Genomic DNA, 56,867 nt, shown 5'->3' with positions numbered 1-56,867 from the left:
GGGCATCGACGGCGGATTGGCCTCGCGGCTGCGCAGCGCCGGCTGCCTGCCCTGGCGCTGACGGCGCGAATTACTCGGTCGCGCTGTCGATTTCGGTGATGGCGTGCACCGGGCAGTCCAGCAGTGCCCGGTGCACGCCGTCGCGATCGGCGGGTGCGACGACACCGTCACCTTCCAGGGACGCGTAGCCCCAGTCGTCGAGGGAGAAGTACTTCGGCGCGTGTTTGGCACAGGTGCCGAAGCCGTCGCAGACGGTGCGATCGAGTCGGATTTTCACAGCGAGGTCACCGCTTCCACATCGAAGGGGCGGACCGCGGCGAACGGAGTGGCCGCGCAGATCGCGCAGCCGCCGCCGCGGTGGCGCGCCACCGCATCCGGAAATTCGTCGAGCAGGGTCCGGGCCGCATTCGTCGCCGCGTCGAGGGTGCCGCAGGCGCCGCGGCCGCGCAGCACGGTCGCCCAGCGGCGCAGCCGATCCAGATCGGCGGCCTCGGCGACCCCGTCGCGCAGTGCGGAGGCGACCGCGCTCATCGCCGCGGTGCCGTTGAAACACGAGCCGCACTGACCGGCGTTCTCCCGGTCGAAATAGTCCAGCACCGCCGCCGCCACCGCGACCGGGCAGTCGTCGGGCGTGAGCAGCGCGACGGCGCCGCAACCCAGGCCCGTCCCCATCGCTCGCAACGCCTCGTGATCGAGCCGGGCGTCGAGGATGCGGCTGTTGGTGAGGCCGTTGAAATAGCCGCCCAGCAGCGCGCCGTGCACGCGGTCCGCGGCGACGCCGTGCAACTCGAGCAGGGCGCGGAACGAAAACCCGTGCGGCAGTTCGTAGATCGCCGGTTCGCGCCCGCCCCCGGTCACGGTGGCCAGGAAGGTCCCCGGCGAGTCCGCGGTGCCCACGGCACGGAAGGCCGCCGCGCCGAAGCGGTGGATCCACGCCAGCTGGGCGAGAGTTTCCACGTTGCTGACCAGTGTGGGGCGTGCGCCGACACCGGCCGCATACGGGCGGGGCGGCTTGTCGGTGGGTGTGGCGGGCCCGCCGTCGATCGCACGGACCGCCGCCGTCTCCTCCCCGGCCACATATCGGGCGGCGACGGTGACGATCTCCATCGGCACCGCGAGCTCGGCGGGATCGGTCCCGGCGAGCGCGCCGGCGACCGATTCGGCGGCCCGGTCGTCGGAGACGTACACCACCGCGCGATCGGCGCCGAGAATCGTTGCGGCGGCCCGTAATCCGTCCAGCACCAGATGGGGGCGCCGGCGCAACAACCAGCGGTCCTTTCCCGAGGCCGGTTCGCCCTCCTCTCCGTTGGCGACGACCACCGGCCGCACTCCGGCACCGCAATGCCGCTGTACCGACAGCAGTTTCGTGCCCAGCGGGAAGCCCGCGCCGCCACGCCCGCGCAGGCCCGACTCGACGACCTCGGCGAGCAGCCGCGCCGGATCCTCGATCGGCGCGTACCCGCCGCTCGCCCGGTAGGCCGCCGCCGACTCGGTGCCCTCGCTGCCGCCGGTGATTCGCGGCGTCGTCCCCGGTGGTGCGCTGACTATCGGATTCGCGATCGCATCCATCGATCCGTCCTTCGGAATATCGTCCGCCGCCGAAAACCGTCGGCGCGGAAATGGCTGTGCCTACAATCGGCGGCATGCGTACCGCAGTAATTCGTGTCGACGTGGATCCCGCCGGGGAACTGCCGCCCGCGGAATTCGGGAAGAAGATATCCGCACTCATCTCTCGCGCTGCGAAATCCGGAATATCGGTGACCGCACCCGATATCGATAAGCTTCCCGCGCGCCGCCGCGAAATCCAGGTGCTGATCAACGGTGACGACACGGCCGCCGTGCGCGAACACGCGGTGGGAATGTGTGCCGATATCTTCGGCTCCGCCGTCCGGCCCGGGGCGGTCACCTTCGTCAGCCGGGGGACCGACGACGACGCCCACGGTGTCCTGGCCGGATTCGGCATCACCGGAGAGATCGATCGCAGCTGCGACGCGGCCGGCTTCGACACCCTCACCGTCCGCCTGGCGCGCGCCGATCTGGAGCGCATCCCGGAGAGCCGGATCCAGACCGCGCTCGAGGCGGCGACCAACTCGGAGGTGGTCATCGTCACCAGGTGAGCACAGCGGTGAGCCGCCTACGAGCGGCTCACCGGCACACCGCGATTCGCCGATTTCCACCGCTACTGCCGCACGAAGTCCAGGATCGCCGGCGCGGCCAGCACCCAGGTGTCGAAGATGTTGCCCTCTCCCCGGGCGCGCGCCTTCTGACCCTGCTGCCAGGCGTCCTCGGGCCACGGCGGATCGATCAGGATCGAACCCTCGATCAGGCAGTGCACCTCCATCGACGTCCGCTTGGGGTGGTCGATATCGCGCTCACCTCCCCGGATGATGAGCGTCGGAATCTTCAGCTTCGAGAACTCGTAATCGGTCACCCCGGGAATCGTCTGACCCGGTTTCGGAACATAGGCGTCGAGCCAGCGCAACATCTGCGCCTGGAATTCCTCGGCGTCGAGAGCCAGCAGCCGGTCCTTGTTCTTCGGATTGTCCTGGATGCGTTCCTGCCATTCCGGCAGTTCGATCAGACCCTCGATGCCCTTGATCTTCGCCGCGGTAATGTTGGGAATGATGTAATGCGAACCGAGCGCGATCAAGCCGTAGTTGCCGCCGACGATATTCCACACGATCAGCTTCGTCGCGATCTCCGGATACAGCATCGCCGTCAGAATGGAATCCCGCGCACCGCCGGAGCCGCCGGCGATGATCACCGGACCCGTATCCAGATGCACGAGCAGATCGTGCAGCACCTCGGCGCGCATATGCGATTCCGTGGGACCCCAGAACGCGACCTCACTGCGGCCGCAGTTGGGCCGGTCCCACAGCAGGACCCGGTGGCCACCGGCGACCAGGGCCTCGGCCAGCGGCCGCAACCCCGGAATTTCGATGCTGAACCGGCCACCGGGAGTGAGCACGATCAGCGGACCGGACTCGCCCAGAATTTCGTAATAGACCTCACCACCGCGGATTTCGGCGATCGGCATGGACAGACCTCCTCGTCTGTGTCGGATCAAGCTGCGCTATTCGTCGCCTGATGGGGCGCCCTACGTGGTGACACTTCGTTGCCGCCTCCGGGCGCTGACCCATCAGGCCGTGACCAGAACGTCGTTGCCGACCACCCGCACGGGATAGGTGCGGATACTCCATTCCGGTTTCACCGCGGTGGTGCCGGTGGCCAATTCGAATCCCCACTGGTGCCACGGGCAGTAGATGTATTCGCCGCCGCGCACGCTGACCGCGTCACCGGGAACCGATTCGTCGACCGCGGTCAGTCCCCGGGTACGGCCCGAACACAGCGGGCCGCCCTCGTGCGGACAGTAATTGGCGATGGCGTAGAAGGTGCCGTCGACGTTGTAGACGCCGACTCCGTGGCGGCCGATCGGGACGAGTTTATGTGTCCCGGGCGGAATTTCGTCGACGGTGGCGACGGCGTGCTCACGCCCCTGCGGCAGCCGCGGCGTGGCCGCGAGGTCGTCGCTCATCTCAGAACACCCGCACTTGCCCGGGCAGTACCGGCACGGTATCGGGCAGGTTGGCGTAGGTTTTCAGCCCGTTGCCGAACATCACCGGCTCGCGGGTGTGCTCGGGCAGATGTTTGACCAGCCAGCGCGGATCGTCGAAGGTCCAGTGCGGATAGTCCGAGGAGAACAGCAGAATCCTGTCCGCCTCCATCCATTCCAGTGCCCGGGTCAATTCCGTCTTGTCCTCGGGATAGTCCAGGGGCTGGGTGGTGAACTTGATGTGCTCCTTGACGTACTCCGACGGCTTGCGCTTGATCTCGACCCAAGCTTTGCGCGCCTCGTAGATCGCATCCATCCGCCACATCAGCGGCAGGATCCAGGTGAACGCATGCTCGACCAGGATGATGCGCAACGCCGGGAAGCGGTCGAAGACGCCGTCGAAGATCAGGCTCATCACCTGATTCATCGCCAGCAGCGAGTAGGTCACCATGAAATCGTGGTTGTAGCTGGGATATCCCACCGGCGGCATCGGCAGCATCTCGAAATTCCCGCGGGAGAGGTGACAGGCCACCGGCAGGTCGTGCTTCACCGCGGCCGCCCACACCGGGTCGTACATCGGATCGCCCCACGCCGGGCGCGGTTCCGCGCGAATGAGGATCTGCGCCATATACGGATGTCCGGCCCATTTCTCGATTTCGCGGACCGCGCCGGCCGGGTCCTCGGCCGCGGCGCTGATGGAACCGCGATAGCGCTGATGCCAGTTGTTGTGACCGTCGAGCCAGTCCTGGTCCAGCCAGGTGTTGACCGCCGCCGCGGCCGCCGAGGTCGCCTCCGGCAGCCGGGCCTGGTGCAGGCCCGGCTCGAGGATGGCGATATCGGAGCCGGCGCCCATGATGAGCTGCCGGAACAGCGTGTCGGGATCGCTACCCGGGAAACCGCCGTCGGGTGTGAAGGCGTCCACCCGCATCGCGTAGGCGTAGGCGAAGTCGGGGGCGTCGTAGAAGATGGTGCTGCCGACGTGGCGGTTGAGGAAGTACTTGCTGCGGAACGGCTCCGGGTAGAGTTCGGCAAGCCGTCCCGGCCGGGGCGCCGGGTGGACGTCGGAGTCGACCACTCGCACCGCGACCCGATCGGTGCTCGGAATCCGTTCGCGTACGTCGGTATTCGCCTGCGTCATGGGTATCCCTTTCGATTCCGATACCGGTTACCGCGTCGTCGCCGCGGCGGGAATGTCGATGCCGTACAGTCCGGCGGCATTGCGCCACAGCAGCTTCTCGCGCTGGGCGGGGGTGAGCGCCGACGGCAGCCGCGCCGGATCGTCGAGTTGCCAGTGCGGATAGCTCGAGCCGAACATCATCATGTCGTCCTTGCCGGTGAATTCCAGCCAGTCTCCGGCGAATTCGACATCGCCGGGCCCGTCGAGCCGGCCCTGGACGAAGTAGATCGAGCCGGGTAGATAGTCGCTGGGCATGCGCGGCGCCCACGGCGTCTGCTCGAGGTGCGGACGGCCGAAGGTGTCCATCCGCCACATCATCGGGGTGAGCAGGTCGGCGGCGCCGTCGGCCCACACGAAGCGCAGATCGGGAAAGCGTTCGAACACGCCCTCGGCGATCATGTTCATCTGGTGGTACAGATAATTCAGTGCCATGAAGCCGAGGTACTGCTCGTAGGTGCGCGGATGTCCGGACGGGGTGGGCGGATAGGCCACGCCCGAACCGGATTCGATATGCACCGCGACCGGCAGCTGCGCGGCCGCCGCGGCCTCCCACAGGGGCCAGAACTGCGGCTTTCCGTAGAGTTCGCGCGACTGCAGTGGAATGCCGATCTGCACGACGCGCGGATGGGAACCCCAGCGTTCGATCTCGCGGACCGCGCCGGAGATGTCCTCCGGATTCACCCGCAGCGTGCCTCGGTAGCGGTCGGCGTAGGTGCCGGAGTCCAGCCAGCGCGAGATCATCATCTCGTTGTGCGCGCTCGCGATCGCGGTCCCCAGGTGGCGGTCGGGCATGATGCCGCGGGTCATCGGATGCAGGACGGCGATGTCGGTCCCGCGCTCGCCGAAGAGCACCTGCCCCACGGCGTCGGGCTCGGAGCCGGGATATCCGCCCTCGGACAGGATGGTGCCCGGGGTGTATTCACCGCCGGGCGCGCCGTACCAGTCCATCTCCACATCCGGGTAGCCGCGAGCGCTGTACGGCTCGCGCAGCCAGGTGCGCAGTTCGGCGTTGCCCTGGAAGAAGATGTGCACGCTGGCATCGATCAGCGGGCTGGTGCTGCCGTCGGGGAGAGTGATCATCGGCCCTCCTGCGGGAAATGCCGCGCAGCTGCGGGATTCGGTCTCGGCGAGGCGGAACGGTCCGGCTCGGGATGGTCGGTCATGCGGGCTCCGTTGCGGAAATTCGAATGCGTTCGCGGGCTGCCGTCGGCCCGGCGGTCGGGGAGAGTGCCCGGAAAGCTGTGCGGCGGACGGACCGGTGCGCGTTCGCCGGAGCGAATGCGCGAACCAAATATTTGTTCCGCAACTGTACGTCGAGACCCGTCCGGCGCACAAGGGCCGTCGTCCGGCGGTCAGGCGGCGGGGGCGGTGCGAGTGGCGCCGCACAGCAGAGTCGCGCGGGAATGTGCGTGTGCCGCATCGATTCCCACACGCGCGACCACCGGCGGGGGCATCCAGATCAGGTCGCGCACACACGCCGACAGCCGGCTCTTGGTGATGCCCTCGATGGTGATCTCGCCGTCCGCTCGGCCCTGGTCGACGACGGTCGCGATCTGACGTGCGCGCCGGCGCAGGACCTCGATCACGTCGCTGGTGTCGGGGGGAGTGGACCGGAACCACGCGCGCTGGATCGCGAACTCGAGGTCGAAACGCCGCAGGGCGTTGAGATTGATCCAGGTCAGCGCGTCGAGTTTGGCGACGGCGGAGCTGTCGGTGCCGACCACCGCGGCGTAGGCGCGCGAAATCTCGTCGTGGAAGGACCCCATGATCGAATCCAGCAGCGCCTGTTTCGATTCCACGGTCCGGTACACGCTGCCCGCGCCCATTCCGGCGGCGGTGGCGATATCGCGCATGGTGGTCGCCTCGTAACCGCGGCGGGCGAACTCCGCGCGTGCCACCGCGCGCAGCCGGGCGGTGCGGTCGTCGTCGCCGGTGTCGTCGGGATTCGCCCAGGTGGCGACGCTCTCGCGCGCGGCGCGCAGGGCCGCGGAGCGATCGAGTGCTGCGGGGGAGGCCGGCACGGCGGGCAGGCCGTCGAGCAGCAGGCGGCACACCACCGTGGCGACGCGGTCGGCGGAATTCTCGCGATGCAGGACCGACAGGCCGATGTGCAACATGGTCTGGCACAGCTGTTCGGCCAGCACGGAACGGTCCACGGCCGCGGTGAGGTAGCCGTGATCCGCCGCGGCGTCGAGCAGGGCGCGCATGGCTGTCGTCGGTGCGGAGGGTGGGTCGGCGGCGAGCGCGACGAGCGCGGTGCCGGCGCCGGTGTGCGGCTCGTAGATCGACAACTGCAGTGCCGCACGGTGTTCCAGCGCGCAGGCGGCGAGGGCGGTGGCGTAGTCGTTCACGACGTCGAAGGCCCGGTCGGCGCAGGTGATCGCCGACGGCGGCGGCGCCGACCGGGCCACGGCATCCAACGCGGCGTGGTAACGCTCGAGCAGTTCGACCGCGATCGCTTCCTTCGATTCGAAGTGGTGGTAGAGACTGCCGGGCAGGATGCCACAGGCGTCGGCGACGTCCTTCACATTCGTCCCGGCGTAGCCCGCGGAGGCGAACAGTTCCGCGGCCGCGCGCAGGATCGCGGTCCGCCGCACGCTGTCGGCGCGAGCGGGAACCGGCGCGGTGGACTGTGATCGTGGCATCTGCTCAGTGTGACCGATCTTCGCGACCCGTACGACGCGGCCCGGAGCGCGTGCCGTCCGGGTGGTCAGTCGTTGCGCGGGAAGCCCAGATTCAGCCCGCCGTGGCTCGGATCGAGCCACCGGCTGGTCACGGCCTTGGTGCGGGTGAAGAAGTGCACACCCTGTACGCCGTGCGCGTGCGTGTCACCGAACAGCGAGTTCTTCCAGCCGCCGAAACTGTAGTAGGCCATGGGAACCGGAATGGGGACGTTGATGCCGACCATCCCCACCTCGACCTCGTACTGGAAGCGCCGGGCCGCGCCGCCGTCGTTGGTGAAGATCGCGGTGCCGTTGCCGTAGGGGTTGCCGTTGATCAGCTCGAGGGCCTGCTCGTATCCGTCGACTCGCACCACCGCGAGGACCGGGCCGAAGATCTCCTCGCGATAGGCGGCCATCTCCGGGGTCACGTGGTCGAGCAGCGTCGGTCCGAGCCAGAAGCCCTGGGACACATCGATATCGGCGTCAGCGGTGCCGATCGCGCCGCGGCCGTCGACGACGATGCGGGCGCCCTGGGCCACGGCGGTATCGACGGAGGCGGCCACCTTGTCGCGATGCGCGCGGGTGACCAGCGGTCCCATATCGGCCTCACCGTGCCCGTCGCCGAGGCGCAGGCCGCGAGTGCGCTCGGCCACCCGGGCTACCAGCTCGTCGGCGATATCGCCGACCGCGACGGCCACCGAGATGGCCATGCAGCGTTCTCCGGCCGACCCGTATCCGGCATTGACCAGCGCGTCCGCGGCCAGGTCCAGATCGGCGTCGGGAAGGATCACCGCGTGGTTCTTGGCGCCGCCGAGGGCCTGTACCCGCTTGCCGGTTGCGGTCGCAGTGGCGTAGACGTACTCGGCGATCGGAGTGGAGCCCACGAAGGAGACGGCTTTGATCGCGGGGTCGGTCAACAGCGCGTCCACGGCCTCCTTGTCGCCCTGCACGACATTGAAGACGCCGGGCGGAAGTCCCGCCTCCTCCCACAGCTTCGCCAGCCACAGCGCTGCCGAGGGATCCTTCTCGCTGGGTTTGAGCACGACGGTATTGCCGGTGGCGACCGCCAGCGGGAAGAACCACATCGGCACCATGGCCGGGAAGTTGAACGGCGAGATGATCGCGACCGGGCCCAGCGGGGCTCGCACCGAGTACGCGTCCACGCCGGTGGAGACGTTCTGCGTGAACCCGCCCTCCACCAGATGCGGTACTCCGCAGGCGAATTCGACCACTTCCTGACCGCGCGAGACCTCACCGAGGGCGTCGGAGAACACCTTGCCGTGTTCGGCGGTGATCAGGCCGGCCAGTTCGGATTTGCGGGCGTTGAGCAGTTCGCGGAAGCGGAACACGATCGAGGTGCGCCGGGTCAGCGAGGTGTCGCGCCAGCCCGGGAAGGCGGCCGCCGCGGACTCGACGGCGGCGCGAACCTCCTCGGGCCCGGCCATGGCGACCGCGCCCGTGACCCGTCCGGTGGCGGGATCGGTCACCGGGGCGGTGCGCGCGGCGACGCCGGGCCGGAGGCCGCCGTCGATCCAGTGGCCGATGTGCGCGACGTCCGCGGCGGCGGTCGGTTCGATCGTGCCGGTCACGACCGGACCCCCGCGTGCGCACCGGTCATGGTGGTCAGCGGCGCCGCGCCGTACCAGCCGCAGGGCAGGCCGCAGCTGGCGGTGATCTCGATCTCGCGGCGATGATCGGCGAAGGTGCGGACGGTGCGCACCGCCTCCGCGGCGTAGCCACAGCGCGGGCAGGTGCCGAAATAGTCCAGTATCTGGCGGACCGCGATATCGACGGGCGGCTGCATCAGTACCTCCGGGTCACGAGTTGAGTTGTGCGGCAGGGGATTCGCGTAGGTCGTGCGGTCAGCCGAGGAACAGGTCCGGGATCGGCCGCTCGCCGCCGCCGTAGCCCGACAGGTCGCGGACTCCGGATTCGATGAGCACCTCGGCGTCGATGTAGCAGTTTCCGGTGGTGTATTTCGCAGGCCGGGAAAGGATTTCGGCGGCGGCATCGCCCATGATGCGCGGATCGCGCGCCGAGGCGAGCAGTTCGGACCCGTCGGCCATATTCGCCACCGCCGAGGTCGCGATGTAGGTCTGCGGCCACAGGCAGTTCACCCCGATCGCCGCCTCGGCGAATTCGGTGGCCCATCCCAGCGACAACAGCGTCATCGCGTATTTGGACTGGGTATAGGCGGGATGAGCGCCCAGCCAGCGAGGGCTGAGGTTCAGTGGCGGCGAGATGGTCAGCACATGGGCCTCGGGCGCCTCGCGTAGCGACGGCAGACAGGCCTGGGTGAGCAGGAAGGTGCCGCGCACGTTGATCTCCTGCATCAGGTCGAAGCGTTTGGCCGGAAGTGAGTCGGTCGGCTCCACCGCGATCGCACTGGCGTTGTTGACGCAGATATCGATGCCGCCGAAGCGGTCGACCGCGGTCTGCGCCGCGCGCCGCACATCCTCCTCGCGCCGCACATCGCCCACCACCGCGACGGCCTTCCCGCCCGCGGCCTCGATCTCGGCCACGGCGGTGTGCACGGTGCCCGGCAGTTTCGGATGCGGTTGCGCGGTCTTGGCCAGCAGCACGATATTCGCGCCCCGGGCGGCCGCGGCGACGGCGATGGCGAGGCCGATCCCGCGGCTTGCGCCGGAGACGACCATGGTGCGGCCGGCCAAGGGATATGCGGGCATGACGCTCCTCGAAGTCAGTCGTTCGCCTCTGATGGTATTGGCATTCTCTTTTTTTGCAAGTAACATATTCAAGGATGAACGACGACGTCCAGACCTCCTCCGGCATCCCGCTCGCCCCGGTCTACGGCCCGGGCGATCGTGTCGCCGAACCGCCCCCGCCGGGCGAATATCCCTTCACCCGAGGCAATTTCGGCACCGGCTACCGCGGACGGCTGTGGACCTTCCGGCAGTACTCGGGGTTCGGCACCGCCGAGGAATCCAATCGCCGCTACCGCTATCTGCTCGATCAGGGCGGCACCGGACTCTCGGTCGCGCTGGACCTGCCGACCCAATGTGGTTACGACTCCGACGATCCCGAGGTGAGCGAGGAGGTCGGCCGGGTCGGCGTGGCGGTGGACACCCTCGCCGACGCCGAGATCCTGTTCGACTCGATTCCGCTGGACAAGATCAGCACGAGCTTCACCATCAACGGCACCGCCGCGATCCTGCTGGCGTTCTACGTGGCCGCCGCCGAACGCCAGGGAGTCGCCCGCGAAAAACTCACCGGCACCATCCAGAACGACATCCTCAAGGAGTACGCGTCGCGGGGCACCTGGATCTGGCCGGCGCAGCCCTCCCTGCGGTTGATCGCCGACACGATCGAATTCTGTGCCGCCGAGGTGCCGCGGTTCAACGCGATCTCGGTGGCGGGCGCGCACTTTCGCGACGCGGGCGCGACCGCGGTGCAGGAGATGGCGTTCACCCTCGCCGACGGAGTCACCTATTGCGACACCGTCGTCGAACGCGGCCGCATGAGTATCGACGACTTCGCGCCGCAGATCTCGTTCTTCTTCTACACCCACGGCGACTTCTTCGAGGAGATCGCGAAATACCGTGCCGGACGGCGGCGGTGGGCCACGCTGGTGCGGGAGCGCTACGGCGCGACGACCGATCGCGCGTCGATGTTCCGGTTCGGCTGCGTCTCCGGCGGCGCCTCGCTCTACGCACCCCAGGCGCAGAACAATCTGGTGCGCGTGGCCTACGAGGCGATGGCCTCGGTCCTGGGCGGGGTGCAGTCGATGTTCACCGCCGCCTGGGACGAACCGTTCGCCCTGCCCAGCGAGGAGTCGGCGACACTGGCGCTGCGCACTCAACAGATCCTGGCCTACGAAACCGGGGTCACGCGGGTGGCCGATCCACTGGGCGGATCCTATTTCGTCGAGGCGCTCACCGATGCGACCGAGGAGCGGATCGTCGAGATCATGGCCGATCTCGACGCGCACGGCGGCATGGTCCGCTGCATCGAGGACGGCTATCTGCAGGGCCTGATCGCCGACGAGGCCTACCGCGCCCACCGGGACATCGAATCGGGCGCGCGCCCGATCGTCGGGGTCAACCGATTCACCTCCGACGAACCCGCACCCGAGATCGGCACCTACGAATTGGATGCCGCGGGAAGGGATCTGCAATTGAAGCGACTGGCCAAGGTCAAGGCGGACCGGGATTCCGGCGCGGTCGCCACCACGCTGTCGGCGCTGTCGCGCGCCGCCGAGGGAGACGAGAATTTGATGCATCGGCTCATCGACTGTGCCAACGCCTACTGCACGGTGGGGGAGATGACCGCCGCGCTGAAATCGGTGTGGGGCGAATTCCGGCAGCCGGTGGTGTTCTGATGCCCGCGCGCGTACTGGTCGCCAAACCGGGCCTCGACGGCCACGATCGCGGTGCGAAGATCGTCGCGCGCACACTGCGCGACGCCGGTTTCGAGGTCGTCTACACCGGCATCCGCCGCCGCGTCGAGGAGATCGTGTCGATCGCGGTGGCCGAGGATGTGGCGGTGGTGGGGCTGAGCATTCTCTCGGGCGCGCACCTCGGACTCACCACCAAGGTGGTGGAGGGATTGCGCGCCGCCGACGCCGCGGATATCGCGGTCGTGGTCGGCGGCACCATCCCGCAGGCCGATGTGCCGAAACTCCTGGAGGCGGGCGCGGCGGCGGTGTTTCCGACCGGCACCCCGCTGGATCACCTGGTGCGCGAGATCCGCGCGCTCACCGCGACGGTGGCGGGCCCGGCCGAGCCGAGATGACCGCGACCAACCGCACACCGCAGGTCACGGCCGGGCGAAGGGGCGGCGTCGCACCGGTCACGGACACGCTCGTCCGAGCGTCCGAGAACGGGCGATCCGGGCATTTCGGGTGCCGAACGTGGCCGATGGACGCCCCGGACGGCGGCCTGTAATGAACTCGTGCCCCTTTTCACAGGTTGAGCACGGTCCCAGCTGACATAGTCTGAGCAGGCGAGTTCTGTTCAGGGCAGTTTCGGAGCCGGTCGCGGTCCAGGCGATCGTCGGCGCGAACGAGCGGAACCGCAGTCGGCAGGGGCAGTCGAGGAGGTCGGCCGTGCACACAGCGGTGACGACGGCAATCACACGGCGTGAGTTGATGCGGCTCACGGGAATCACAGCGCATTCGGTCAGCCGGCGTGGCGGCCGGTCGCTGAATGCCGACGCGGTGTCGGGTTATATCGACTCCGCGGTCGGGCGCAGCGCCTTCGCCGTCGCCGACGGCATCGGCGATCATCTGCTGGCCGCGCGGGCGGCGCGCACCGTGGCGCAGGTCGCGGCGCGGGTGGCCGTCGGTGGCAGTGCGGCCGCCGGAATCCTTGCCGCCAGACAACAATTGCTGCGCGAATTCCCCGAGCCCTCCGCCGACAGTGTGGTGGTCGTGGCCGTGTGCCCGACACCGGACCGCATCGACGGCCCCTGTGATATCGCCTGGGTCGGCGACTGCCGGGCCTACCACTGGAACGGGCGGGTGCTGCATCAGATCACCAGCGATCACACCGTCGCCGAGATGATGAACGCGCGCGGCATCACCGTCGCGCCCCGGATGCACCATATGGTGACGACCTCGGCGCGGACCGTGCGGCCGGAGGCGGTGGGCCACGGCATCACCGGCACCGGCGCCGGGCGCTGGCTGCTGAGCACGGACGGGGTGCACAAGACCTTGCCGATGACCGAGATCAAGCAGATCCTCGCCGACTCCGACTCCGCGTCGACCGCCGCGGACGCCCTGGTCGAGGCGGCGATCACGGCGGGTGCCACCGACAACACCACCGCGCTGGTCTTCGATCACGGCTGAACGGCGGGCCCGCCCGCGCGGCCGCGACCGGCACCCGGCGCGGCGGCCGTGGCCAGGATCCGGCGCAGCGGCCACGGAAGTTCCCGGAACAGCGCGGTCATGGCGGCGGCGGTGCCGCGCAGATCGGTGCGCCCGGACAGGTAGGCGCGTTGCAGGTCCGGGGGCAAGGCGAAGAAGGCGTCGAAGAAGACCGGGAGCTGCTCGGGCGGCAGCGCGAGCAGTGCCCGCAGGCCGGCCCGGCGCAGGGCGTACACCAGACGTGCCGGGACCGGCCACAGGCTCTGCCCGGCGGCCACGGCGTCGGCGGCGGAGAGTGCGGCGCCGACGCTGTATCCGGTCGCCGGATGCAGCAGCCCACCCGCCGCCCCGAAGACGCCGTCGCGGGCCCGGCCGCCCTCGACCGGGAAGCGTACCCGTTCGATCGGTGCGTCCGCGCCGAATTCGATTCCCCGGCAGCGCAATCGGTGTTCCAGCCGGCGCCGCAGCTCGTCCTGGCCGATCGCCGGCCGTCCGGCCAGGCAGGTCTCCTCGAACAGCACCCGGCCGCCGCCCAGCGGGATCGTGTACAGGAACGACGCCGGTTCGTCGGCCTCGGTGCCGTTGTCCCGGGACCAGTCCATGAAGACGGCCGGTTCGCGATCACGGTGCAGCACAACGCCGTAGGCGGTCTGCTCGGCTCGTCGCACGTCGCGGGCCAGGCCGCGGGCGTCGACCACGCGCTGCGCGGTCGGTGTCCGGCCCGAAGCCAGCCGCACGCGGTCGGGCCGCTCGATGTCCAGGACCCGGTCGGCGATCACCCGCACGCCGGACAGGTCCAGCGCGTCCTGCAGCGCCGCGGTGTCGAAAACCTGATAGGTACGGGCGATTTCGACCTCGCGGATACCCCGGGCGAGCGGCCGCTCGATCGTCGCGGCCACGACCCGGGCCGGCAGCCAGTCCGGCAATTCGTCGGCCCACGTGCCGTAGGTCGCGGGCCACCGGCGCCACGGATGCGGATCGATCGCGGTCACGGCGAGTCCGCGGACGGCGGCGCGATGCGCCAGTGCCCGCCCGGACGGGCCGAGCCCGCAGACGATGAGATCGGCACTCATGCCGCCATTGCAGCAGATCGGACGGACGCGGTGCGACCGGCCGTCGCATCACGGGGGGTGTGTCGGGTCCGGTAGGGTCGACCCACGATGCCCGGGGGGACCACAACCGCGGAGGGCGCTGCCCCGGGACGCGGAAGGTGGCAGCAGATGACGTATCCCCCCGGATCCGGGCCGTACGGTTACGGCCCGCAACAACCCCACGACGCGGGGTGGGGGCGCGACCCGAACCAGCCCGGCTTGGGCTGGGACGCGGCACCGAGCGGGTGGGAGACGCCGGCGTGGGATCAGCAGATGCCCGCGCCTCATTGGGGGCAGCCCGCTCCCGGCGGCTATCCGACTCCGCCGCCGCCGAAGAACAACAACGGGCTCGTCGTCGGCATCGTCTTCGGCGTGATCGCGCTGCTGGTGATCGCCGGCGGCATCGTGGTGGTCGCGACTCGCGACTCCGGCGGCGACGACCGGGCCGGCGGAACCAGCACGCCCGCGCTCGTCCCCGCCACCACCGACGCCCGGACCACCACCGCGGCCCCGACCACCAGCGCGAGTCCCGACACGTCCGGCCACCTGAGCTATCAGGAATACGGGCACGACTGGAACTTCAAGGCCGGCGATGTGGAACTGCACGCCGACTGGGTCGAGGGACGCGACCATCCCAGCTGCGCCGATATCGAGGTCGGGGGCAAGCTCACGTCGCTGGGCTGCCGGTACGCGGCGGAGATGGTGTACAAGGCCGAGGGCGGTTCGCTGATGCTGACCCAGTTCATCATGGGGATGTCGAGCAGTGACACCGCCGCGGCCGCACCCGGCGCGTATACCGACGACGACCTGAAACTGCGGCCCGGCACCTACATCTCGAACTTCACGACCGGCAAGTGGAAGGACGACGCCGAGAAGCAGTTCCTCGTCGTCACCTTCGCCACCGCGACCAGCTCGGTGGACGAGGGCACCGTGAAGAAGTACCTGAAGTACCGGCACGACGACATCCTCGGCGCCCTCGCCTTCCGCTGACGGGGTGTGCGGTCGCCCGGTCAGATACCGCCGGTCGCCAGCAGGCCGCCGTCGACCCGCACCACCTCGCCGGTGATCCACGCGGCCTGATCGGAGACGAGGAAGCCGACCAGCGCGGCCACATCCTCGGGAGTGCCCAGGCGCCGCAGCGGATAGGTCGCGGCCACCGCTTCCTCGTTGTCGGTGACCAGCGCGTCGGCGAATTTCGTCTTGACCACGCCCGGCGCGACGGCGTTCACCCGGATCGACGGACCCAGCTGCCAGGCCAGTTCCTCGGTGAGCCGGATGAGGGCCGCCTTGGACGCGCCGTAGGCCGCGATCACACCCGTCGAGCGGATGCCGGCCACACTCGCGAGGTTCACCACCGCGCCGCCGTGCTCGCCCATCCACGCCCGATAGGCCTGCTGCACATAGCCCAGCGCCGCGACCACATTGACGTCGAAGATCTTGCGCACCGCGCCGAGATCGGCCTCCATCAACGACCCGTAGACGGGGTTGATGCCGGTGTTGTTGATCAGGATGTCGAGGGATCCGAATTCGGCGACGGCGGTATCCACCTGCTCGGCGCGCGCCGCCTCGTCACCCGAATTGCCCGCCAGCGCAACGACTTTTCCCGGATGGCCGAGCGCGCGCAGCCGGTCGGCCGCCTCGGCCAGCGGTTCCGGTTTGCGGGCGGTGATCAGCACGTTCGCGCCACGCCGCAGCAGCTCCGCCGCCACCGCGTACCCGATACCGCGGCTCGCGCCGCTGACCAGCGCACCCTTACCCAACAGATCCTCGCTCATGGATCGCGACCTTACGTCAGGTGGGCGCGGGCGGCGTCGCGGACCCGGGGCGGGGTGCTGCGCAGCACCTGGAAGCCGGCACCGGAGACCATGACCGGGATGCGCCGGGCCGCCTGCAGGTAGCGGATCCGCGCGGACCGGGGCAGCTCCGGCCACGGCAGCGGTTCGGCGTCGTCGGGATCGGGGTGGGCGGCTCCGCCGAGCAGAGCGCGCCGATCCGCGATCCGGCGTTCGTAGTCCAGCCGCGCGAGCAGCCCGATCTCGTCGTCGTCGAAGGTGACCGCGAAGGCCGGATCGAAGGCGGGCACCATGAAGCAGCCGATCGCGGCCAGATCTTCGCCGATACCGCGGGCCTGCAGCCGATATATGCGGCGATCCTGGTCGCGGAGTTCGTTCCAGTGGCGCAGGGCGGCGGCGTCGGCCGGCGCCTCACCGGTGGTCATGACGGTGTGGGCGCGGGCCTGGTGGTCGACCCGTTCGCTGGTTTCGTGCAGCGCCCGCCCGAGTTGTTCGCTGACCCGGTCGGTGACGTATCCGGTGAGGCTGTCGATGACGCGGTCCTGTGCGGTGAGCCGGGCCTTCATCCGCCGGCATTCGTGCAGGACCGCCTGCGCGTCGAGGAAGGTCTGTTCGGAACGGCGGTCACCGGTGCGCCCGAGCACGTCCTGGCCCACCATGATCACGATCATGAACACCAGTTGCGCGAGCGTGGACAGAAACGCCATGAAGGCGAACGGGTACGGGTCCACCCGCTGAATTCCCGCCTGCGCCAGCACAACCCACAGAATTTGCGAGCCGAGCGCGAGATAGAAGCCCCACACGCTGCCCAGTCGCTCGGTCAGCCACACCGCGATCCGGTCGTTGGTGCTGACCGCCTGGTCGGCGGCCTGCGGCGGCGGCTGCACCCGATGCCGTTCGATCCACGGATGCGGTGTCGACTCGAGCAGGCTCAGGCCCCGGCTGAGCGCGCGGTCGTGGTGGTCCAGATGTGCCTGCAGATCCGCGACCTGGGCGAAGATCGCCTCGGTGTTCTCGTAGGTCTGCACCGACCGGCGGTCGGCGGCGGCGCTGAGCACCCGCTGGCCCACCAAGATCACCAGGCACAGGATCAGCTGCGCGACATTGTCGACGAACAGCAGGAACGGGAACGGATACGGGTCCACCGGGCGCAGTGGCCCCCAGGTCGCCAGCGCCATCCAGGCGCTGAACCCGATGAGCACCAGATACAGCGCGGGCATCGATCCGATCCAGCGGGTGAGGACGGCCGCGACCGCGTCGTTGACGCCGATGCGTTCGTCGGCCATCGTCACCGCACCGGTGTGCGTCTCGAAATCGAGAGTGGTATCGACATCGGCGTCGGTGGGCGCAATCGCGGTCGCGCCGCTGTGCGCGTTCGGTTCACCGCCGCTGCGTATCTCGTCGGCCCGGCTGTCGCTGCTCACCTCTACGGCCCCCTCGCCTGCGCTCGTCCGATACCGCGCACTGTACGTGCCCTATATGGCACGTGCGCATCCGCTACGCGGGGGAGCAGGTCATGTGGCGGTGAAACCCGCAGTGGTGCAGGGGTTTCAGTCTTCGCCGACGGCAGCTCGCCCGCGCCGGGGAAGGCCGGCGGTTCCCTCGTCGGCAACTGCCGACCTCCCTCGGTCGCGATATGCCCGGCGTGTCGCTCAGCGCCGCAGGAGATCGGTGATCACATCGACCACCGCGTCCGGCGCCTCCTCGGCCATGAAATGCCCCAGCGCGAGGGTGCGGTGGTCGAGATCGGTGGCCCATTCACGCCATACCGCGGCCGCGTCGTAACCGAGTTCGGCGCCCCAATCCTGCTGAATCACGGTGACCGGCATGGTGAGTCGGTGTCCGGCGGCGCGGTCGGCGAGGTCGTGGTCGAGATCGACGGTGGCCGAGGCACGGTAGTCGGCGACGATCGAATCCACCGCGCCGGCACACGCGCGCAGGTACTCCCGGCGGACGTCGTCGGGAATCGCGTCGGGGCGCAGGCACCAGGCGTCGAGGAAATGGCCGAAGAAGTCGTCGGCGCTCGCGCGGATCATGCGCTCGGGCAGCCCGGGCGGCTGGGCCATCAGATAGAGGTGGAAGGCGACTGCGGCGCTGTGGCCGTGCAGGACCTCCCACATATCCGATGTCGGCAGCACATCCAGCACCGCGAGATGGGAGATCCGATCGGGCCGGTCGAGTCCGGCGCGAATCGCCACCAGGGCGCCGCGGTCGTGTCCGGCCAGCGCGAACCGATCGAATCCGAAGTGGTCGGCCAGCGCGATCACATCGGAGGCCATCGTGCGTTTGGCATAGGTGCCGGAATCGGCGGCGACCGGTTTATCGCTGTCGCCGTAGCCGCGCAGGTCCGGGCACAGCACCGTGTGGTCGCGGGCCAGCGCCGGTGCGACGTGACGCCACATCAGATGCGTCTGCGGGAAGCCGTGCAACAGCACGATCGGAGTACCGGAGCCGGCGTGCGCGACGGACAACGCGACATCCTCGGCGACCGGAACGCGGTCGTAGTCGAAACCGGGGACGGTGGGTGCGGACATGCGGTGACGATCCCTTCTCTAGGCTGGTTCGGTGCGATGTCCATGCTCGGCGGCGGCAATGAGCAACCGATGAGTGCGCAGCTCACCGGCCCCGACGCGGCACCGACGGCCAGTGTGCTGGGCCCGGTGCGGGCCGTCGCCGCCGACGGGACGCCGCTGCCGCTGCACGGCCCCCGGCATGCCGAGGTGCTGGCCCGCCTGATCGCCGCCGGCGGACGGGTGGTGCCGGTGCCGGCCTTGGTGGCAGACCTGTGGGAGGACCCGCCGCCGGGCGCGGTCGCCGCTGTGCGCACCTTCGTCGCCGCACTGCGCCGTGCCCTGGAACCCGGCCGCGCGCCGCGCACCCCTGCCCGCGTGATCGTCACCGAGGGCGCCGGATACCGCGTGGTGCTGCCTCGCGATCACGTCGACGCCTGGTATTTCGACGATCTGGTCCGCGCGGCGGCGAATCGGGCCGGGCCGCAGCGGATCGAGACGCTGGAGACGGCGCTGGCGCTCTGGCGCGGAGACGCCTACGGCGACTACCGGTGGGCGGCCGGAGACATCGCGAAGCTCGATGAATTACGTTCTGCGGCAGTGGAAATGCTCGCGGAGGCGCGAATCCGCCAGGGACGGCCGGAACAGGCCGTCGCCGAACTCGAAACCTATCTGCACGAGCATCCCGTGCGGGAGCGGGCCTGGCTGCTGCAGGCGCGCGGACTGTGGCAGGCCGGCCGACGCGCTGGCGGCGCTGCGGCGGGCCCGAACCCGGCTGGGCACGGAAGCCGGATTGGATCCCAGCGCCGAACTGATCGCCCTCGAACGCGAAATCCTCACCGGAGAACCGGAATTCGGTGAGCACCGATTGTGGCGTGACACTGTCGCCGCCTACGGCGCCACCGGCCCGCGCAGCCGCATCACCTCCTCCGCCGATCTGCTGCGCGGCCTGGCCCTGACCGACGCGACCGGTCTGATGACCGCCCAGGACCGCCGGGCGCACGCCATCGACGACCTGTTCGCGAGTGGCGATCCCGAACTCACGGCCACCGCGCTGACCCGCATGGAGGTACCGGGGGTCTGGTCGGTGCTCGACGATCCGGCCCGGTCGGCGCGCGTGGCCGAGGCCGCCCGCACCACCCTCGAACGCTTGGACGACGATGCCGCGCCCGCGCTGCGCGCCCGGCTGCTCGCGCTGTTCGCGATCGAAACCCGCGGCCGCCGTGGCACGTCCGGCGCCGACGCCGCGCGAGCGGCCGAACGCATCGCCCGCGACCTGGGGGATCCGGCCGTGCTCGTGCTCGCTCTCGACGCCCGATTCCTGCAGTCCTTCCACACGCCGGGCCGGTGGCCGATGCGGGCGCGGCTCGCGCAGGAGCTGATCACGGTGTCGCGCCGGCACGACCTGTCGACCTACCTGATCCTGGGTCATCTCGTCGCGATGCAGGCCGCGGCCGCGGTGGGCGAGGTGGCCGTCGCCGACGAGCATGCCGCCGCGGCCGACCGTCTCGCGGTACGCTACGAGCGCGACCTCGTCGGGGTGTTCACCACCTGGTACCGCGCGCTGCGCACCGTCCTGACCGACCGGCCGGAACCGGAAGTGGCAGACGCCTACGAACGCGCGCTCGCCACCCTGCCGGGCTGCGGCATGCCCGGTGTCGCAGCGGGTCTCGCGCCGCTGACCGGTCTGTGCCTCGCGCTGCGGGCAGGCCGGGACCCGGCCGAATTCGCCGCGGCCGACTTCGGGCCGAACACTCCCTACGCCGCCGCGCTGCTCGAACCCGAGCGCGCGCACGAGCTGCTGCGCGCGGCGCCGGCGCCGCCGCCGGACCACTTGGCCGAATTGCGTTGGGCGCTAATGGGAATCGCCGCCGACCGATGCGCGGACCGGAGTACCGCGCGTCAGGTGCATCGCGCCCTGTCCCCGGCGCGCGGCGAACTGCTCGGAGCGGGCACCGGCATGCTGAGCCTCGGTCCGGCCGGCGCACTGCTCGATCGTTCGGCGCCGTAACGAAACATCCGGCGTGGCGATCCCTCGGATGTGAGTATCAACGGCCTCTCGGCCGCCCAGCAGCGCGCCGCGTTGCGCCGCCTGGTGGTGGCCTTCGGTGAACTGAACACCATCGTCGAACTCGCCGCGAACGAGGCCTCTCCGGATCTACGCGAACATGCCGAACTCGCGCGGGACATGCTCGGCGCCCTGGTCACGGAGGTGGCCCAGCCCGGGCGTGACCGGCGATGCTATCTGCCATTGACAAATGGCACATAGGTAGCTGATGCTCGGTATATGGAGACGAGAAGGTCAACGGAGACCTCGCCGTCGGCCACCGCACCGGTCCCGTCGTCACCGTCGCTGCGTTCGCGGCTGGCGCTGACCGCAGGACGGTACGGGGTACGGCCGATCAACTGCCTGCTACCGGCGAATCCGCTCGGCATCGCCGCGGCCCGTGGGCTGGTCGCGTCGATCATGGCGATCTGCGGGCCGGTGCTGCCGGGAACCCTTGTGACACAGGTGCGTTCGGGTTGGTTGCGCGGGGAGTGGGTGTGCGCTGCCGGAGTCGGTCACGGCGATCGCGCCCTGTACTACGTGCACGGCAGCGGCTATGTCATCTGCTCGGCGCGCACCCATCGCGGTCTGGCGTCGCGACTGTCCCGCGCCACCGGACTCCCGGTCTTCGTCGTCGACTACCGGCTCGCGCCCGAGCACCCCTTCCCGGCCGCGGCCGACGATGTGGCCGAGGGCTACCGCTGGCTGCTGGCCCAGGGCTACCGGGCCGGGGACCTCGTGATCGGCGGTGACTCGGCCGGCGGGCATCTGTGCGTGGACCTGCTGCTCGACAATGCTCGCACCGGAGTGGCGCAGCCGGCCGGCGCGGTGCTGTTCTCACCGCTGATCGATCTGTCCTTCGAACTGGCCCGCGGCTGCGAACGCCGGGCCGCCGAGGCCATGGCCTCCGCGCGCACCGGTCGTGCCGCGGTGCGGTTGTACACCGGCGACGAACCCGAGGATTCGCCGCGGCTGCGGCTGCGCATCCCCGCGGGAATCGCGTTGCCCCCGTTGTTCGTTCAGGTGAGCGGCGCGGAAATGCTCGCCGCCGACGCGCACCACCTCCGCGACCTCGCCCATGCCGCCGGCGTGCCGTGCGAACTGGAGGTGTGGCCGGGCCAGATCCACGGCTTCCAGGCGCTGCCGCTGGCCGTACCGGAGGCCGCGGCGGCATTGCGCCGCGCGGCCGCCTTCATCACCGGGGTACTCGCGCGATCCCGTGCGGCACAACCGGTATCGAGTGCCCGAGAGGCGGGATAGTGATGTGGATCGTGGATGCGATGGCGGGGGCGAATGCGGCGCTGCGGTCGGTGATCGGCGGCGACCGCAGTACCTATGACGCGAAGGCCGTCGTCACCGGGGCCGGCAGCGGGATCGGGCGTGCCTTCGCCCTCGAGCTGGCCCGGCGCGGGGGAGAGGTGATCTGTGCCGATATCGACCTCGGCCGCGCCGAGGAGACGGTCGCGCTCATCGACCGGATCCACGGCCGCCGCGCGCACGCGTATTGCTGTGACGTGGCCCAGCGCGCGGAGATGGAATCGCTGGCGCAGCACAGCGAAGCGATCTTCCACGGCCCGCCGACCCTGGTGATCAACAACGCCGGTGTCGGCATCGGCGGAAAGCCGGTGGGCGACATCGGATTCGAGGACTGGCAGTGGGCGCTGGGCATCAACCTGTGGGGTGTGGTGCACGGATGCGAACTGTTCGTGCCGCGGCTCCGCCGGGCCGGTCGCGGCGGCATCATCAATGTGGCCTCGGCGGCCGGATTCGCCGCCGCACCCGCGATGGCCCCGTACAACGTCTCCAAGGCGGGCGTGGTGTCGCTGTCGGAAACCCTCGCCGCCGAACTGTCGGGCACCGGCGTCACCGTGACGGTACTGTGCCCGACCTTCGTGCGCACCAACGTCGCCCGCGACGGGCGCATCACCGCCGGATCGGCCCGCCTGGCCACCGAACTGATGCGCTGGACCGGCTTCTCGCCCGACCACGTCGCGCGCATCACCCTCGACGCCCACGAGCGCGGCCGCCTGCATGTGCTGCCGCAGCTGGACGCGGTGGTCGTCTGGCATCTCAAACGACAATTCCCGGCCACCTACACCCGGGCCCTCGGCCTGCTGAACCGATATCTGCCGCAAGCGGATTCGGCCCCGGCATCGGCCGACAGCGAAAAGACAGGAGTCTGACATGTCCTTCGACTTCGACGATATGCTGGCCAAGATCAAGTCCCGGCAGTGGGCGCTGGCCGATATCGAGTGGGACGCACCGGGCGCGGAACTGATCGATCCCGAACTGCACGCGAAACTGACGCCGTTCATGGCGGATCTGATGTGGATCGAGAACGTCGGCGCGCGCGGCTTCGCGGCGATGGCGAAGAAGGCCCCGACGCAGACACTGCGCGAGATCTACCGGTTCTTCCACGCCGAGGAACAGCGCCACGCCAATGCCGAACTGGCCCTGATGCGCCGCTGGGGCATGCTCGACGGCGACGAGATCCCCGAACCGAATATCAACGTCAAGCTGGTCATCGACTTCCTCGACAAATACGCCGACGGCATGTCGCTGTCGTTTCTGGGCACGGTGATTCCGATGCTGGAGGTGGCGCTCGACGGCGCGCTGATCAAATTCGTCACCGACGAGATCGCCGATCCGATCGCCCAGGAGGTGTTCCGCAAGATCAACTCCGACGAATCCCGGCATCTGGCCACCGATTACGCGGTGATGGAACTGCTCGGGCACTCCACCGCGCGCAAACTCGCGATCGATCTGGTCGGAGGCTGGGTGAAGCCGTCACTGATGATCGGCGTGCTCAGCTATGTGCCGCTGCTGAACAAGATGCGCGACAACATCGTCGCGATGGGCGTCGACGAGGACAAGCTGTATGCCGCGATGCGCCGGTTCAAGGCGGTCGGGGAGCGCACACCCGTGGTGAACCGGGTGCCGATGTACCGGATCGTCAAGATGCACAGCGACTGGGTGATCAACCGCGACCACCCCTACCACCTGCTGGCCGACACACTGGTGAAGGTGACCGCCCGCATCCCCGACCGGGTGCTGCCCGCGCAGCCGACCTGGTCGAAGGAACTGACCTACGAGCCGGTCGCGTGATGAGCGGGAACACCGTGCTGGACGTCGCGATCGTCGGAGCCGGATTCGCCGGGATCGGGGCGGCGATCCGGTTGCGGCAGCGCGGAATCACGAATATCGCGATCTTCGAACGGGACCGGCGGGTCGGCGGCACCTGGCGCGACAACACCTATCCGGGGGCGGCCTGCGATATTCCGTCGCGGCTGTACTCCTACAGTTTCGCGCCGAATCCGGAGTGGTCGCAGACCTATTCCGGCAGTGCGGAAATCCTCGGCTACATCGATGCGATGGTCGAGAAGTTCGCACTCGGCGCATCGATTCGCTTCGGGCACAACGTATCCGGATTGGCCTACGACGAGGCGGCGGGAGAATGGGAGATCGCCTTCGACGCCGGTCGCACACCGGTGCGGGCCCGTTCGGTGGTGCTCGCGTCCGGGCCGCTGGCCAATGCGAGCCTGCCGGACATCCCGGGTCGCGACAGCTACGAGGGCCATATGATCCACTCCGCCCGCTGGGATCACGACTACGACTTCACCGGTAAGAAGGTGGCCGTGGTCGGCACCGGCGCCAGCGCGGTGCAGATCGTCCCGGAACTGGTCGAGCGGGCCGGTTCGGTGAAGGTCTTCCAGCGCACGCCGGGCTGGGTTCTGCCGCGGATCAACCGGCACACCACCGGCCTGACCCGGCAGCTGTACCGGCACCTGCCACTCACCCAGCAGCTCGCCCGGCAAGCCTGGTTCTGGGGGCACGAATCGGTGGCGCTGGGCGTGGTGTGGAATACCCCGCTGACCAGGATCGTGGAATCGGTGGCGCTGGCCCATCTGCACAGTCAGGTCCGCGATCCGTGGTTGCGGCGGCAACTGACTCCGGACTTCCGGGCCGGATGCAAGCGGCTGTTGATGAGCAGCGAGTACTACCCGGCGCTGCAACGCGACAACTGCACGCTGGTCACCTGGCCGATCGCGGGGATGTCGCCGGCGGGCATCCGCACCGCCGAGGGGATCGAGCACCGGTTCGACTGCATCGTGTTCGCCACCGGTTTCGAGGTGTCGAAGGCGGGCGCGCCGATTCCGATCACCGGCCGCGGCGGCCGGGTCCTGGACGACGAATGGCGCAGGGGCGCCTACGCGTACAAGAGTGTGACCGTCGCGGGCTATCCGAACCTGTTCTTCACCTTCGGGCCCAATTCCGGTCCCGGGCACAATTCGGCGCTGGTGTACATGGAGGCGCAGATCGACTATCTCGCCGCGGCGATCGGCATGCTGCTCGAGCGGAATCTGCATTCGCTCGAGGTGCGCCGCGACCGCCAGGACCGCTACAACCACCGGCTGCAGCGCCGGCTGCGGGCGACCACCTGGAATTCCGGGTGCCGCAGCTGGTATCTGACCGAGGACGGCTTCAACGCGACCATGTTCCCGGGCTTCGGCAGCCAGTTCACCGGTCAGCTCGCCACCCTCGACCCGCACGACTATGTGCTCATCCCCGGGCGGGGCGGCGCCCGCGCGCCTGTCGCCGATCGGGCGGTGACCTCGTTGGGCTAATGTCGACACGATGCGTCGCGCCCGGGCTGCTCACACGGGCCGGAGGCGGGTGCGACGCGGGTCGGCGTCCGGCACGAGGAAAGGATGGGCGAGAACGGGATGGCGGAGTACCGCATCGATGAACTCGCCCGCGCCGCAGGCACAACCAGCCGCAATGTGCGCGCCTACCAGGAACGCGGCCTGCTGCCGCCGCCGGTGCGCCGGATCGGGCGCGCGCTGATCTACGACGACTCCCATCTGGAGCGATTGAAGATCATCGACGTGCTGTTGCAGCGTGGGTTCACCACCGCCCATATCGCCGATTTCATCACCGGCTGGGAAACGGGTAAGGACCTCACCGAGATCCTGGGGCTGCAGCACGCGGTCACCGCCGCGTGGGGGCAGCAGGACGAGACGCTGCAGGTACCGCGCGAATTGATCGACACCTTCCTCGGCGAGGAGGCGGCCGATCCGGAGATCCTGGAGCGTCTCGCCGAACTCGGGCTGGCCCGGATCGGCGCGGAGACAATCGAATTCACCGATCCGCAGCTGCTGGAGAATTTCGCCGAACTGCACGGCTACGGGTTCCGGCTGGGCCGGCTGGCCGATCTGCAGGCAGCCGTCAGCGGCCGCCTCGACGAGATCGCCCACGACATGATGTCGGTCGCCAAGCAGCAGATCGTCGATGCCCACGGCCCCGGCTGGCTGCCCGACACCGACGACGAAATCGCCGAAACCGCGAAGATGCTCAACCATTTACGCGGTCTCGCCGTCACCGCGGTGAACAACACCCTGGCACGGTCGCTGGATCGTGTGCTGCGCGAAGAGCTGGGCGACTATCTCGCCGAGGCCGTGGACCGGCGCGCCAAGGAACACTGACCCGCGCCGGCGTGAAGTCACCGGCCGGGACCACCTGTCGGCGCCACCGCTGCGGCGCCGTGCCGAACCTCCAGCCGCCGTTCCAGGCCCTCGATGATCAGCGCGAGAACGAATTCGAATTGCTCACCGGCGCGGCTGTCGCTCTCGCGCGCGGTCGCGACCGCGCGCAGGAGCGGGAATCCGGACTCGTTTCCCAGCGTGCGCCGCACCGCGGCCGCTTGCGGATCGGCCGGCCCGCCGGTGGCGTCGAGCGCCTCGCGTGCGGCCGAATAGGCCATCGCGGCAACAAGTTTCAGTGTGCGCCCGGCTTCGTTCGCATCGAGTCCGGCGCCGACCAACGCGGCCATGATCCGTTCGACCAGTTGCAGGGCCGACAGCCCCGCCTTCCCGTCGAACCGGACGTAGGCGATGAGCGCGCCGACCTGCACCAGAGCATCGACTACCGCGTAGCCGAACGATCGCAGCAGCTCACGCCAGTCCGCTCGCTCGGGCAGGTCGACCCGGCGGAAACCGGTGTCGAACGCGTCGAACGCGACCAGTTCGAGCAGGCCCTGGCGGTCGCTGACGTGATAGTTGAGCGATTTGCGATGCACGCCCAGCGCGTCGGCCACCGCCTGCATGGTCAGATTCTCCGGCTCCAGGTCGCGCGCGGCGACGAGGATGAGATGACGGTTCAGCCGGGGCGGGCGTCCGCGAGCACGGGCGGGGGCGACCACGGCATCGTCGGTCTCTGCCATGGGATCTCGCTGTTCCTCCGGAAGCGACGGTCGGCACGACGCGTCGCACAACGCTGGGCGATCGCGCCGCGATATCGAGCGTAGCCGCTTTTTCCCGGCCGGAGAAAAAAATTTGGGAACTTTCCCGGGTCTCGGCGGGGCCGTCCGCCGGGCTAGGATCGACGATCGGTCCTCGGGCGAAGACCAGGTAGGAGTGTGTGATGGCGTCGAAGGCCGCCGGGCAGCGTCGCCGGCCCACTCAGGAGCGCGCCAAGGCGACCCGGGAGCAGATCCTCGACACCGCCGCCCGGCTGTTCGGTGAGCGTGGGATCGCCAACACCTCGACCAACCGGATCGCCGCCGAGGCGGGGATGAGTATCGGCACGGTGTACCGCTACTTCTCCGACCGCACCGTCATCGTCGAGGAGCTGCTCGCGCGTCTGCTCGAGAACATCGAAAAGCGCGCCACCGACAGCATTTTCGACCGCTCGGACGCCACCATGCACGAGCTGACCGCCCGCCTGCTGAACTCGATCGCCGAGGAACTGGTGGCCAATGCGCTCCTGGTCCGGGCACTCGTCGCCGGGGTGCAGTTCTACAGCAGCGGCATCCCGGAGTTCGAGCCGCGGCTGCGGCTGCTGATCAAGGTGCTGCTGATCCAGGTACTCGGCCCCGGCGACGATCACGAATACGACGTGATGACCTTCGTCATCATCAATACCGGCTTCTCCGCGGTGCTGCGGGCCTCGGCCATCGAATTCGACGAGCGGCAACGCCGCGAGGCCATCGATATGACGGCGCACATGATCGGCGACTGGATCGACGCCGAGGCCGCGCGGCGCAGCGGCGAGGCGCGCGTGCCGCGCCTCAGATGACGGTGCCGATATCGGTGGCGACGATCCGGTCGAGGGCGCGTTCGGCGACCGCGGCGATGGTCATCGACGGATTGCAGGCCGCGGTACTGCCGGGAATCAGTGCGCCGTCGAGGACGTAGAGACCGCGCGTGCCGTGGACCCGGCCCTGCAGATCGCACACCGTGCCCATCGGCGCGCCGCCCAGCGGATGCCAGGTGCTCGGGGCCGCGGCATTGGTGTCGAGCACCGTACTGCCGGGTCCCGCGATGGCGTGGACGCGAGCGGCGATGCGCTGCTGCAGTGCGGCGTCGGCATCGGCGGGCCAGTACAGTTTCGCGTCGTCGGTGGCCGCGTCGTAGGCGAGATGTCCACGGCCGTCGGTGATTCCGAATCCGACCAGCATGGTCGAATGCGCGTCGACGCCGGCCGGCGGAATCGACGCCTGGATCACGGTGTTGGCGATGGCCGGGTCGTCCCACTCCTTACTGCCGTAGACCACCGGCCCGCCCTGGGCGGTGCCGAAATCGTCGGTCGCGCTGGTCCAGGTGAAGATCCGGTCGCCGTTGTTGCCCCACTGGCCCCCGAGGCCGTCGGGAAGATCCGGGATCTGTCCCTTCGCACCGGCCCGCAGCAGCAGCTTGGTGGTGTTGATACTGCCCGCGGCCATGATCAGCGCCTGCGCAGTGAGGACGAGTTGTTCGACGACCCGTCCGGCGGTATCGATCCGGTCGACGCTGATCTGCCAGCGGCCGTCGGGCGTCCTCGCCACATCGGTGACCTCGTGCTGGGTCCGCACGGTGGCGCGGCCCGTGGCCTCGGCGCGCGCCAGATAGGTGACATCGACGGAATGTTTGCCGCCGTTGTTCACCCCGAGCGCGCAGTCGCCGTTGATGTAGGACGGTTTCATCTCGCCGCGCACCTCGCGCAGCGCGAAGCTCCAATCGATCGGCATGGGGATCTTCGACAGCTCGTAGCCGGCCGCGCCGACGTTGCGCGCGAACGCGCGGGAGGGCAGATAGGTGGGGCTGTCGATCAGTTCGTCGGGCGCGACATCGGCGCCCAGCATCCGTGCCACCCGCGGATAGTGCTCACGCGCCATCAGCGCGTAGTCGAGTTCGGCGGGGAAGACCGCGGCGAAGGTCGCCTCGGTGGGCTGCAGGGTCATGCCCTGGTACACCAGGGAGCCGCCGCCGACGCCCGCGGCGCAGACCGCGGTCATGTTCTCCCCGACGACGGCCTCCAGCAGGCCGGTGTACGGCTCGACCGCCACCGGCACGCCCAGCACCTGCGGTGCGGACCGGTACCAGAGCATGCGCTTGTCCGGGCGCGACGGATGCGGGAAGGTGTCGGCATTGGGGCCGGTGCGCCAGCGCATCCCGCGTTCGAGGACCAGGACGTCGACGCCGGCCTCGGCCAGCCGCAGCGCGCTGACGCCGCCGCCGAATCCGGAACCGATGATGACGACGCGATGATCTTCCCTGGTCAGCGGGACGGACGTGCGCCGTCTCCCGGTGGTCATCCAGGGCTGGGCGCTCGCGGTGGCCGCGGTGGCCAGAGTCAGACCGGCGGTGGTGGCGCCGAGCAGAAAGGAGCGTCGCTTCATCGGGGGCATGCACTCTCCATCAAGACCTACAGGTACGTAATATCGGTCGCGGGGTTTGCTCTGGACGCGAAAGCGGGGTGCGTGCCGGACCGGTGCGACCGAATCCAACCGGACAACTATCTCCGGTTGCTAGCGCAGTCTGTACGACCCGGCCGGTCTCGTCAACTGCAACTTGTTTCAGTTGAGGTCGCGAGGCTCCGCGATCGCGAAATCCGTACGCGCCGAACGACACCGGGCTCGGGCGACGGTGCCGGTCCGCGATGCCGGGGCGCGGCACGCGTGCGGTAACGTCGGACAGATGACCGCGTCACCCCGGGCCAATCGAGGGCCGAAGGCAGCTGCGGCGAACCGACGGGCGTTGGTTCGCGCGGCGCGGGAGGTGTTCGCCGAGAACGGTTTCGACGCTCCGATGAACTCGATCGCCCGCGCGGCGGGAGTGGGCCCGGGCGTGCTGTACCGGCATTTCCCGACCCGCGAATCGATGATCCTGGCGGTGTTCGACGACAACATCGTCGAGATCGAGGAGGTGGCCAATCGGCCGGGGACCACGGCGGTGGATCTGCTGGATTTCATCGTCGACCAGATCGCGGTCTCGGCCGGCTTCATCGCCACCATCGACCCCACCGGCTTCGACGATCCCCGGCTGTTCGAGGTGTCGCGCCGGCTCGTCGACCTGATCGGCGCCAAATTGGCCGATGCCGATTCGCGCGGTTCGCTGCGACCGGAACTCACCGCCGAAGACGTCGTGACGGCTCTGGCCATGCTGGCGGCCGTGCTGATCAAAACCGAACTTCCGGCGCGCCAGGCCACCGCACGACGCGCCTGGCGCCTGCTGATGCGCGGGCTCAGCCGCGAATCCGGCGACTGAGTTGCGGTTGGTCAGTGCCGGTTGTCAGGCGGCCAGGTCGGACGATTCGAACGGTGCGAAGAAGGCGCCCATCCCGCCGGCGGCCAGGACGTCGCCCAGCGCGATGAAATCGTAGCTGCCACCGGACTTTCCGGCGACCGCGCGCACCTCGGCCAGGATGTCGCCGGTGTCGTGGCGCAACAGCCGATGCCGGGCCCGGGCCAGATCGTGGGCCGGCACCTGCGCTTCGGCGTGGGCCAGCATCAGATGCAGGCACAGCTGCTGGGCCGGGGTCGCCGGACCGGGCGGGCGGCCCGAGGACAGATCGTCCGCCAACTGGTCGAAGGTCTGGGCCAGATAGAACAGGAAGACCGGGCGCGGGCTGTGCAGCAGGACGGCGCGCACCTCGTCGCCGAGCAGGTGCGCCGCGGTGCACAGCGCCGCGGCGAGCCGCGGGGTCGGTACGGTGCTGTCGAAGTCGCTCATCTGTTCTCTCCCAACCACTTCAGTACTGCGTGCTGCCCTGGTCCACCGGGATCGCCGCCGCGGTGAGATACCGGGATTCGTCGGAGGCCAGCCAGCAGACGGTATCGGCGACGTCCTCGGGTTCGAGTACCCATGTCGGCAGGAACGGCGTCATCATGTGAGCCAGTTGCGGATTGGTTTCCATGGCGGCGCCCAGCCGGGTCACCATCTCGCCGGTGCCCATCGCCGAATTCACCGGCCCGGGATGCACGCTGTTCACGCGGATGGCGTGCGGGCCGAGTTCGGCCGCCAGCGCGCGGGCCATCCCGGTGAGCGCGTGCTTGCCGGCGGTGTAGTGCACCATGAACGGCTGCATCTTGATCCCCGCCGCCGAACTGATCAACACGATCGACCCGCCGCGCCCACCCTCGACGATGTGCGGCGCCGCGACGGCCACGGTATTCCACGTGCCCGTCACATTGATGTCGATGACGTCGCGGAAGGACTGCGGGGTGATCGCATCCCATGGTTCCGGGACCGCGATCCCGGCGTTGGCCACCACCACGTCGAGCCGGCCGAATTCACTCACCCCCTCGTCGACGGCCTTGCGCATACCGTCGAGGTCGCGGGTGTCGACCGCGGCGGCGCGGATCCGCCGGCCGGTCGCCTCCACGAGGCGGACCGTCTCGGCCAGATCCGCGCCGGTCGCGGAATCGTAAGGGACGCAGGGCGGTAACGGTCCCGCGATGTCGACGGCGATGATGTCGGCGCCCTCGCGCGCCATCCGCACCGCGTGCGCGCGGCCCTGCCCACGGGCGGCCCCGGTGATGAATGCGACCGGGTCGGTGAGTCTGCCGGTCACGTGCCCTCCTGTGGCCCGATGCGGAATGGCTGCGGCGAGAACGGGTGTCGATTCAGTGGGCGGTGCCTCCGGTACTCGGCCGGTTGTAGTAGCGCAGCAACACCAGTGCCAGGACGAAGGCGACGGCGGACGCGGCGGCGAACACGTAGAAGATGTTCGTATAGGCGGCACCGTCCGGAAGCTGCGCCAGCGGACCGGTGTTCAGTTTACGTTCCTCGACGTGTCCGGGGGCGTTGATGTGCAGAATCAGCGGGTTGGCCGACATGACCGCCGCGACGGCGGCGGTAGCGGCCGCGGTGCCGAAACTGTTGAAGGCTCCGTACATTCCGGCGCTGATGCCCTGCTGTTCCTGTGGCACCGCCTCCACCACCATATTGGGCAGGGTGCCCAGATATGCTCCCGCACCGACACCGATGATCAGCGCGATCAGCGCCATCTGCCACACGCTGTCGTGGAAGCGGGCGAACAGCAGACATCCGATCACGAACGCGATGGTCGAGGCGAGATAGGGCTTGAGCAATCCGATCCGGGTCGACATCCAGCCGCACAGCGGGGCGACGAGCACGTACACCAGCGCCAGGCCCAGCATGGCCTGCACGGTGAACTGCAACAGCGTCAGACCGAAGCCGGGCAGGGTGCCCTCCACCGAGAAGTATTGCGTGACAGCCGATGTGGGAACCTTGATATGCATCTGTTCGGAGGCCTGCTTGGCTGCCTCGGCGGCCGCGCCGTCGACGATCTGCTTCTTGATCGCCTCACCCTCGGCTCCGCCGGGTGTCTCCGCGAGATAGCCCATCGCATACGACAGGCCCTGCATGACACCCACCGACAGGAACGCCGCGGCGAGGATGCCGGCGAACCGCGGGGCGCGCAACAACTTCGGATCCATGATCGGTTCCGGTGTGATCAGCTCCCAGACGTAGAAGGCCACCAGCAGGACCACGCCGCCGATGAGCCAGGCCAGCGCCGACAGTTCGCCCCAGCCCCAGGTGGCGCCGTTGCTGAGATAGATGAGCACACCGGCGATGCCGGCGCCGAGCAGCACCGCACCGAGCAGGTCGATCTTGACCTTGGCGCGCAGCTTGGTCTCGGGCACGAACAGTGCCAGCGGCAGGATCGTCACCACGGTCCAGATCACGCAGAACCAGAACAGCGAACGCCAGCTGTAGTGGTCGGTGAGGATGCCGCCGATCAGCGGGCCCAGGATCGCGCCCACGCCGGTGCCACCGCCCGCGAGCGCGATCGCCATGTTCAGGTGGCGGCGCGGCGCGAGATCGCGAATCAGGCCGTAGGACACGAAGATCGCCGGGAAGGCCAGCCCCTGCAGTCCGCGGCCGAGCAGCATCAGCACCCAGTTCGAGGTCAGAGCGTCGATGAGGCAGCCGATGATCGACAGCAACAGACAGAACAGGATGATCTTCTTCTTGCCGACCAGATCGGACAATTTGCCGAAGACCGGTACCGCTACGCCGCCGATCAGTGAGTACAGCGTGGTCAGCCAGGTGAGCTGCCCGGCGTTCTGCTCCGGGAAGGATTCACCGATGAATCGGGCGCTGAGACTGATGAACGTGAAATGGAACGGGACGATCTCGGTGCTCGCGACGATCGCCACGATGATGAGGACGACACGGAGCGTGGAGGCGTTTTCCAGGCGTCCGGTGTCGTTGTCATCGGGGCTTTCGACGCTGGTGGTCGCGGTTGCCATGGGTAGTTCTTCTCCTTCACCGCCACCCGTGCGTCGGCTCGCTGCGGCCTGAGTGCGGTGAATCACATAATAGACATGTGAGAATCCAGTTTCCACTAAACGAGAAGTAGACTTCTGACCGTTATCCCGTGGACTGCAACCGGCCCACGAATTCGGCCACGTCGTCGGTCGCGGGGTCGTAACCCGGGAAGTAACAGCAGATGTCGCGGGCGTACTCGCCGAAGCGGGCGTGAGCCTGGGCCGCACAGTCGGCGGGAGAGCCGACCAGCGCGAGGGTGCGGACCATGGGCTCGGTGATCAGCGCCCGCATCTCGGCGTAGCGACCCTGTTTGGACAGGGCGTTGAGTTCGGGTTGCAGCTCACCCCAGCCCTCGGCGTCGAGGACCGGGCGGTAGGCCGGAGTGGACGCGTAGAAGGCGATGAGCCGCGCGACCGCGTCGACGGCGGCGGCCAGTTCGGGCGCGGTGCCGCCGAGCGCGACCATGGCCTGGGCGACCACCTCGAAGTCGTCGAGCGTGCGCCCGGATTCGGCCAGCCCGCGCCGCAGCGCCGGTACCGTGCGCCGGGTGAAATGAGTGGCACTGTTGAACGGCATGACCAGCAGCCCGTCGGCCACCTCGGCGGCGGTCCGGGTCATCACCGGTCCCAGCGCGCCCATCAGCACCGGCGGCGGGCCGAACGGATTGGGGCCGGGATCGAACGTCGGCGGCATCAGCGTGTGGGTGAAGAACTCGCCCCGGAAATCCAAAAGCGCGTGACCTTCCCACGCCGCGAGGATGGCCTTCACCGCCGCCACCGATTCACCCGTGCGCCGGGCCGGGCGTTCCCACCGGCTGCCGTAGCGCTTCTCGATGTGCACCCGGATCTGCGACCCCAGGCCCAGCCGGAACCGCCCGCCGCTGAGCGCCTGCAGATCGTAGGCGGTGTGCGCCAGGTGCAGCGGACTGCGCGGGCCGGCGATGGCGACATTGGTCATCAGCCGCAGATCGGTCTCCGTGGCGGCGAGAACCAGCGGCACGAAGACGTCGTGCGGGCCCTCGAAGGAGAAGATGCCGTCGGCGCCGAGCGCGGCGATCGCCCGGGCGCTCTCGCGGGCGCGCAGTGGCGAACCCTCCACCTGCAGATGCACTTTCACCGGTGATCCTTCCGTTCGGTGGCATCACGCTAGCGGAAGGTGACGCGGCTCAGTCCGGATGCGCAGCGGTGAGACGTTCGGCGCACTCCCACACCTCGCGTTCGCGAGCCGGATCGTAGGACTCGGGTGAGGACTCGGTGACCCGGTGGCGATCGATGTAACTGCCGGACTCGGCCCGGACGGATCCGGTGACCACCGCGGCGAGGCGCCGGCCCGCGGTCTTCGGCGTGCTCGCCAGCGGGGTCCAAGTGAGGGCGCGGGCGAGGCGGCGGGCGGCGAAGCGCTCCAGGCGGCCGGCGTTGCGGGTCAGTTCCGTGCCGGGGACGAAACCCGGGTTGTAGGAAAGGATCTCGACTCCGGCCGGAAGCCGGCGCGCGTACTCGTGCACCAGATAGATCATGGCGAGTTTGCTCGTCGAGTACGCGGTGCGGCCCGCTGCCGTACTCGACGGATCGGCGAAGGCGCCGGGGTGGGCCAGCACATCGGGGGAGTGCCACACCGGGCCGGGCACCATGCCCAAGTTGTGCCGCAGATCGCCGAAATGGGTGTCGCTGACGGTGATCACGATCCGCGACGGCACGACGAAGCGGTCGCCGAGCAGGCGCAGCAGCAGGTGGTTGGCCACGACGTTGACGGCGAAGGTGGCCTCGAGTCCGTCCTCGGTCGCGATGGTCGCGTCGGTGTACTGGATGCCGGCATTGCCGACGAATCCGGCCAGCGGCGGCACCTCGCCGCGATCGAGCATGTCGTGAATTCGCCGCGCCGCCGAACGGATCCCGGCCAGCGACGCGAGGTCGGCCTCCACATGCGAGGCCGCGTATCCCGCACCGGACAATTCCGCGCACACCTGTGGGCCGGACGCGCCGCGCGCCAGCACCAGCAGGCGGGTATCGGGTGCGAGGCGCAGGATCTCCCGGGCGGCGATCCGGCCGATTCCACGTGTCGCGCCGGTCATCACGAGGGTGTGCATGCCACGACGTTAGCTCGCGCGCGGCTCGTGTGCCCGGCGGCGGATCGGCCCTCCGCTGTCGTGGGCCCGCTAGCCGAGCGCGCCGCGCAATGGCGGCGAGGGCGGGAAGGTGACCGGGAGGGCGGTCAGGGCACGGTGGAAAGGCCCTGGGCGCCAGCGGAGTTCGTTCACCGGCACGGCCAGCTCGATATCCGGCAGCGCGTCCAGGAGCTGGTCGACGGCGTCCTGGGCGACCAGATAGCCGATCTGCCGGGCCGGGCAGGCGTGCGGCCCGGCGCCCCACGACAGATGGGAGCGGTTCCCGTTGCGGTCGCCCTCGCGCACCTGCGGATCGTTGTTGCAGGCCGCGATGCCGATCAGCACCGGCTGATGCGCGGGCAGCCACACGTCCTCGACGAGCATCGGCTGCCGCGGATAGCTCGCGCAGTAGTTCACCAGCGGGGGATTGTTGAACAACACCCAGTCCAGCGCGTCGCGGGTGGTCAGGGCGCCACCGAGCAGGCTTCCGGAGAACCGTTCGTCGGTCATCATCAGCAGCAGGGCGTTGGCGACCAGATGCACCTGCGGTTCGATCCCGGCGCCGAACAGGCTGACCAGCTGGTTGATGACCTCCTCGTCGTCGAGACCGCTGTCGTGCGCGATCAGCCGCGAGGTGATGTCGTCGCCCGGGTAGGCGCGCTTGCGATCGGTATGTTCCTGCAATGCGGCGGCCAGCATCCGGTTGCCCGCGGCCGCGTCGCCGGTCGCGTCGAAGATGGCGGCCATCCCGGCCGCGACCCGCTCGGCGATATCCGGTTCGATGCCCAGCATCGTGTTCAGGTTGGCCGACACCAGCGGATGGATGTACTGGGTCAGCAGATCGGCGTGGCCGTCCGCGCTGAAGGAGTTGATCAGCGGCATCGCGATCTGCTCGACGACCGTGTGCACCGTGTGCAGGTCCACCCCATCGATGGCCGCGACGTTGGCGGCGCGAAAACGCGCATGCTCGGGACCCGTGTTGCGCAACGCATTCGGGCGCCACTCGAGCATCGGCAGAATCGGGCTGTCGGCCGGTACGGTGCGCTGCCAGGTACGCGGGTCGGCCGGGAAATGCTCGGGATCGTTGAGAATGCCGAGGGCGGCCTGATAGCCGATCACCAGTGTCGCCGGCACTCCGGGGGCGAGCTCGATCGGAGCGAAGGAGCGGTGGTGGCCGCGCATGCGGTCGTATCCGCCGCGCGGGTCGGCGGCGAATTCCTCGGTATAGATGGGAACACGCGGTCCGTCCGGGGCGATCGGTGAATTGTGTGCCACGGGGCACCTGTTCGACGACGATTCCAGCGAATGGGGCGTGGTCACAGAAGACAACTCCAAACGGTCGTGGTGGACGACGACGGCGGCAGCCGCCACCGTCGTGAAGCCAAAAGCGTTGGGCCGAACCATAATCTGAGGTACGGGGGCCGATGATACCTACCGGCGTGCCGGTTGCGCAGCGGAAGCCGGGCATCGGCCACGTGGCCGACGCCCGGCTTCCGGGCCAGCGATGTGGTATTGGCTCTGTCGCTTCGTTGCCGATCGTCGCAGACTGACCACTATGACAACTTTGCTGATCATCGCGGTCGTGGCGGCGGTGGCGGCCGGCCTGTTCGACAGCGTGGCACCGGGCGCCGACCGCGAGCGGTTCCGGTGCGCGCTACGGCAAGCCAGGCATTCGCTGACCGATTGGGATGCCGCGCGCGGGTAGGTCCGCGCGCGGCCGAACTCATCGGTCGTCGTCCGAGCGACCGCCCGGCAGGAACTCCTGTGCCTTCGTCTTCATGCCCTGCGCGACCAGATGCCAGGCGTTCGGATCGCCACGCAGCACCGCTTCGGCTGTCGCCTTCATCTGATCCCAGGTGGCGTGCGGCGGGATCGGCGGCACCTCGGGATCACAGCGCACGTCCAGCAGCGTCGGGCGGTCGGCGGACAGGGCGCGTTCCCAGGCCCCGGCCAACTGCTCCGGGTCGTCGACCTCGATCGCCGCGAGTCCGAAACAGCGCGCCGCGTCGGCGTACGAAATGTCCGGAAGCGATTGGGAATCCTCGAATTTCGGTGAACCGCCCATGGACCGCAGTTCCCAGGTCACCTGGTTGAGGTCGTTGTTGTGGAAGACGCACACCACCAATCGCTTGTCGTCCCAGCGTTCGGCGTAGCGCGCGATGGTGATCAGCTCGGCCAGCCCGTTCATCTGCATCGCGCCGTCACCGACGAGTGCGATCACCGGCCGGTCCGGATGGGCGAACTTGGCGCCGATCGCGTACGGCACGCCGGGGCCCATGGTGGCCAGCGTTCCCGACAGCGACCCCCGCATGCTGCCGCGGAACTTCAGGCACCGCGCGTACCAGTTGGTCGACGATCCGGAATCGGCCGTGACGATGGTGTTGTCCGGAATCTGTTGCGACAGTTCCCAGACCACTCGCATCGGGTTGACCGGTTTCGCGGCCAGCGTCGACTGCCGTTCGACGGTTTCCCACCACCGCGCCACATTCGACTCCACGGTCTCGCGCCAGGACCGGTCACCGACCGGCTTGAGCAGCGGAATCAGCTCGGCCAGAGTGGCTTTCGCGTCACCGACCAGATTGACCTCCGTCGGATACCGCATGCCGATCATGGTGCCGTCGATATCGATCTGCACCGCCCGGGCCTGATCCAGCGGGGGCAGGAACTGGCTGTAGGGGAAGTTGGAACCGACGATCACCAGGGTGTCGCAGTCGCGCATCAGCTCGTAGCTGGGGCGGGTGCCGAGCAACCCGATCGGACCGGTGACGAAGGGCAGGTCGTCGGGCAGCACATCCTTGCCGAGCAGCGCCTTGGCGACCCCGGCGCCGGTGATCTCGGCGAGTTCGGTCACCTCGCGCGCGGCCGAGCGGGCACCCTGGCCGACCAGGATCGCCACCTTGGAACCGGCGCTGATCACCTCCGCGGCGCGCTCGATCTCCGCGCGCGCGGGCACGACCACCGAATGCATCTCGGCGGGCGGGCTCGACGGCACCTGCTTGAATTCGTGCTGCGGCGGTTCGTAGCTTTCCTCTTGCAGATCCGCCGGAATGATCACCGCGGTGGGTGCACGCCGGGTCCACGCCGTGCGGAAGGCGCGGTCGAGCGCGTTGGGCAGCTGTTCGGCGACGTTCACCTCGACCAGATATTCGGAGGCCACGTCCTTGTACAGGCTCTGCAGGTCGATCTCCTGCTGGTAGCTGCCGCCCATCGCGCTGCGCGCGGTCTGCCCGATGATCGCCACCACCGGCACATGGTCCAGCTTCGCGTCGTAGAGGCCGTTGAGCAGATGGACCGCGCCCGGGCCGGACGTGGCCATGCAGACACCGACGTGCCCGCTGAACTTGGCGTATCCGGTGGCCTGGAACGCCGCCATCTCCTCGTGCCGGGCCTGCACGAACGTGGGCCGTTCCTCGGTGCGGCCGAAGGCGGCGACCAAGCCGTTGATGCCGTCACCGGGATAGGCGAAAACTTGTTTCACGCCCCACTCGTTGAGCCGGGCCACGACATAGTCACCAACCTGTTGCGCCATATCCTCTCCTGTCCTGTCGGGGTCGATCCCACGGGAATTGCCCTGCGTGCCCTGGTCGCCGGGCGGGTACCCGCGGTAGTCGAACTCAACCGCGGCCGACCGGCCCGATCGCGGTCAGTGCCGGGCCATCCGAGCGACGGAACCGGCCACCGATTCGACACAGCGCGACATCCACGCCTGCGGGCTGTGCCGGTGGGCCCGGCCGTCGAAGTCACCGTGCGCGCCGAAGTCGTGGCCGTGTTCGTCGTCGAGCGGGCGCCACAGGTTGTCCGGCCGGTCGGTCTCGTCGGCATCGGTCTGCTGCGAGTCGTAGCCGGTGCGCGCCAGATAACGGTCCAGCATCGCCGGCGCGAGCCGCTGCGCGACGACCGTGCCGACCGTGCTCGCGCCCACCCAATACTGTTTGCGTTCCGGATGCTCGGCCGCGAAGGCGATGGTGTCGGCCACGACCTCGGGCTGGTAGATCGGCGGCACCGGCTGCGGCTTCTTCGGCAAACGCGAACGCACCCAGGAGAATTGGGGTGTGTTGACCGCCGGCGCCTGCACGATCGTCACGTGTACGCCGCTGTGCTCGTGCATCAGCTCCACCCGCACCGCCTCGAGAAATCCGTTGACCGCGTGCTTGGCGCCGCAATAGGCCGACTGCAGCGGGATCGCCCGCTCGCCGAGCGCCGACCCGACCTGCACGATGGTGCCGCGATTACGCGGGCGCATCCGGGCCAGCGCCACCATCACCCCGTGCACCGAGCCGAGATAGGTGACCTCGGTGACGCGGCGATACTCCTTCGGCTCGATCTCGGTGAAGGGGGCGAAGACCGAGGTGAACGCCGAATTCACCCACACGTCGATCGGACCCCACTGCTCTTCGACGCGGTCGGCGGCCGCCTCGACGGCGTCGAAGTCGGCGACGTCGGTCGAGATCGGCAACGCCGTACCACCGGCTCGTTCCACGTCCTTCGCCGCGGCGTCCAGTCCGGCGCGCCCGCGGGCCAGCAGCGCCACGCGGGCACCGTCGGCGGCGAAGCGTCGCGCGGCGGCGCGCCCGATTCCGGCACTGGCTCCGGTCACGACGACTACGGGTGACTGCGCGCTCACTCGATCTCCTCTCCTCGCGCGGTTGTCCGGCGCCCCGCCGAAGGCCGCGGCAGGGGCGTCGCATCTGCGGCGTACCCGCGTCGTGCGCCGTTATTCGGGCCGGGATCGCCTGCCATCGTGTCCGATTCGGCGGGTGTGACCTGCGGTCGACCGGGTACCCGCGCGATGTCCGGCCGCCCGCGGCGAGGTGCGGCCGCACCACATCCGGCCGACCATGACAGGGGTGCACGAATGACGATTTCGGATCGCGCGGCCCGCCCGCACCGCGGCTCGAATCGAGACCGATGGCCGCTGCAGGCACTCGAAACCGCCCTGAAGGAGGCGGTCGACGGGGAGGTTCGTTTCGATTCGGGAAGTCGCGCCACCTATTCCACGGACGCCTCGAACTATCGCGCTCTGCCACTGGGCGTGGTTGTTCCGCACACACCGGAGGCCGCTGCGATCGCGGTCGGAATCTGCCGCGACCACGACGTCCCCTTGCTCTCCCGTGGCGGTGGCACGAGCCTGGCCGGGCAGAGCTGCAATACCGCGGTCGTGATCGACTGGACGAAATACTGCCACCGGCTGCTCGGCGTCGACCGTGAAACGCGCACCGCCGTGGTGGAACCGGGGATCGCGCTCGATCCGCTCAATCAGCAGTTGAAGTCGTCCGGGCTGATGGTCGGCCCCAAGCCGTCGACTCACGTCAGTTGCACGATCGGCGGAATGATCGGCAACAACTCGTGCGGTGCCACGGCACAGGCCTACGGAAAAATGGTCGACTCCGTGCGCCGGCTCGAGATCCTCACCTACGACGGGCTGCGGGCCTGGGTGGGTGCCGAGGACCCGATCCCGGGCGCGAATCCGGAGGCCGACGAGCTGGTCCGCCGGCTGCGGGAGATCCGGGACCGCTACGCCGACGACATCCGCGCCGCGTATCCGGACATTCCCCGCAGGGTCTCCGGATACAACCTGGACGCGCTGCTGCCGGAGCGAGGATTCGACATCGCGAAGTTCCTCGTCGGCAGCGAAAGCACACTGGTGACCGTGCTGCGCGCGGAGATCGAGCTGGTTCGGGTGCCGGCCGCCAAGGCGATGGTCGTGCTCGGCTTCCCCGACGTCTATCACGCCGCCGACGCGGTCTCCCGCATCCTGCCGCACGACCCCGCCGCCCTCGAGGGCCTCGACCATCGCCTGGTCCAACTGGAGCACAGCCAGCATCTGGCGGCGAAGGCCATCTCCCAGTTGCCCGATGGGAAGGCTTGGCTGATGGCGCAATTCGACGGCGACGACCAGAAGCAGGCCGACGCGCGGGCGAAGAAGATGATCGCCGATCTCGAACGCGCCACCGGCGCGAGTTCCACCATCCTGGACGATCCCGACCGCGAGGCCGAGGTGTGGGCCGCCCGCGAGGCCGGGCTCGGCGCCACCGCCTATCCGCCCGACGGCCCGGAAACGCACGAGGGATGGGAGGATGCCGCCGTCCCGCCCGAGCGGCTCGGCGACTATCTGCGCGACTTCGACGCGCTGCTCGAGGAATTCGACTACGAATCCAGTTCGCTCTACGGGCATTTCGGTCACGGCTGCGTGCACACCCGCATCCCGTTCGACCTGCGCACCGCCGACGGGATCGCGCACTACCGGCGCTTCGTCGAACGGGCCGCGCGCCTGGTGAGCAGCTACGGCGGGTCGCTGTCCGGCGAGCACGGCGACGGCCAGTCGCGCGCCGAACTGTTGCCGATCATGTTCGGCGACACGGTGGTTCGCGCCTTCGGTGAGGTCAAGGCGCTGTTCGATCCGCGCAACCGGATGAATCCCGGCAAGATCGTCCAGCCGCATCGACTGGATTCGGATCTGCGCCAGGGCAGCGACTACCGGCCGTGGGAACCGGTGACGCACTTCGCCTTTCCCGACGACGACCACCGCTTCAGCGAGGCGGCCGGACGCTGCGTGGGTGTCGGCAAGTGCCGCGGCGAGAGCAGCGGGGTGATGTGCCCCAGCTACCGCGCGACGCGGGAGGAGGAGCATTCCACCCGCGGGCGGGCCCGGCTGCTGTTCGAAATGCTGCAGGGCGAGGCGATCACCGACGGCTGGCGATCCACCGAGGTCCGCGACGCGCTCGATCTGTGCCTGGCGTGCAAGGGATGTCGCAGCGATTGCCCGGTCGATGTCGACATGGCCACCTACAAGGCCGAATTCCTGTCCCACCACTACGAACACCGGGTCCGGCCGATGGCCCACTATTCGATGGGCTGGATTCCGCTGTGGGCCCGGCTCGGCACCTCGATGGCTCCGCTCGCCAACGCCGTGACCCACACCCCAGGCTTGCGGCGCCTGGTCTCGGCCGCGGGCGGCATCGCGCAGGAACGGGAAATGCCCCGCTTCGCGCGCAGCCGGTTCACTCGCACCTTCCGCAACCACACGAGCTCCACCACCGGCGAGCGCGGCACGGTGCTGCTGTGGCCCGATACCTTCACCAACAATTTCGAACCCGGAATCGCCGAAGCCGCGGTGACTGTGCTGGAGGCCGCGGGCTTCTCCGTGATCGTGCCCGAGCGCACCGTCTGCTGCGGTCTGACCTGGATTTCCACCGGCCAGCTGCCCACCGCCAAACGCGTGCTGCGCCGCACGTTGCGGGTGCTGGCGCCGCAGTTGCGCGACAGCACGCCGATCGTCGTCCTCGAACCCAGCTGCGCGGCCGTGTTCCGGGCCGATCTGCCCGAACTGCTCTACGGCGACCAGGACGCCGATCGGCTGTCGAAACAGACCTACACGCTCGCCGAACTGCTGGCCGAGCGGGCGCCGGACTGGAATCCGCCGCACGTCGACACCGCGGCCATGGTGCAGCCGCACTGTCACCACCACGCGATCATGCACTACGACACCGATCGCGAACTGCTGTCCTCGACCGGCGCCGACGTGCAGGTCCTCGATGCCGGATGTTGCGGTCTGGCAGGCAATTTCGGCTTCGAACGCGGCCACTACGACGTCTCGGTGGCCTGCGCCGAGGACAAGCTGATGCCGGCGGTGCGTGAGCGTAGTCCGGGCACCGTGGTGCTCGCCGACGGATTCAGCTGCCGGACCCAGATCCGGCAGCTGCAACCGGACGCCGATCCGCGCCACGCGGTCGAACTGCTGGCGGCGGCGCTGGCGGCGAAGGGCCAGGGATGAGTGTGGCGACCATCGACGAGTCGGTCCGGGTCGGGGTCTACCGGTTTCCGACGCCGGAGCCGGAAGCCGACGGCACCCTCGAATGGGAGGCGACCACCGCGGTCACCGTCGAGATCGACGCGGGCGGGCAGACCGGGCTGGGGTGGACCTACAGCGGCGGCGCCACCGCGGCGATCGTGCGCGAGGTGCTCGCCCCGGTCCTGGCCGGGCGTTCGCCGCTCGATATCGGCGACTGCCGGATCCGGATGCAGCGCGCCTGCCGGAATCTGGGCACCGCCGCCGTCGTCGCACATGCGCTCAGCGCCGTCGACATCGCCCTGTGGGACCTGAAGGCGCGCCTGCTCGGGGTGCCGCTGAGCCGGCTGTTCGGCGCGGTGCGCCCGGCGACACCGGTCTACGGCTCGGGCGGATTCACCACCCTGACCAATGACGAGCTGGGCGAGCAGATCGACGGCTGGCTGTCGGCGGGGTGCCGGTGCGTCAAGATCAAGATCGGGGAGGATCGTGGCGAGCGGACCGAGCGGGACCTCGAGCGGGTGTCTTTCGCGAACGGGCTGCTCGGCGACCGCGCCCGCCTGATGGTCGACGCGAACGGCGCCTACTCCGCCGCTCTGGCCCGCCGGGTCGGCGCCGACCTCGACCGGCACGGTGTGATCTGGTTCGAAGAGCCCGTCACCAGCGACGATCCGCCCGGGCTGGCGTTGCTGCGGGCGGCGCTGCGCTGCGATGTGACCGCCGGCGAATACGTCTACCGCCACTACGACGCGGCCGTGCTGATCGGCTCGGTGGACTGCCTGCAACTCGATGTGACCCGCTGCGGCGGCTACAGCGGCTTCCTGGAATGCGCCGCCCTCGCCGCCGCGCACGGCCTGGACATCTCCGCCCACTGCGCGCCTTCGCTGCACGCACCGATCGTGTCGTCGTTCGCCCATCTGCGTCACGTGGAATGGTTCATCGACCACGCCCGGCTGGAGCCACTGCTGGTCGACGGCGTGCCCGAGGTCCGCGACGGTGTACTCGCGACCGGCCGGGGCGCCGGGCACGGTATGCGGCTCGCGGACTCGGCCGGAAAATTTTCGGTCGGCGGCGCCGGCCGGCAGTGACGGGGTGCGCCCGGGTGGCCGAATACCGTTGCGGCTGCTGGGTAACCGCCGGACATGGCAGCCATCGGATATTTTCTCGCCGGCGAACAGTTCGGACCGAAAGAACTCGTCGAACAGGCCCAGCGCGCGGAACAGGCGGGTTTCGAGCGGCTGTGGATCTCCGATCACTTTCATCCGTGGAACGACGCCCAGGGCCACAGCCCGTTCGTCTGGGGCACGATCGGCGCGCTGTCGCAGGCCACATCGCTCCCGATCACCACGGCCGTGACCTGTCCGACGGTGCGCATCCATCCCGCGATCATCGCCCAGGCAGCGGCCACCGCGGCCGTGCAGCTCGACGGCCGCTTCGTGCTCGGCGTCGGCAGCGGCGAAGCGCTCAACGAACACATCTTCGGCGATCCGTGGCCGCCGCCGGGGGAGCGGCTGCGGATGCTGGCCGAGGCCGTGGACCTGATCCGCCGCCTGCACCGCGGTGACGTGGTGACCTATCGCGGCGAGCACTACACGGTGCAGGAGGCGCGGATCTACACGTTGCCCGAACAGCCCGTGCCGATCTATGTATCCGGATTCGGCCCGCAGGCAACGGAATTGGCGGCGCGCATCGGCGACGGCTACTGCACGAGCATGCCCGCCGCCGAGCTGGTCGACCTGTTCCGCGACAGCGGAGGAGGCGCCAAACCGGTGCAGATGGGCACCAAGGTGAGCTGGGCGGCCGACGAGGAGTCCGGCGTCGACGCCGCCCACCGGCTGTGGTCCAACGAACTGCTGCCCGGTCAGCTGGGCCAGACCCTGCCGCGCCCCGCCGATTTCGAGGACGCGATGTCGTTGCTGGACCGCGAGGCGTCGCGGCAGCACTTCGCCGCCGGGCCGGACCCACAACGCCACATCGACCAGTTGCGCACCTGTGTGGACGCGGGCGCGGACGAGGTCTACGTCGGCCAGATCGGGCCGGATCTGGAGGGCTTCTTCACCGCATACGAGAAGGAAGTACTGCCGGCACTGCGCTGAGCGGTACGCGATCACCATCGGTACCGAGGAGAGGCGAATCGGATGGATCACTCACGGGCCCCGTGCTGGACGCACTGGCCGAATACCGCCAACTCGGCCGCTACGGCTTCACTCCGCCCGGCCATCGGCAAGGTGCGGGCGCCGATCCGCGCGTGCGCGAGGTCCTCGGCGGCGCGCTGGCGGCCGACATCCTCGCCGCGCCCGGTCTCGACGACCGGCTCTCGCGCGGCGGGTATCGGGAATCCCGGTGATCGTGCCCGGGGAACTGGTCGACGCCGCGGTCGTGGACTACCTGCGATCCGGAGTCGAGAACGGGATGAATGTGCCCGATCCGGCCGATCCGAGCTTGCGCACGCTGCGGGTGGTGGCCGAGTGACCGTCGACGGCCGGTAAAATGGGTGGTTCTGGTGTGTCCGAGGGATGCACAATCGAACCGTTTGCCCCCTTACCGTGCTAGGAGACTGTTGTGATCACCGCGACCGACCTGGAGGTCCGGGCCGGAATCCGCACCCTGCTCACCGCGCCGGGGTCGGCGCTGCGGGTGCAGGCCGGTGATCGGATCGGTCTCGTCGGCCGCAACGGCGCGGGCAAGACCACCACCCTGCGCATCCTGGCCGGTGAGGGAGAACCCTACGCCGGCAAGGTGATTCGCTCGGGCGAAATCGGCTATCTGCCGCAGGATCCGCGTGAGGGAAATCTCGATGTGCTGGCGCGCGACCGCGTGCTCTCGGCGCGGGGACTCGACAAGCTGATCCGCGATATGGAGAAGCAGCAGGCCCTGATGGCCGAGGTCGTCGACGACGCCGAACGTGAGAAGGCGGTGCGCAAGTACGGCCGGCTCGAGGAACGATTCTCGGCGCTGGGCGGCTACGTCGCCGAGAGCGAGGCCGCCCGGATCTGCCACAGCCTCGGTCTCCCGGACCGGGTGCTGGGCCAGGCCCTGCGCACGCTGTCGGGCGGTCAGCGCCGTCGCATCGAGCTGGCGCGCATCCTGTTCTCCGCCTCCGACGGCTCCGGCGGCAAATCCGATACGACGCTGCTGCTCGACGAGCCCACCAACCACCTCGACGCCGACTCCATCACCTGGCTGCGGGGCTTCCTGCAGAACCACGACGGTGGCCTGGTCGTCATCTCCCACGACGTCGACCTGCTCGCCGACGTGGTGAACAAGGTGTGGTTCCTCGACGCCGTGCGTGGTGAGGCCGACATCTACAACATGGGCTGGAAGAAGTATCTCGACGCCCGCGCCACCGACGAACAGCGCCGCGTCCGCGAGCGCGCCAACGCGGAGAAGAAGGCCTCCGCGCTCAAGCAGCAGGCGGCCAAACTCGGTGCCAAAGCGACGAAAGCCGCTGCGGCACACCAGATGGTCAAGCGCGCCGAGCGCATGCTGTCCGAACTCGACGACGTGCGCGTGGCCGACAAGGTGGCCCGCATCAAGTTCCCCGAACCCGCTCCCTGCGGCAAGACGCCGCTGATGGCCACCAACCTCACCAAGCTCTACGGGTCGCTGGAGATCTTCACCGGCGTGAACCTGGCCATCGACAAGGGCAGCCGGGTCGTGATCCTCGGCCTCAACGGCGCGGGCAAAACGACCATGCTGCGTCTGCTCGCCGGGGTCGAGCCGCTGACCGCCGGGCAGATCGATCCGGGACGCGGTCTGCGCATCGGCTATTTCGCGCAGGAGCACGACACCCTCGACGACAACGCCACCGTCTGGGAGAACATCCGCCACGCCGCACCGGATGCGGGGGAGCAGGACCTGCGCGGGCTGCTGGGCGCGTTCATGTTCACCGGCCCGCAGCTCGACCAGCCCGCCGGCACCCTGTCCGGCGGTGAGAAGACCCGGCTCGCGCTGGCCGGCCTGGTGTCCTCGGCGGCCAACGTGCTGCTGCTCGACGAGCCCACCAACAACCTCGATCCGGTCTCGCGCGAACAGGTCCTCGACGCGCTGCGCAGCTACGCGGGCGCCGTCGTTCTGGTCACCCACGACCCGGGCGCGGCCGAGGCCCTGAACCCGGAACGGGTGATCATGCTGCCCGACGGAACCGAGGACCACTGGTCGCAGGACTACCTGGAGCTGATTCAGCTGGCCTGAGCGTGGCGAATGCTTCCTGCGACGCGCCGAGACACGCCGAAAGATCCTCGCAATCGGTGAGTTTCATCACAGTGAGGCGTTGATCACTGCGGATCGAGTGTCTAGCCTGGAATGAGGCTGCACGGCGACCGGAGGAAGCCATGAGTGACAGGCCCGCACAGGGGAAGTCGATGTTGGGTAAGGGCACGCGCGTCACGGGCAAGTCGCGCGACCGGCTGCAGACCCAGCTCAAGAAGCAATACGAGGCGGGCGCCAGCATTCGTTCGCTGGCGCGGGAGACCGGCCGCTCGTACGGATTCATACACAACGTGCTCGTGGAGTCGCATGTGCAACTCCGCAGCCGTGGTGGTGCCAACCGGCGCAAAGCGGTCAGCAAGGCCTGACCCGCCTACTCGCCCGAAGCGGCCGATCGGCCTCCGCGGTCGTCGGCGTCTTCTGCCGCTCCGCCGGAGTTCACGCGCGGTGGGCGTTGCGTTCGGCCCACCACTGCGGCGCGTCGACGAAGTGGTTGTCGTATTCGTCCTGGGTGGCGGCGAGTTCGGCGAGGGTGGCCTCGCCGGAGGCCACTCGCTCGAGCAACCGGAAGTAGCCGAAGCGCTGCACGGCCGGGGTCAGCGCGATGAGGATCCGCGCCGGTGAACCCGGGGCGGCGCCGAAGGCGTGCGGCATGAACCGCGGCACCGTGATCGCGCCACCCGCGGCGACCGTCGTGATCTGCTCGCCCGCGAGCACCTGCAATTCGCCCTCGGCAACGTAGAACAGCTCGTCGGACAGCGTGTGGTAGTGCGGAGTCGCCCCGTCGGCGCCGGGCGCCATCGTGACCTCGAGCGTGCTGACGCTGCCACCGGTGCGGTCGGAATCCAGCAGCAGCCGCATGGTGACGGCGTCGGTCGCGCGCACCTCGGCCTCGGCGGGCTGGACGACGGCGGCGGGAATGCGGGGTGCGGTGGTCATCGGATCTCCCAAGTAGTTCGCTATCGGATAGTTCGCTACCGAACTATATCCCGTCGAATAGTATGTGTCCATGGCTGGACGACAGACCGATGCGGTGGATGCGATCGTGGCGCAGTGGGAGCGGGAACGCCCCGACCTGGATCTCGCGGCGATGGCGGTGCTCGGCCGCCTCGGCCGCCTGTACGTCCTCGCCGAGCGTGCGATCGACGCGGTGTTCACCGCGCACGGGCTGCAGCGCGGTGAGTTCGATGTGCTTGCGGCACTTCGTCGTTCGGGTGAACCGTTCGAACTCACCCCGTCGGTTCTGGCCGACACCCTGATGTTGTCGCGCGCCGGCATGACGGGCCGCCTGGACCGCCTGGAATCGGCCGGACTGGTGCGCCGTATCGCCGATCCCGCCGACCGCCGCGCGGTCCGGGTCGCGCTGACCGAGGCGGGTCGCACTCGCGTCGACGGGGTCGTGACGGCACACACCGAAAACGAGACCCGCCTGCTGTCCGGGTTGTCGGTGCGCGACCGCGCCGAGCTGGACCGGATCGCGCGGCTGCTGCTGGCCGAGCTGGACCGGCCATGACACCGGCTCAGCCGGAGACCATCGCCTCACCGTGGACGAGGAACTGGGCGAGACTGGCGAAGATCGGCAGCCCCGTCTTGATCTCCAGATACGCGAACTGCCCCTGCGGATTCACCTCGAGGAAGTAGTACTCGCCGTCGAGTCCGAGTCTGATGTCGAGCACGCCGAAGACCAGTCCGAGCGCACCCATCAGCGTGGTCAGCGACTTGCTCACCGAGGCGGGCAGCCGCTCGGGCGTGAAGGCCACCGAGGTGTCCAGGCGCGAATCCACCCATCCCACACCGGATTGCGAGTCGATCCGCACCGCCCATTCGACGCCGTCGATCCACACCACCCGCAGATCGCATTCGGCTTCGACATAGTCCTGGAAGGTGGTCGGCGCCGAGCGGATGGTGTCGAACCGGCCGAGATCCTCGCTGCTCACGATGCGGGTTTCGGAGAATTCGGAGCGGCCGGTGCCGGTCCGCTTGTAGATCACCGAGCCGCCGCGGGAATCGACGAAACTGCGGGCCTCGTCGGGATCGTTGGTGATCAACGTTTCCGGGATCACGAAACCGCTGCGCCGGGCGGTGTCGAGTTGCACGATCTTGCGGGTGGCGGTGCGGTCGGCGCCGGGATCGTTGACCCAGACCGCCGGTATCGACCAGAGCAGGCCTTGCAGGAACCCGTCGCATTCGGCCTGCCGGAAATCGTCGTCGCCGTCCAGGAAACCGCCGGGCACCTGGCACGGACGGGGGCGACGCCACCAGACGGCAGTCACGTCGTCGAGACCGGCGATATGCGACATCGAGCGAGCGGCGCCGGCCCGGTCGAGCCGGAAACTCCCGCATTCGCGCGGAAAATCGCGCATATCCAGGCGAATCGGTATGAGCCGGTACATATTCCGCAGCATCGAGGCCATCGCGTCGGCGTGCGGATCGCCGGTCTCCGCGACGATCAGCACGGCACCCGGCGACCGGGCACTCATCGAACGGCCCCTCAGTCCAGGCTGTCGCAGGCGGTGCCGTCGTCGCTGCCACCGCCGCTGCGAGTCTGGCTGTAGCTCACCGTCGCACCGGCGGCGCCCGGGGCGGGCGTGACGTCGAGCCGCCGGGCCCACTGGTCGGTCAGCCGGGCCAGCAGATCGTCACCGACGGCGGGGCTGGGACGAGGCGGTAGCGTCAGCGGGCGCTCGGTGAGCTGAATGCGGCGCCGCTGCGTGAAATCGGCTGTGGCGCCGGGCCGTATCCACACGAGCACGGGGCGTTCCGCGACGCCGGTGCCGGCGTCCGGGGATCCGTCGCGCAGCTGGAGGACGTCGTCGCGGTGGAGAGTCCAGATTCCCTCGGCGACGCGGACGCTGATGGTGTCGCGAGATTCGGCGACCAGGCGACCGGACAGCGGTGGCGCCGGGTGACGGGGTAGCGGGCGCGGCCGGGTGCGTTCGGGTACCTGGCGGCGGGCATCGTTCATGGGCTGGACTCCGATCTGCTCGCAATTTGCCCCGGAAGTCGAGCGTGATCTGGATCATAGCCCGCCGCGGTGCCGGGCCGGTTCGCAACGAAAGATTTCGGTGCAAACTCGGTGCCCTGGCCCGGGCGCGGAAAACACTATCGCCGAAAGCTATTCGGTTGAGCTGTCAACGGGTCACAGGCCGAGCACATCGGGGGATTCGGCAAGCTCGAGGAAGCGTTTACCCGGGTTCGACACGAGTTTGCGCGCGTCCAGATCCATCAGCCCGAGCACGACGGAGAATTCCGCGGAGACGGTCCCGTCCAATTTGCGGATCTGCTGGTCCATCCAGAACGCCTTGCCCTCTCCCCAGCGACATTCGCAGGTCACGGTGATCTCGTCGCCCAAATGCAGCTCCCGCCGATACTTGACGCTGGATTCCAGAACCACCGGACCGAGTCCGGACAGCCGCATCTTGTCCGGGACCAGACCGGCCGCGCGCAGCACCTCCCAGCGGGCGTGCTCGGCGTACTGGTGATACACGGCCTGGTTGAGATGGCCGTTGACGTCGAGTTCGTAACCGCGGACGGTGACGGGCACAGAGAAGGTCATATCCGAGGCGAACGGGTGCCGTGTTCCCGGTATTTCCGGATCGAGCGTGGGATCGGTCACCGTCCGGGCGGCGGCTACATGAGTCGCCGCATAAGATACGTGTACTCGAGCGCGCTGGTGTGAGCCTGCTCCTCGCGATCGGCGCCCGCACCGTGGCCGCCCTCGCCCGCCTCGTAGAACAGATACGGATCGCCGAATTCGGCCAGCCGCGCGGCGAATTTGCGGGCGTGCTGCGGGCCCACCCGGTCATCCTTGGTGGTGGTCCAGACGAACGGTTCCGGATAGTGCGTGCCGCGTCGCAATTGCCCGTACGGCGAGATGGATTCGAGAAACGCCCGCTGGGTGGGATCGTCGACGCTGCCGTACTCGTCGACCCAGGAGGCGCCCGCGGCGATCTTCTCGTAGCGCATCATGTCCAGCAGCGGTACCTGGATGTCGACGGCGTTCCACATCTCCGGATGCTGGACGAATTCGACACCCATGAGCAGGCCGCCGTTCGAGCCGCCCTGGATGCCGAGCCGCCGCGCGCTGGTCACGCCGCGGGCTACCAGATCCTTGCCGACGGCCGCGAAATCGTCGAACGCCCGCTGCCGGCCGGTCGTGCGCGCGGCCTCGTGCCAGGCGGGCCCGAACTCACCGCCGCCGCGGATGTTCGCCAGGACGAAGACACCGCCGTGATCGAGCCAGAGCCGGCCGAGCAGTCCCTGATAGGACGGAGTCTGCGACACGCCGAAACCACCGTAGGCGTACATCAGGGTGGGGTTCGAGCCGTCGAACGCCATAGCGGCGGCGTGGACCACGAAATACGGCACGGCCGTGCCGTCGGCCGAGGTGGCCTTGCGCTGCTCGACCACGTAGCGCGACGAATCGAACTGCGGCGGTGTGCTTTTCACCTGCCGGGCCGTGCCGGCGGTGGTGTCCACACTCCACAGCGTGGTCGGAACGAGGAACGAGGTCACCGAGAGATACGCGCGATCGCCCGTCTGATCGGCGGTGACGGTGTCGACGGTCGCGTTGTCGGGCAACGGCACCGGCGTCGGCGACCAGCTCCCGTCCGGACGCGGCGTGTAGACGGTGGCGCGACCGCGCACGTCGTTCAGCGAGGTGACCACCGCGTGGTCGCGCGTGGTCTGCACACCACTCAGACTCTCCGACGGACCGGGAACATAGACCGGTGTGACCTGCGGACGGGCCGGATCGGCGATCAGCCGGTCGGCATCCACCGACACCAGCGCACCCGACGGATAGGTCGTCGCGCCGACCGCCCAGTCCTGCTGGAGCGACACCAGGATGTGATTGCCGACGAAACCCGCGAGGTCCGACTTCGCCGGGAGCGCGGTCGGTACGGGGCCGGTCGCGGTGAGCAGGTCGACGTCGTGTTCGAAGAAGGTGCGCCCGCGTACGACGAGATCGAGCCGGCGGCCGGCGCCGTTGTCCAGCACTACCGGTGTGGTCGACAGCTGATCGGTCCGCTCGCCCCGCGCGAGTTCGGTTGCGGCGTCCAGGGGTTGGCCGCGGCGCCACTGCCGGACGACATACGGGTATCCGGAGGCCGTCGTCTCGCCCGGCTGCCATTCCCGCGCGATGAGCACCGTATTCTCGTCGCTGAACGTGAGGTCCACCTTGCCTCGCGGCACCACGAATCCGCCCGGCACGAACTGTCGTGTGCCCCGGTCGAATTCGCGGACCGACACGGCGTCCTCGCCGCCGTCGGACAAACTGATCAGGCACCGGCGATGGGTGACCGGATCGCAGTCGGCGCCTCGCCAGACCCAGTTCTTCCCCTCGGCTCGTGACAGCTCGTCGAGGTCGAGCAGCGTGGTCCAGACCGGTTGCGACGCTTCGTAATCGGCGGTTGTCGTCTCGCGCCAGATGCCGCGTTTGTGGTCACCGTCCTGCCAGAAGTTCTCGACGGTGCCGTCCTCGAAGCGCGGCATCGGGATCCGGTCGGACCTCTTCGCCAGCGCCGTCGCCTGCGCGAGATTGTCGGCGTAGCGCGGATCGTGTTCGAGCACGTCGAGGGTCCGGCGGTTCTGTTCGCCGACCCACGCCTGCACGCGCGGACTGTCGAGTTCTTCGAGCCAGAGATACGGATCCTGCGGTGAGGCGCCACCGCCGCACGCCGCGGCCAGCACGGCGATCGACAGCAGGGCCGCCGCGCGCCGCAACGGGGTACGCGGCGCACTGCCGGCCGATCCGTGTCGTCGTCCCCGCCCCATGATCATCAGCACATGGTACGGCGAATCCGGCCCGGGCACGGACGGTTGTCGCGGCCGGTTCACTCCCGGCGGCGAACCGACGCCTCCACGAGATCGAGTACGGCCGTGAGGTTTTCGTTGACATGGCCGGAAGCGATGCGGGCGATGAGGCCGTCGAGGACGAGATCGAGATAGCCGAGCAGCACGTCGGTGGGAACGTCGTCGCGCAGCGCGCCGGCCGCCTTGCGGCGTTCGAGGCGGGCCAGGGTGGCCGCGGTCAGCTCGGCCGACCGCTGGGTCCAGCCGGCGGCGAATTCGGGATCGGTGCGCAGTCGCCGGGCGATCTCGAGGCGGGTGCCCAGCCAGTTGTACTGCGCCGGATTGTCGAGCATCTCCCGCATGACCTGCACGATGCCCTCGTTGGCCGCGACCTCGGCCATCCGTTCGGCATCCTCCTGGGCCAGTGCCAGGAACAGGGCGTCCTTGTCCCGGAAATGATGGAAGATCGCGCCGCGGGACAGCCCGATCGCCTCTTCCAGGCGGCGGACGGTCGCACCCTCGTACCCGAATTCGGCGAAACACCGCCGCGCCCCGTCCAGAATCTGGCTGCGCCGGGCGGCGAGGTGATCGTCACTGACCTTGGGCATGGGCTCCTCCAGCGGGGAATGCGCGGACCCCCGCGCCGGGACGATCCGGCGCGGGGGTTCTCACAGTACGAGCATGAACGCGTAGATCCTGCAGCGGCGCAACGCTGTTCGTGCCGGCCCGGCGAGCCGAACGGACGCCGGGCGCGGCACGACGTAGCGCGGATGCGGGATATCAGCCGCGAATCATGTTGCGCAGCACGAACTGCAGGATGCCGCCGTTGCGGTAGTAGTCGGCTTCACCGGGTGTGTCGATGCGCACGACCGCGTCGAAGGTGACCTTCTCGCCGTTCTCCTTGGTCGCGGTGACCTTCAGGGTCTTCGGCGTGGTGCCCTCGTTGAGCTTGGTGATGCCCTCGATGTCGAACACCTCGGTGCCGTCCAGGCCCAGCGACGCGGCCGACTCACCCGCCGGGAACTGCAGCGGGATCACGCCCATGCCGATCAGGTTGGAGCGGTGGATGCGCTCGAACGACTCGGTGATGACGGCCTTGACGCCCAGCAGACGGGTGCCCTTGGCCGCCCAGTCGCGCGAGGAACCCGAGCCGTACTCCTTACCGCCCAGCACGACCAGCGGAATGCCGGCCTTCTGGTAGTTCTGCGAGGCGTCGTAGATGAACGCCTGCGGGCCGCCCTCCTGGGTGAAGTCGCGGGTGTAACCACCCGAGACGTCGTCGAGCAGTTGGTTGCGCAGCCGGATGTTGGCGAAGGTGCCACGGATCATGACCTCGTGGTTACCGCGCCGCGAGCCCAGGGAGTTGTAGTCCTTGCGCTGGACGCCGTGCGAGTCGAGGTACTGCGCGGCCGGGGTGCCCGGCTTGATCGGACCGGCCGGGGAGATGTGGTCGGTGGTGACCGAATCTCCCAGCAGGGCCAGCACGCGGGCGCCCTTGATGTCCTCGACCGGGGCCGGCTCGAGTTCCATCCCGTCGAAGTACGGCGCCTTGCGGACGTAGGTGGAGTTCTCGTCCCAGGCGAAGGTGTCACCGGACGGAGTGTCGAGGTTGCGCCAGCGCTCGTCGCCCTTGAAGACGTCGGCGTAGGACTTGCGGAACATGTCCTGGCTGATCGCCGACTTGATGGTGTCGTCGATCTCCTGGGCCGAGGGCCAGATGTCGCGCAGGAACACGTCCTTGCCGTCGGTGTCCTGACCCAGCGCGTCCTTCTCGAAGTCGAAGTCCATCGTGCCCGCGAGCGCGTAGGCGATGACCAGCGGCGGCGAGGCCAGGTAGTTCATCTTCACGTCGGGGGAGATGCGGCCCTCGAAGTTGCGGTTGCCGGACAGCACCGCGGTCACCGACAGGTCGTTGTCGTTGACGGCCTTGGAGATCTCCTCCGGCAGCGGGCCGGTGTTGCCGATGCAGGTGGTGCAGCCGTAGCCACCCAGGTAGAAGCCCAGCTTCTCCAGGTAGGGCCACAGACCGGCCTTCTCGTAGTAGTCGGAGACGACCTGCGAACCCGGGGCCATGTTGGTCTTGACCCACGGCTTGCTGGACAGGCCCTTCTCCACCGCGTTGCGGGCCAGCAGCGCCGCGCCGATCATGACCGACGGGTTGGAGGTGTTGGTGCAGGAGGTGATACCCGCGACCACGACCGCGCCGTGATCGAGGATGAACTCGCCGCGATCCTCGGAAACCACCTTGACCGGCTTGGACGGACGCCCCTCGGCACCGTTGGCCGCCGAGTGGGCCGGGGTGTAGCTCTCCGCGCCGGCGCCGGCCGACACCGAGACCGGATCCGAGGCGGGGAAGGTCTCCTCGACGCCCTCGTCGAGCGCGGTGTAGTCACCGGTGACGTAGTCGGTGATGTCGGAGCGGAACGCCGCCTTCGACTCGCTGAGCAGGATGCGGTCCTGCGGGCGCTTCGGACCGGCGATCGAAGGCACCACTGTGCTCAGGTCGAGCTCGAGGTACTCCGAATAGGCGGGCTCGTGCGCGGCGTCGTGCCACATGCCCTGTTCCTTGGCGTAGGCCTCGACCAGGGCCAGCTGCTCGTCGGAGCGGCCGGTCAGACGCAGGTAGTTGATGGTCTCCTCGTCGATCGGGAAGATCGCCGCTGTGGAGCCGAATTCGGGGCTCATGTTGCCCAGGGTGGCGCGGTTGGCCAGCGGCACCTCGGCCACACCGGCGCCGTAGAACTCGACGAACTTGCCGACCACACCGTGCTTGCGCAGCATGTCGGTGACGGTGAGCACGACGTCGGTGGCGGTGACGCCCGGCTCGATCTCACCGGTGAGCTTGAAGCCGACGACCCGCGGAATGAGCATCGAGACAGGCTGGCCCAGCATCGCGGCCTCGGCCTCGATACCGCCGACGCCCCAGCCCAGCACGCCCAGGCCGTTGACCATCGTGGTGTGCGAGTCGGTGCCGACGCAGGTGTCCGGGTAGGCCTGGCCGTTGCGGGTCATGACGGTCGGGGCCAGGTATTCGATGTTGACCTGGTGCACGATGCCGGTGCCCGGGGGGACGACCTTGAAGTCGTCGAACGCGCCCTGGCCCCAGCGCAGGAACTGGTACCGCTCGCCGTTGCGCTGGTATTCGAGGTCGACGTTGCGCTCGAGGGCGTCGGCGCGGCCGAAGACGTCGAGGATGACCGAGTGGTCGATGACCATGTCGGCCGGGGAGAGCGGGTTGACCTTGTTCGGGTCGCCGCCGAGCGCGGTGACGGCCTCACGCATGGTGGCCAGGTCGACCACACACGGCACGCCGGTGAAGTCCTGCATGATCACGCGGGCGGGGGTGAACTGGATCTCGATACTCGGCTCCGCCGACGGATCCCAGTTGGCGATGGCGCGGATGTGGTCGGCGGTGATGTTGGCGCCGTCCTCGGTGCGGAGCAGGTTCTCCGCCAGGACCTTCAGGGCGTAGGGCAGCTTCTCGGTGCCGGGCACGGCCGAGAGGCGGAAGATCTCGTAGGAGTTGCTTCCGACCTCGAGGGTGCCCTTGGCGCCGAATGTATCGATACTTGTCATACGTTCAGCTCCACTCGTCGGTGTTCCGATCGGGGCGCGTGCGGGCCCCGTGGGTGGCCACCGGCGGGGCTGCGCCGGCGGCTGTCGCCGAGGACGCGTTTCGGGCTGCGCGCCTCGTACTTCCGAACTCTAACAGTACGCTTGTCCTATGAAGCATGCGGGGCACGTACGGCGCGGCGTGCCG

53 protein-coding genes and 3 pseudogenes (1 of these 56 cut by a window edge) are annotated in these 56,867 nt (G+C 68.9%); 25 read left to right on the top strand and 31 right to left on the bottom strand.

Going from position 1 to position 56,867, the window contains the following annotated elements:
• Window positions 1–61: the end of a hypothetical protein gene (locus IG65_RS0110015; RefSeq protein ID WP_030514587.1), read on the top strand. The gene continues 212 nt to the left of window position 1, outside the view; the window shows 61 of its 273 coding nt (coding positions 213–273); its start codon lies beyond the left edge, outside the window; the stop codon is at window positions 59–61.
• A gap of 15 nt (window positions 62–76) precedes the next feature.
• On the opposite strand, the pseudogene IG65_RS0110010 reads toward IG65_RS0110015, so the two are convergent.
• Together IG65_RS0110010 and IG65_RS0110005 are read right to left on the bottom strand one after the other, a co-directional pair.
• Window positions 77–277, bottom strand: a pseudogene (locus IG65_RS0110010) (ferredoxin); the annotation flags it as partial.
• Window positions 274–1,569 carry an NADH-ubiquinone oxidoreductase-F iron-sulfur binding region domain-containing protein gene (locus tag IG65_RS0110005; protein WP_030514585.1) on the bottom strand — a complete coding sequence of 432 codons (1,296 nt, stop codon included), beginning with the start codon at window positions 1,567–1,569 and terminating at the stop codon, window positions 274–276. The pseudogene IG65_RS0110010 and the gene IG65_RS0110005, both read right to left, overlap by 4 nt.
• A 74-nt stretch (window positions 1,570–1,643) precedes the next feature.
• Between IG65_RS0110005 and IG65_RS0110000 the strand changes: the two genes are divergently transcribed.
• Window positions 1,644–2,117: a hypothetical protein gene (locus IG65_RS0110000; protein WP_030514584.1), complete on the top strand. Its 474-nt coding sequence runs from the start codon at window positions 1,644–1,646 to the stop codon at window positions 2,115–2,117.
• Between the two features lie 62 nt (window positions 2,118–2,179).
• Here IG65_RS0110000 and IG65_RS0109995 read toward each other — a convergent pair whose 3' ends face one another.
• From IG65_RS0109995 to IG65_RS0109960, 8 genes are all read right to left on the bottom strand, one after another.
• On the bottom strand, window positions 2,180–3,037 hold the full coding sequence (locus tag IG65_RS0109995) for an alpha/beta fold hydrolase (RefSeq protein WP_030514583.1): 858 nt from the start codon (window positions 3,035–3,037) through the stop codon (window positions 2,180–2,182).
• 102 nt (window positions 3,038–3,139) lie between these two features.
• Window positions 3,140–3,535, bottom strand: coding sequence for a Rieske 2Fe-2S domain-containing protein (locus IG65_RS0109990; RefSeq protein WP_030514582.1), 396 nt, complete (start codon window positions 3,533–3,535; stop codon window positions 3,140–3,142).
• 1 nt (window position 3,536) lies between these two features.
• Window positions 3,537–4,691: an amidohydrolase family protein gene (locus tag IG65_RS0109985; protein WP_030514581.1), complete on the bottom strand. Its 1,155-nt coding sequence runs from the start codon at window positions 4,689–4,691 to the stop codon at window positions 3,537–3,539.
• A 27-nt stretch (window positions 4,692–4,718) separates the two neighbouring features.
• On the bottom strand, window positions 4,719–5,810 hold the full coding sequence (locus tag IG65_RS0109980) for an amidohydrolase family protein (protein WP_030514580.1): 1,092 nt from the start codon (window positions 5,808–5,810) through the stop codon (window positions 4,719–4,721).
• 272 nt (window positions 5,811–6,082) lie between these two features.
• A complete protein-coding gene (locus IG65_RS0109975; RefSeq protein ID WP_036523849.1) occupies window positions 6,083–7,375 on the bottom strand; it encodes a TetR/AcrR family transcriptional regulator in 1,293 nt (430 codons plus the stop codon).
• A gap of 65 nt (window positions 7,376–7,440) precedes the next feature.
• Window positions 7,441–8,937: a CoA-acylating methylmalonate-semialdehyde dehydrogenase gene (locus IG65_RS0109970; RefSeq protein WP_030514578.1), complete on the bottom strand. Its 1,497-nt coding sequence runs from the start codon at window positions 8,935–8,937 to the stop codon at window positions 7,441–7,443.
• A 41-nt stretch (window positions 8,938–8,978) separates the two neighbouring features.
• Window positions 8,979–9,197, bottom strand: a complete 219-nt coding sequence (locus IG65_RS0109965; protein ID WP_030514577.1) for a hypothetical protein — start codon at window positions 9,195–9,197, stop codon at window positions 8,979–8,981.
• 58 nt (window positions 9,198–9,255) lie between these two features.
• Entirely contained in the window at window positions 9,256–10,080 is an 825-nt protein-coding gene (locus tag IG65_RS0109960; RefSeq protein ID WP_030514576.1) for an NAD(P)-dependent oxidoreductase, read from the bottom strand.
• Window positions 10,081–10,154: 74 nt separating this feature from the next.
• Between IG65_RS0109960 and IG65_RS0109955 the strand changes: the two genes are divergently transcribed.
• From IG65_RS0109955 to IG65_RS0109945, 3 genes are all read left to right on the top strand, one after another.
• Entirely contained in the window at window positions 10,155–11,732 is a 1,578-nt protein-coding gene (locus IG65_RS0109955; RefSeq protein ID WP_030514575.1) for a methylmalonyl-CoA mutase family protein, read from the top strand.
• Window positions 11,732–12,145, top strand: coding sequence for a cobalamin-dependent protein (locus tag IG65_RS0109950; RefSeq protein ID WP_030514574.1), 414 nt, complete (start codon window positions 11,732–11,734; stop codon window positions 12,143–12,145). Before IG65_RS0109955 ends, IG65_RS0109950 begins: the two co-directional genes overlap by 1 nt.
• 313 nt (window positions 12,146–12,458) lie before the next feature.
• Window positions 12,459–13,199, top strand: a complete 741-nt coding sequence (locus IG65_RS0109945; protein ID WP_051755661.1) for a PP2C family serine/threonine-protein phosphatase — start codon at window positions 12,459–12,461, stop codon at window positions 13,197–13,199.
• On the opposite strand, the gene IG65_RS0109940 is transcribed toward IG65_RS0109945, so the two are convergent.
• The gene (locus tag IG65_RS0109940; RefSeq protein ID WP_036523846.1) at window positions 13,190–14,290 is read right to left on the bottom strand and encodes a lycopene cyclase family protein; all 1,101 of its coding nucleotides are present in this window, start codon (window positions 14,288–14,290) and stop codon (window positions 13,190–13,192) included. The two genes, IG65_RS0109945 and IG65_RS0109940, sit on opposite strands and share 10 nt — an antisense overlap.
• A gap of 147 nt (window positions 14,291–14,437) precedes the next feature.
• Between IG65_RS0109940 and IG65_RS0109935 the strand changes: the two genes are divergently transcribed.
• A complete protein-coding gene (locus tag IG65_RS0109935; RefSeq protein ID WP_156055548.1) occupies window positions 14,438–15,298 on the top strand; it encodes a hypothetical protein in 861 nt (286 codons plus the stop codon).
• A 20-nt stretch (window positions 15,299–15,318) separates the two neighbouring features.
• On the opposite strand, the gene IG65_RS0109930 is transcribed toward IG65_RS0109935, so the two are convergent.
• The 3 genes from IG65_RS0109930 to IG65_RS0109920 form a co-directional block, all read right to left on the bottom strand.
• On the bottom strand, window positions 15,319–16,083 hold the full coding sequence (locus IG65_RS0109930) for an SDR family oxidoreductase (protein ID WP_030514570.1): 765 nt from the start codon (window positions 16,081–16,083) through the stop codon (window positions 15,319–15,321).
• An 11-nt stretch (window positions 16,084–16,094) separates the two neighbouring features.
• Complete coding sequence (locus IG65_RS0109925; RefSeq protein WP_030514569.1) at window positions 16,095–17,525, bottom strand: DUF1003 domain-containing protein; 1,431 nt, start codon at window positions 17,523–17,525, stop codon at window positions 16,095–16,097.
• 228 nt (window positions 17,526–17,753) lie between these two features.
• Complete coding sequence (locus IG65_RS0109920) at window positions 17,754–18,635, bottom strand: alpha/beta fold hydrolase (RefSeq protein ID WP_030514568.1); 882 nt, start codon at window positions 18,633–18,635, stop codon at window positions 17,754–17,756.
• A 36-nt stretch (window positions 18,636–18,671) separates the two neighbouring features.
• On the opposite strand from IG65_RS0109920, the pseudogene IG65_RS38430 reads away from it, so the two are divergent.
• From IG65_RS38430 to IG65_RS0109885, 8 genes and pseudogenes are all read left to right on the top strand, one after another.
• A pseudogene (locus IG65_RS38430) lies at window positions 18,672–19,389 on the top strand (BTAD domain-containing putative transcriptional regulator); the annotation flags it as partial.
• 15 nt (window positions 19,390–19,404) lie between these two features.
• Window positions 19,405–20,622, top strand: a complete 1,218-nt coding sequence (locus IG65_RS38425; RefSeq protein WP_051755657.1) for a hypothetical protein — start codon at window positions 19,405–19,407, stop codon at window positions 20,620–20,622.
• A gap of 30 nt (window positions 20,623–20,652) precedes the next feature.
• Window positions 20,653–20,880 (top strand): hypothetical protein, encoded by a 228-nt coding sequence (locus IG65_RS0109910; RefSeq protein WP_030514567.1) that lies wholly within the window; start codon window positions 20,653–20,655, stop codon window positions 20,878–20,880.
• An 18-nt stretch (window positions 20,881–20,898) separates the two neighbouring features.
• Window positions 20,899–21,918 carry an alpha/beta hydrolase gene (locus tag IG65_RS0109905; protein ID WP_051755655.1) on the top strand — a complete coding sequence of 340 codons (1,020 nt, stop codon included), beginning with the start codon at window positions 20,899–20,901 and terminating at the stop codon, window positions 21,916–21,918.
• A 20-nt stretch (window positions 21,919–21,938) separates the two neighbouring features.
• Complete coding sequence (locus IG65_RS0109900; RefSeq protein WP_030514565.1) at window positions 21,939–22,841, top strand: SDR family oxidoreductase; 903 nt, start codon at window positions 21,939–21,941, stop codon at window positions 22,839–22,841.
• A 1-nt stretch (window position 22,842) separates the two neighbouring features.
• On the top strand, window positions 22,843–23,763 hold the full coding sequence (locus tag IG65_RS0109895) for a reductase (RefSeq protein ID WP_030514564.1): 921 nt from the start codon (window positions 22,843–22,845) through the stop codon (window positions 23,761–23,763).
• Window positions 23,763–25,283, top strand: a complete 1,521-nt coding sequence (locus tag IG65_RS0109890) for an NAD(P)/FAD-dependent oxidoreductase (protein WP_030514563.1) — start codon at window positions 23,763–23,765, stop codon at window positions 25,281–25,283. The genes IG65_RS0109895 and IG65_RS0109890 overlap by 1 nt, the downstream gene beginning before the upstream one ends.
• A gap of 84 nt (window positions 25,284–25,367) precedes the next feature.
• Window positions 25,368–26,141 (top strand): MerR family transcriptional regulator, encoded by a 774-nt coding sequence (locus tag IG65_RS0109885; RefSeq protein ID WP_231509121.1) that lies wholly within the window; start codon window positions 25,368–25,370, stop codon window positions 26,139–26,141.
• A 17-nt stretch (window positions 26,142–26,158) separates the two neighbouring features.
• Here the strand turns inward: IG65_RS0109885 and IG65_RS0109880 are convergent, their stop codons facing one another.
• Window positions 26,159–26,878, bottom strand: a complete 720-nt coding sequence (locus IG65_RS0109880; protein WP_051755654.1) for a TetR/AcrR family transcriptional regulator C-terminal domain-containing protein — start codon at window positions 26,876–26,878, stop codon at window positions 26,159–26,161.
• A gap of 200 nt (window positions 26,879–27,078) precedes the next feature.
• On the opposite strand from IG65_RS0109880, the gene IG65_RS0109875 reads away from it, so the two are divergent.
• On the top strand, window positions 27,079–27,732 hold the full coding sequence (locus IG65_RS0109875; RefSeq protein WP_030514560.1) for a TetR/AcrR family transcriptional regulator: 654 nt from the start codon (window positions 27,079–27,081) through the stop codon (window positions 27,730–27,732).
• Here IG65_RS0109875 and IG65_RS0109870 read toward each other — a convergent pair.
• The gene (locus IG65_RS0109870) at window positions 27,725–29,323 is read right to left on the bottom strand and encodes a GMC oxidoreductase (protein ID WP_030514559.1); all 1,599 of its coding nucleotides are present in this window, start codon (window positions 29,321–29,323) and stop codon (window positions 27,725–27,727) included. The two genes, IG65_RS0109875 and IG65_RS0109870, sit on opposite strands and share 8 nt — an antisense overlap.
• Window positions 29,324–29,612: 289 nt before the next feature.
• On the opposite strand from IG65_RS0109870, the gene IG65_RS0109865 reads away from it, so the two are divergent.
• Entirely contained in the window at window positions 29,613–30,182 is a 570-nt protein-coding gene (locus tag IG65_RS0109865) for a TetR/AcrR family transcriptional regulator (protein ID WP_030514558.1), read from the top strand.
• Window positions 30,183–30,206: 24 nt separating this feature from the next.
• Here the strand turns inward: IG65_RS0109865 and IG65_RS0109860 are convergent, their stop codons facing one another.
• The 6 genes from IG65_RS0109860 to IG65_RS0109835 form a co-directional block, all read right to left on the bottom strand.
• Window positions 30,207–30,647 (bottom strand): hypothetical protein, encoded by a 441-nt coding sequence (locus IG65_RS0109860; protein ID WP_030514557.1) that lies wholly within the window; start codon window positions 30,645–30,647, stop codon window positions 30,207–30,209.
• 19 nt (window positions 30,648–30,666) lie between these two features.
• The gene (locus tag IG65_RS0109855) at window positions 30,667–31,488 is read right to left on the bottom strand and encodes a mycofactocin-coupled SDR family oxidoreductase (protein ID WP_030514556.1); all 822 of its coding nucleotides are present in this window, start codon (window positions 31,486–31,488) and stop codon (window positions 30,667–30,669) included.
• Between the two features lie 52 nt (window positions 31,489–31,540).
• Window positions 31,541–33,193: an MFS transporter gene (locus IG65_RS0109850; protein WP_030514555.1), complete on the bottom strand. Its 1,653-nt coding sequence runs from the start codon at window positions 33,191–33,193 to the stop codon at window positions 31,541–31,543.
• 121 nt (window positions 33,194–33,314) lie between these two features.
• Window positions 33,315–34,328: a TIGR03617 family F420-dependent LLM class oxidoreductase gene (locus IG65_RS0109845; RefSeq protein ID WP_030514554.1), complete on the bottom strand. Its 1,014-nt coding sequence runs from the start codon at window positions 34,326–34,328 to the stop codon at window positions 33,315–33,317.
• A 49-nt stretch (window positions 34,329–34,377) separates the two neighbouring features.
• Complete coding sequence (locus tag IG65_RS0109840) at window positions 34,378–35,298, bottom strand: SDR family NAD(P)-dependent oxidoreductase (protein WP_030514553.1); 921 nt, start codon at window positions 35,296–35,298, stop codon at window positions 34,378–34,380.
• A gap of 69 nt (window positions 35,299–35,367) precedes the next feature.
• Window positions 35,368–36,591: a cytochrome P450 gene (locus IG65_RS0109835; protein ID WP_231509120.1), complete on the bottom strand. Its 1,224-nt coding sequence runs from the start codon at window positions 36,589–36,591 to the stop codon at window positions 35,368–35,370.
• A gap of 280 nt (window positions 36,592–36,871) precedes the next feature.
• Between IG65_RS0109835 and IG65_RS37690 the strand changes: the two genes are divergently transcribed.
• Entirely contained in the window at window positions 36,872–37,021 is a 150-nt protein-coding gene (locus IG65_RS37690) for a hypothetical protein (RefSeq protein WP_156055547.1), read from the top strand.
• 18 nt (window positions 37,022–37,039) lie between these two features.
• Here IG65_RS37690 and IG65_RS0109825 read toward each other — a convergent pair whose 3' ends face one another.
• Complete coding sequence (locus IG65_RS0109825) at window positions 37,040–38,845, bottom strand: thiamine pyrophosphate-requiring protein (RefSeq protein WP_030514551.1); 1,806 nt, start codon at window positions 38,843–38,845, stop codon at window positions 37,040–37,042.
• A gap of 114 nt (window positions 38,846–38,959) precedes the next feature.
• Window positions 38,960–39,940 (bottom strand): SDR family oxidoreductase, encoded by a 981-nt coding sequence (locus IG65_RS0109820; RefSeq protein ID WP_036523842.1) that lies wholly within the window; start codon window positions 39,938–39,940, stop codon window positions 38,960–38,962.
• Window positions 39,941–40,171: 231 nt separating this feature from the next.
• Here IG65_RS0109820 and IG65_RS0109815 point away from each other — a divergent pair, with 231 nt between their 5' ends.
• The 7 genes and pseudogenes from IG65_RS0109815 (at window position 40,172) to IG65_RS0109790 (ending at window position 47,682) form a co-directional block, all read left to right on the top strand.
• Window positions 40,172–43,090 carry an FAD-binding and (Fe-S)-binding domain-containing protein gene (locus IG65_RS0109815; RefSeq protein WP_030514549.1) on the top strand — a complete coding sequence of 973 codons (2,919 nt, stop codon included), beginning with the start codon at window positions 40,172–40,174 and terminating at the stop codon, window positions 43,088–43,090.
• Entirely contained in the window at window positions 43,087–44,193 is a 1,107-nt protein-coding gene (locus IG65_RS0109810) for an enolase C-terminal domain-like protein (protein WP_036523839.1), read from the top strand. Before IG65_RS0109815 ends, IG65_RS0109810 begins: the two co-directional genes overlap by 4 nt.
• 54 nt (window positions 44,194–44,247) lie before the next feature.
• A complete protein-coding gene (locus tag IG65_RS0109805) occupies window positions 44,248–45,201 on the top strand; it encodes a TIGR03557 family F420-dependent LLM class oxidoreductase (protein ID WP_030514547.1) in 954 nt (317 codons plus the stop codon).
• Between the two features lie 62 nt (window positions 45,202–45,263).
• Complete coding sequence (locus IG65_RS36755; protein ID WP_369801502.1) at window positions 45,264–45,452, top strand: hypothetical protein; 189 nt, start codon at window positions 45,264–45,266, stop codon at window positions 45,450–45,452.
• A pseudogene (locus IG65_RS0109800) lies at window positions 45,440–45,577 on the top strand (ornithine decarboxylase); the annotation flags it as partial. The gene IG65_RS36755 and the pseudogene IG65_RS0109800, both read left to right, overlap by 13 nt.
• Before the next feature lie 90 nt (window positions 45,578–45,667).
• Complete coding sequence (locus IG65_RS0109795) at window positions 45,668–47,299, top strand: ABC-F family ATP-binding cassette domain-containing protein (protein WP_030514545.1); 1,632 nt, start codon at window positions 45,668–45,670, stop codon at window positions 47,297–47,299.
• Window positions 47,300–47,439: 140 nt separating this feature from the next.
• Entirely contained in the window at window positions 47,440–47,682 is a 243-nt protein-coding gene (locus IG65_RS0109790) for a helix-turn-helix domain-containing protein (RefSeq protein WP_051042699.1), read from the top strand.
• A 70-nt stretch (window positions 47,683–47,752) separates the two neighbouring features.
• On the opposite strand, the gene IG65_RS0109785 is transcribed toward IG65_RS0109790, so the two are convergent.
• Window positions 47,753–48,253, bottom strand: a complete 501-nt coding sequence (locus IG65_RS0109785) for a cupin domain-containing protein (protein ID WP_030514543.1) — start codon at window positions 48,251–48,253, stop codon at window positions 47,753–47,755.
• 70 nt (window positions 48,254–48,323) lie between these two features.
• Between IG65_RS0109785 and IG65_RS0109780 the strand changes: the two genes are divergently transcribed.
• Window positions 48,324–48,827: a MarR family winged helix-turn-helix transcriptional regulator gene (locus tag IG65_RS0109780; RefSeq protein WP_030514542.1), complete on the top strand. Its 504-nt coding sequence runs from the start codon at window positions 48,324–48,326 to the stop codon at window positions 48,825–48,827.
• A gap of 7 nt (window positions 48,828–48,834) precedes the next feature.
• On the opposite strand, the gene IG65_RS0109775 is transcribed toward IG65_RS0109780, so the two are convergent.
• The 6 genes from IG65_RS0109775 to acnA form a co-directional block, all read right to left on the bottom strand.
• Entirely contained in the window at window positions 48,835–49,794 is a 960-nt protein-coding gene (locus IG65_RS0109775) for a hypothetical protein (RefSeq protein ID WP_030514541.1), read from the bottom strand.
• A gap of 11 nt (window positions 49,795–49,805) precedes the next feature.
• Window positions 49,806–50,279, bottom strand: a complete 474-nt coding sequence (locus IG65_RS37685) for a hypothetical protein (protein ID WP_231509119.1) — start codon at window positions 50,277–50,279, stop codon at window positions 49,806–49,808.
• A gap of 174 nt (window positions 50,280–50,453) precedes the next feature.
• Window positions 50,454–50,858 (bottom strand): thioesterase family protein, encoded by a 405-nt coding sequence (locus tag IG65_RS0109765; RefSeq protein ID WP_231509118.1) that lies wholly within the window; start codon window positions 50,856–50,858, stop codon window positions 50,454–50,456.
• 86 nt (window positions 50,859–50,944) lie between these two features.
• Window positions 50,945–53,095 carry a prolyl oligopeptidase family protein gene (locus tag IG65_RS0109760; RefSeq protein ID WP_231509117.1) on the bottom strand — a complete coding sequence of 717 codons (2,151 nt, stop codon included), beginning with the start codon at window positions 53,093–53,095 and terminating at the stop codon, window positions 50,945–50,947.
• 53 nt (window positions 53,096–53,148) lie between these two features.
• Window positions 53,149–53,715, bottom strand: coding sequence for a TetR/AcrR family transcriptional regulator (locus IG65_RS0109755; RefSeq protein WP_030514537.1), 567 nt, complete (start codon window positions 53,713–53,715; stop codon window positions 53,149–53,151).
• Window positions 53,716–53,887: 172 nt separating this feature from the next.
• Window positions 53,888–56,683: an aconitate hydratase AcnA gene (gene acnA, locus IG65_RS0109750; protein WP_030514536.1), complete on the bottom strand. Its 2,796-nt coding sequence runs from the start codon at window positions 56,681–56,683 to the stop codon at window positions 53,888–53,890.
• Window positions 56,684–56,867: the final 184 nt, after the last annotated feature.

It is taken from the genome of Nocardia sp. NRRL WC-3656 (assembly GCF_000720265.1).
Lineage (GTDB): Bacteria > Actinomycetota > Actinomycetes > Mycobacteriales > Mycobacteriaceae > Nocardia > Nocardia nova.
This window is presented reverse-complemented; position numbering and strand designations above follow the sequence as displayed.

Bases quoted from the DNA above. Each gene is read 5' to 3' on its own strand.
- IG65_RS0109965 (WP_030514577.1), bottom strand. From the start codon at position 9,197: ATGCAGCCGCCCGTCGATATCGCGGTCCGCCAGATACTGGACTATTTC.
- IG65_RS0109940 (WP_036523846.1), bottom strand. From the start codon at position 14,290: ATGAGTGCCGATCTCATCGTCTGCGGGCTCGGCCCGTCCGGGCGGGCA.
- IG65_RS0109905 (WP_051755655.1), top strand. From the start codon at position 20,899: ATGGAGACGAGAAGGTCAACGGAGACCTCGCCGTCGGCCACCGCACCG.
- IG65_RS0109850 (WP_030514555.1), bottom strand. From the start codon at position 33,193: ATGGCAACCGCGACCACCAGCGTCGAAAGCCCCGATGACAACGACACC.
- IG65_RS0109865 (WP_030514558.1), top strand. From the start codon at position 29,613: ATGACCGCGTCACCCCGGGCCAATCGAGGGCCGAAGGCAGCTGCGGCG.
- IG65_RS0109880 (WP_051755654.1), bottom strand. From the start codon at position 26,878: ATGGCAGAGACCGACGATGCCGTGGTCGCCCCCGCCCGTGCTCGCGGA.
- IG65_RS37685 (WP_231509119.1), bottom strand. From the start codon at position 50,279: ATGAACGATGCCCGCCGCCAGGTACCCGAACGCACCCGGCCGCGCCCG.
- IG65_RS0109785 (WP_030514543.1), bottom strand. From the start codon at position 48,253: ATGACCACCGCACCCCGCATTCCCGCCGCCGTCGTCCAGCCCGCCGAG.
- IG65_RS0109805 (WP_030514547.1), top strand. From the start codon at position 44,248: ATGGCAGCCATCGGATATTTTCTCGCCGGCGAACAGTTCGGACCGAAA.
- IG65_RS0109760 (WP_231509117.1), bottom strand. From the start codon at position 53,095: ATGATCATGGGGCGGGGACGACGACACGGATCGGCCGGCAGTGCGCCG.
- IG65_RS0109775 (WP_030514541.1), bottom strand. From the start codon at position 49,794: ATGAGTGCCCGGTCGCCGGGTGCCGTGCTGATCGTCGCGGAGACCGGC.
- IG65_RS0109825 (WP_030514551.1), bottom strand. From the start codon at position 38,845: ATGGCGCAACAGGTTGGTGACTATGTCGTGGCCCGGCTCAACGAGTGG.
- IG65_RS0109975 (WP_036523849.1), bottom strand. From the start codon at position 7,375: ATGCCACGATCACAGTCCACCGCGCCGGTTCCCGCTCGCGCCGACAGC.
- IG65_RS0110000 (WP_030514584.1), top strand. From the start codon at position 1,644: ATGCGTACCGCAGTAATTCGTGTCGACGTGGATCCCGCCGGGGAACTG.
- IG65_RS0109955 (WP_030514575.1), top strand. From the start codon at position 10,155: ATGAACGACGACGTCCAGACCTCCTCCGGCATCCCGCTCGCCCCGGTC.
- IG65_RS0109995 (WP_030514583.1), bottom strand. From the start codon at position 3,037: ATGCCGATCGCCGAAATCCGCGGTGGTGAGGTCTATTACGAAATTCTG.
- IG65_RS0109840 (WP_030514553.1), bottom strand. From the start codon at position 35,298: ATGCACACCCTCGTGATGACCGGCGCGACACGTGGAATCGGCCGGATC.
- IG65_RS0109890 (WP_030514563.1), top strand. From the start codon at position 23,763: ATGAGCGGGAACACCGTGCTGGACGTCGCGATCGTCGGAGCCGGATTC.
- IG65_RS37690 (WP_156055547.1), top strand. From the start codon at position 36,872: ATGACAACTTTGCTGATCATCGCGGTCGTGGCGGCGGTGGCGGCCGGC.
- IG65_RS0109780 (WP_030514542.1), top strand. From the start codon at position 48,324: ATGGCTGGACGACAGACCGATGCGGTGGATGCGATCGTGGCGCAGTGG.
- IG65_RS0109935 (WP_156055548.1), top strand. From the start codon at position 14,438: ATGACGTATCCCCCCGGATCCGGGCCGTACGGTTACGGCCCGCAACAA.
- IG65_RS0109755 (WP_030514537.1), bottom strand. From the start codon at position 53,715: ATGCCCAAGGTCAGTGACGATCACCTCGCCGCCCGGCGCAGCCAGATT.
- IG65_RS0109920 (WP_030514568.1), bottom strand. From the start codon at position 18,635: ATGTCCGCACCCACCGTCCCCGGTTTCGACTACGACCGCGTTCCGGTC.
- IG65_RS0109870 (WP_030514559.1), bottom strand. From the start codon at position 29,323: ATGCCCCCGATGAAGCGACGCTCCTTTCTGCTCGGCGCCACCACCGCC.
- IG65_RS0109875 (WP_030514560.1), top strand. From the start codon at position 27,079: ATGGCGTCGAAGGCCGCCGGGCAGCGTCGCCGGCCCACTCAGGAGCGC.
- IG65_RS0109980 (WP_030514580.1), bottom strand. From the start codon at position 5,810: ATGATCACTCTCCCCGACGGCAGCACCAGCCCGCTGATCGATGCCAGC.
- IG65_RS0109990 (WP_030514582.1), bottom strand. From the start codon at position 3,535: ATGAGCGACGACCTCGCGGCCACGCCGCGGCTGCCGCAGGGGCGTGAG.
- IG65_RS0109895 (WP_030514564.1), top strand. From the start codon at position 22,843: ATGTCCTTCGACTTCGACGATATGCTGGCCAAGATCAAGTCCCGGCAG.
- IG65_RS0109885 (WP_231509121.1), top strand. From the start codon at position 25,368: ATGGGCGAGAACGGGATGGCGGAGTACCGCATCGATGAACTCGCCCGC.
- IG65_RS0109900 (WP_030514565.1), top strand. From the start codon at position 21,939: ATGGCGGGGGCGAATGCGGCGCTGCGGTCGGTGATCGGCGGCGACCGC.
- IG65_RS0109790 (WP_051042699.1), top strand. From the start codon at position 47,440: ATGAGTGACAGGCCCGCACAGGGGAAGTCGATGTTGGGTAAGGGCACG.
- IG65_RS0109815 (WP_030514549.1), top strand. From the start codon at position 40,172: ATGACGATTTCGGATCGCGCGGCCCGCCCGCACCGCGGCTCGAATCGA.
- IG65_RS0109810 (WP_036523839.1), top strand. From the start codon at position 43,087: ATGAGTGTGGCGACCATCGACGAGTCGGTCCGGGTCGGGGTCTACCGG.
- IG65_RS0109960 (WP_030514576.1), bottom strand. From the start codon at position 10,080: ATGCCCGCATATCCCTTGGCCGGCCGCACCATGGTCGTCTCCGGCGCA.
- IG65_RS0109930 (WP_030514570.1), bottom strand. From the start codon at position 16,083: ATGAGCGAGGATCTGTTGGGTAAGGGTGCGCTGGTCAGCGGCGCGAGC.
- IG65_RS0109860 (WP_030514557.1), bottom strand. From the start codon at position 30,647: ATGAGCGACTTCGACAGCACCGTACCGACCCCGCGGCTCGCCGCGGCG.
- acnA (WP_030514536.1), bottom strand. From the start codon at position 56,683: ATGACAAGTATCGATACATTCGGCGCCAAGGGCACCCTCGAGGTCGGA.
- IG65_RS0110005 (WP_030514585.1), bottom strand. From the start codon at position 1,569: ATGGATGCGATCGCGAATCCGATAGTCAGCGCACCACCGGGGACGACG.
- IG65_RS0109950 (WP_030514574.1), top strand. From the start codon at position 11,732: ATGCCCGCGCGCGTACTGGTCGCCAAACCGGGCCTCGACGGCCACGAT.
- IG65_RS0109985 (WP_030514581.1), bottom strand. From the start codon at position 4,691: ATGACGCAGGCGAATACCGACGTACGCGAACGGATTCCGAGCACCGAT.